Source organism: Pseudomonas sp. DR 5-09 (assembly GCF_001655595.1).
Classification (GTDB): domain Bacteria; phylum Pseudomonadota; class Gammaproteobacteria; order Pseudomonadales; family Pseudomonadaceae; genus Aquipseudomonas; species Aquipseudomonas pharyngis.
In genome coordinates, this window is the sequence record NZ_CP011566.1 from 3,998,092 (window position 1) to 4,053,811 (window position 55,720).

Annotated in this window: 56 protein-coding genes and 1 pseudogene (2 of these 57 running past the window's edge); 35 read left to right on the forward strand and 22 right to left on the reverse strand. The window is 60.3% G+C overall.

From position 1 onward, the window contains the following. Window positions 1-346, reverse strand: the beginning of a protein-coding gene (locus tag PDR5_RS17885; protein WP_064597668.1) for an aminotransferase-like domain-containing protein. Its footprint begins 986 nt before the window's first position; only the first 346 of its 1,332 coding nucleotides appear in the window; it begins with the start codon at window positions 344-346; its stop codon lies beyond the left edge, outside the window. A gap of 89 nt (window positions 347-435) precedes the next feature. Between PDR5_RS17885 and PDR5_RS17890 the strand changes: the two genes are divergently transcribed. Further along, on the forward strand, window positions 436-1,329 hold the full coding sequence (locus PDR5_RS17890; RefSeq protein ID WP_064597670.1) for a DMT family transporter: 894 nt from the start codon (window positions 436-438) through the stop codon (window positions 1,327-1,329). Between the two features lie 3 nt (window positions 1,330-1,332). Here the strand turns inward: PDR5_RS17890 and PDR5_RS17895 are convergent, their stop codons facing one another. After that, window positions 1,333-2,154 (reverse strand): cupin domain-containing protein, encoded by an 822-nt coding sequence (locus tag PDR5_RS17895; protein ID WP_064597672.1) that lies wholly within the window; start codon window positions 2,152-2,154, stop codon window positions 1,333-1,335. Window positions 2,155-2,288: 134 nt separating this feature from the next. On the opposite strand from PDR5_RS17895, the gene PDR5_RS17900 reads away from it, so the two are divergent. Next, window positions 2,289-2,807 (forward strand): carboxymuconolactone decarboxylase family protein, encoded by a 519-nt coding sequence (locus tag PDR5_RS17900; RefSeq protein WP_064597675.1) that lies wholly within the window; start codon window positions 2,289-2,291, stop codon window positions 2,805-2,807. Window positions 2,808-2,826: 19 nt separating this feature from the next. On the opposite strand, the gene PDR5_RS17905 is transcribed toward PDR5_RS17900, so the two are convergent. Beyond that, a complete protein-coding gene (locus PDR5_RS17905; protein ID WP_064597677.1) occupies window positions 2,827-4,272 on the reverse strand; it encodes a SulP family inorganic anion transporter in 1,446 nt (481 codons plus the stop codon). Window positions 4,273-4,446: 174 nt separating this feature from the next. On the opposite strand from PDR5_RS17905, the gene PDR5_RS17910 reads away from it, so the two are divergent. Both PDR5_RS17910 and PDR5_RS17915 read left to right on the forward strand, forming a co-directional pair. Further along, a complete protein-coding gene (locus PDR5_RS17910; protein WP_064600887.1) occupies window positions 4,447-4,743 on the forward strand; it encodes a DUF7693 family protein in 297 nt (98 codons plus the stop codon). A gap of 79 nt (window positions 4,744-4,822) precedes the next feature. Then, the gene (locus tag PDR5_RS17915; RefSeq protein ID WP_064597679.1) at window positions 4,823-5,368 is read left to right on the forward strand and encodes a hypothetical protein; all 546 of its coding nucleotides are present in this window, start codon (window positions 4,823-4,825) and stop codon (window positions 5,366-5,368) included. A 40-nt stretch (window positions 5,369-5,408) separates the two neighbouring features. Here PDR5_RS17915 and PDR5_RS17920 read toward each other — a convergent pair whose 3' ends face one another. Together PDR5_RS17920 and PDR5_RS17925 are read right to left on the reverse strand one after the other, a co-directional pair. Continuing rightward, entirely contained in the window at window positions 5,409-6,041 is a 633-nt protein-coding gene (locus PDR5_RS17920; protein ID WP_064597680.1) for a hypothetical protein, read from the reverse strand. 122 nt (window positions 6,042-6,163) lie between these two features. Continuing rightward, window positions 6,164-6,622 carry a GNAT family N-acetyltransferase gene (locus PDR5_RS17925; RefSeq protein WP_064597682.1) on the reverse strand — a complete coding sequence of 153 codons (459 nt, stop codon included), beginning with the start codon at window positions 6,620-6,622 and terminating at the stop codon, window positions 6,164-6,166. Between the two features lie 123 nt (window positions 6,623-6,745). Between PDR5_RS17925 and PDR5_RS17930 the strand changes: the two genes are divergently transcribed. Further along, a complete protein-coding gene (locus tag PDR5_RS17930) occupies window positions 6,746-7,387 on the forward strand; it encodes a TetR/AcrR family transcriptional regulator (protein WP_064600889.1) in 642 nt (213 codons plus the stop codon). A 4-nt stretch (window positions 7,388-7,391) separates the two neighbouring features. Here PDR5_RS17930 and PDR5_RS17935 read toward each other — a convergent pair whose 3' ends face one another. From PDR5_RS17935 to ggt, 3 genes are all read right to left on the reverse strand, one after another. Further along, complete coding sequence (locus PDR5_RS17935; RefSeq protein WP_064597689.1) at window positions 7,392-8,411, reverse strand: lysozyme inhibitor LprI family protein; 1,020 nt, start codon at window positions 8,409-8,411, stop codon at window positions 7,392-7,394. A gap of 109 nt (window positions 8,412-8,520) precedes the next feature. Next, complete coding sequence (locus PDR5_RS17940; protein ID WP_064597691.1) at window positions 8,521-9,054, reverse strand: cysteine hydrolase family protein; 534 nt, start codon at window positions 9,052-9,054, stop codon at window positions 8,521-8,523. Between the two features lie 65 nt (window positions 9,055-9,119). After that, entirely contained in the window at window positions 9,120-10,847 is a 1,728-nt protein-coding gene (ggt, locus tag PDR5_RS17945; RefSeq protein WP_064597693.1) for a gamma-glutamyltransferase, read from the reverse strand. A 135-nt stretch (window positions 10,848-10,982) separates the two neighbouring features. On the opposite strand from ggt, the gene PDR5_RS17950 reads away from it, so the two are divergent. Beyond that, window positions 10,983-11,498 carry a methylated-DNA--[protein]-cysteine S-methyltransferase gene (locus tag PDR5_RS17950; protein WP_064597695.1) on the forward strand — a complete coding sequence of 172 codons (516 nt, stop codon included), beginning with the start codon at window positions 10,983-10,985 and terminating at the stop codon, window positions 11,496-11,498. On the opposite strand, the gene PDR5_RS17955 is transcribed toward PDR5_RS17950, so the two are convergent. From PDR5_RS17955 to PDR5_RS17970, 4 genes and pseudogenes are all read right to left on the reverse strand, one after another. Beyond that, a complete protein-coding gene (locus tag PDR5_RS17955; RefSeq protein WP_064597697.1) occupies window positions 11,495-12,085 on the reverse strand; it encodes an NUDIX domain-containing protein in 591 nt (196 codons plus the stop codon). The two genes, PDR5_RS17950 and PDR5_RS17955, sit on opposite strands and share 4 nt — an antisense overlap. A gap of 143 nt (window positions 12,086-12,228) precedes the next feature. Further along, window positions 12,229-13,254 (reverse strand): annotated as a pseudogene (locus PDR5_RS17960) (chitinase); the annotation flags it as partial. Between the two features lie 40 nt (window positions 13,255-13,294). Beyond that, window positions 13,295-13,930 (reverse strand): lytic polysaccharide monooxygenase auxiliary activity family 9 protein, encoded by a 636-nt coding sequence (locus PDR5_RS17965; protein WP_064597701.1) that lies wholly within the window; start codon window positions 13,928-13,930, stop codon window positions 13,295-13,297. Window positions 13,931-14,153: 223 nt separating this feature from the next. Further along, window positions 14,154-14,591, reverse strand: coding sequence for a hemerythrin domain-containing protein (locus PDR5_RS17970; RefSeq protein ID WP_064597703.1), 438 nt, complete (start codon window positions 14,589-14,591; stop codon window positions 14,154-14,156). Window positions 14,592-14,728: 137 nt separating this feature from the next. On the opposite strand from PDR5_RS17970, the gene PDR5_RS17975 reads away from it, so the two are divergent. Beyond that, on the forward strand, window positions 14,729-15,154 hold the full coding sequence (locus PDR5_RS17975; protein WP_064597705.1) for a GNAT family N-acetyltransferase: 426 nt from the start codon (window positions 14,729-14,731) through the stop codon (window positions 15,152-15,154). A gap of 61 nt (window positions 15,155-15,215) precedes the next feature. Here PDR5_RS17975 and PDR5_RS17980 read toward each other — a convergent pair whose 3' ends face one another. Next, the gene (locus tag PDR5_RS17980) at window positions 15,216-15,566 is read right to left on the reverse strand and encodes a hypothetical protein (protein ID WP_064597707.1); all 351 of its coding nucleotides are present in this window, start codon (window positions 15,564-15,566) and stop codon (window positions 15,216-15,218) included. Between the two features lie 135 nt (window positions 15,567-15,701). Between PDR5_RS17980 and PDR5_RS17985 the strand changes: the two genes are divergently transcribed. The 8 genes from PDR5_RS17985 (at window position 15,702) to PDR5_RS18020 (ending at window position 20,325) form a co-directional block, all read left to right on the forward strand. After that, the gene (locus PDR5_RS17985) at window positions 15,702-16,031 is read left to right on the forward strand and encodes a DUF6388 family protein (protein WP_064597709.1); all 330 of its coding nucleotides are present in this window, start codon (window positions 15,702-15,704) and stop codon (window positions 16,029-16,031) included. Window positions 16,032-16,055: 24 nt separating this feature from the next. Next, window positions 16,056-16,757: a YoaK family protein gene (locus tag PDR5_RS17990; protein WP_064597712.1), complete on the forward strand. Its 702-nt coding sequence runs from the start codon at window positions 16,056-16,058 to the stop codon at window positions 16,755-16,757. A gap of 100 nt (window positions 16,758-16,857) precedes the next feature. Beyond that, window positions 16,858-17,250, forward strand: coding sequence for a sulfurtransferase complex subunit TusD (gene tusD / locus PDR5_RS17995; protein WP_064600891.1), 393 nt, complete (start codon window positions 16,858-16,860; stop codon window positions 17,248-17,250). A 1-nt stretch (window position 17,251) separates the two neighbouring features. Then, entirely contained in the window at window positions 17,252-17,608 is a 357-nt protein-coding gene (gene tusC / locus PDR5_RS18000; RefSeq protein ID WP_064597714.1) for a sulfurtransferase complex subunit TusC, read from the forward strand. Beyond that, window positions 17,608-17,901: a sulfurtransferase complex subunit TusB gene (gene tusB, locus PDR5_RS18005; protein WP_064597716.1), complete on the forward strand. Its 294-nt coding sequence runs from the start codon at window positions 17,608-17,610 to the stop codon at window positions 17,899-17,901. Before tusC ends, tusB begins: the two co-directional genes overlap by 1 nt. Beyond that, window positions 17,898-18,233 (forward strand): TusE/DsrC/DsvC family sulfur relay protein, encoded by a 336-nt coding sequence (locus tag PDR5_RS18010; protein ID WP_064597718.1) that lies wholly within the window; start codon window positions 17,898-17,900, stop codon window positions 18,231-18,233. Before tusB ends, PDR5_RS18010 begins: the two co-directional genes overlap by 4 nt. After that, window positions 18,230-19,231, forward strand: coding sequence for a glycosyl transferase family protein (locus tag PDR5_RS18015; protein ID WP_064597719.1), 1,002 nt, complete (start codon window positions 18,230-18,232; stop codon window positions 19,229-19,231). The genes PDR5_RS18010 and PDR5_RS18015 overlap by 4 nt, the downstream gene beginning before the upstream one ends. A gap of 92 nt (window positions 19,232-19,323) precedes the next feature. Continuing rightward, entirely contained in the window at window positions 19,324-20,325 is a 1,002-nt protein-coding gene (locus PDR5_RS18020; RefSeq protein WP_064380671.1) for a glutathione S-transferase family protein, read from the forward strand. Window positions 20,326-20,370: 45 nt separating this feature from the next. Here the strand turns inward: PDR5_RS18020 and cysG are convergent, their stop codons facing one another. From cysG to PDR5_RS18050, 6 genes are all read right to left on the reverse strand, one after another. After that, on the reverse strand, window positions 20,371-21,765 hold the full coding sequence (cysG, locus tag PDR5_RS18025; protein WP_064597721.1) for a siroheme synthase CysG: 1,395 nt from the start codon (window positions 21,763-21,765) through the stop codon (window positions 20,371-20,373). After that, window positions 21,766-23,046 (reverse strand): serine--tRNA ligase, encoded by a 1,281-nt coding sequence (gene serS, locus PDR5_RS18030; RefSeq protein ID WP_007958190.1) that lies wholly within the window; start codon window positions 23,044-23,046, stop codon window positions 21,766-21,768. Window positions 23,047-23,061: 15 nt separating this feature from the next. Beyond that, the gene (gene crcB / locus PDR5_RS18035) at window positions 23,062-23,436 is read right to left on the reverse strand and encodes a fluoride efflux transporter CrcB (protein WP_007958188.1); all 375 of its coding nucleotides are present in this window, start codon (window positions 23,434-23,436) and stop codon (window positions 23,062-23,064) included. Then, on the reverse strand, window positions 23,436-24,758 hold the full coding sequence (locus tag PDR5_RS18040; protein ID WP_064597723.1) for a replication-associated recombination protein A: 1,323 nt from the start codon (window positions 24,756-24,758) through the stop codon (window positions 23,436-23,438). Before PDR5_RS18040 ends, crcB begins: the two co-directional genes overlap by 1 nt. Window positions 24,759-24,782: 24 nt before the next feature. After that, entirely contained in the window at window positions 24,783-25,403 is a 621-nt protein-coding gene (gene lolA, locus PDR5_RS18045) for an outer membrane lipoprotein chaperone LolA (RefSeq protein WP_007958184.1), read from the reverse strand. Window positions 25,404-25,481: 78 nt separating this feature from the next. Then, window positions 25,482-27,890: a DNA translocase FtsK gene (locus PDR5_RS18050; protein ID WP_011334945.1), complete on the reverse strand. Its 2,409-nt coding sequence runs from the start codon at window positions 27,888-27,890 to the stop codon at window positions 25,482-25,484. 521 nt (window positions 27,891-28,411) lie between these two features. Here PDR5_RS18050 and aat point away from each other — a divergent pair. From aat to infA, 3 genes are all read left to right on the forward strand, one after another. Beyond that, window positions 28,412-29,092 (forward strand): leucyl/phenylalanyl-tRNA--protein transferase, encoded by a 681-nt coding sequence (gene aat, locus PDR5_RS18055; RefSeq protein WP_064597725.1) that lies wholly within the window; start codon window positions 28,412-28,414, stop codon window positions 29,090-29,092. A 58-nt stretch (window positions 29,093-29,150) separates the two neighbouring features. Beyond that, window positions 29,151-29,858 (forward strand): arginyltransferase, encoded by a 708-nt coding sequence (locus PDR5_RS18060; RefSeq protein WP_007958178.1) that lies wholly within the window; start codon window positions 29,151-29,153, stop codon window positions 29,856-29,858. A gap of 112 nt (window positions 29,859-29,970) precedes the next feature. Next, window positions 29,971-30,189 (forward strand): translation initiation factor IF-1, encoded by a 219-nt coding sequence (gene infA / locus PDR5_RS18065; RefSeq protein WP_002553999.1) that lies wholly within the window; start codon window positions 29,971-29,973, stop codon window positions 30,187-30,189. Window positions 30,190-31,130: 941 nt separating this feature from the next. Here infA and clpA read toward each other — a convergent pair. After that, window positions 31,131-33,401, reverse strand: a complete 2,271-nt coding sequence (gene clpA / locus PDR5_RS18070) for an ATP-dependent Clp protease ATP-binding subunit ClpA (RefSeq protein WP_064597727.1) — start codon at window positions 33,399-33,401, stop codon at window positions 31,131-31,133. Window positions 33,402-33,431: 30 nt separating this feature from the next. Continuing rightward, a complete protein-coding gene (gene clpS, locus PDR5_RS18075) occupies window positions 33,432-33,815 on the reverse strand; it encodes an ATP-dependent Clp protease adapter ClpS (protein ID WP_011334948.1) in 384 nt (127 codons plus the stop codon). A gap of 224 nt (window positions 33,816-34,039) precedes the next feature. On the opposite strand from clpS, the gene PDR5_RS18080 reads away from it, so the two are divergent. Then, complete coding sequence (locus PDR5_RS18080; protein ID WP_064600893.1) at window positions 34,040-34,333, forward strand: cold shock domain-containing protein; 294 nt, start codon at window positions 34,040-34,042, stop codon at window positions 34,331-34,333. An 80-nt stretch (window positions 34,334-34,413) separates the two neighbouring features. Here PDR5_RS18080 and icd read toward each other — a convergent pair whose 3' ends face one another. Further along, window positions 34,414-35,670: an NADP-dependent isocitrate dehydrogenase gene (gene icd, locus PDR5_RS18085; protein WP_007951441.1), complete on the reverse strand. Its 1,257-nt coding sequence runs from the start codon at window positions 35,668-35,670 to the stop codon at window positions 34,414-34,416. A 481-nt stretch (window positions 35,671-36,151) separates the two neighbouring features. Between icd and PDR5_RS18090 the strand changes: the two genes are divergently transcribed. From PDR5_RS18090 to nuoH, 16 genes are all read left to right on the forward strand, one after another. Then, window positions 36,152-38,377 (forward strand): NADP-dependent isocitrate dehydrogenase, encoded by a 2,226-nt coding sequence (locus tag PDR5_RS18090; RefSeq protein ID WP_064597729.1) that lies wholly within the window; start codon window positions 36,152-36,154, stop codon window positions 38,375-38,377. A gap of 123 nt (window positions 38,378-38,500) precedes the next feature. Then, the gene (locus PDR5_RS18095) at window positions 38,501-38,947 is read left to right on the forward strand and encodes an NUDIX hydrolase (protein WP_064597731.1); all 447 of its coding nucleotides are present in this window, start codon (window positions 38,501-38,503) and stop codon (window positions 38,945-38,947) included. Window positions 38,948-39,006: 59 nt separating this feature from the next. After that, a complete protein-coding gene (gene mnmA, locus PDR5_RS18100) occupies window positions 39,007-40,131 on the forward strand; it encodes a tRNA 2-thiouridine(34) synthase MnmA (RefSeq protein WP_007951446.1) in 1,125 nt (374 codons plus the stop codon). Further along, the gene (gene hflD, locus PDR5_RS18105) at window positions 40,128-40,751 is read left to right on the forward strand and encodes a high frequency lysogenization protein HflD (protein WP_039767411.1); all 624 of its coding nucleotides are present in this window, start codon (window positions 40,128-40,130) and stop codon (window positions 40,749-40,751) included. The genes mnmA and hflD overlap by 4 nt, the downstream gene beginning before the upstream one ends. 127 nt (window positions 40,752-40,878) lie before the next feature. After that, the gene (gene purB / locus PDR5_RS18110; RefSeq protein ID WP_064597733.1) at window positions 40,879-42,249 is read left to right on the forward strand and encodes an adenylosuccinate lyase; all 1,371 of its coding nucleotides are present in this window, start codon (window positions 40,879-40,881) and stop codon (window positions 42,247-42,249) included. An 86-nt stretch (window positions 42,250-42,335) separates the two neighbouring features. Beyond that, window positions 42,336-43,511, forward strand: coding sequence for a ribosomal protein uL16 3-hydroxylase (locus PDR5_RS18115; RefSeq protein ID WP_064597738.1), 1,176 nt, complete (start codon window positions 42,336-42,338; stop codon window positions 43,509-43,511). Beyond that, window positions 43,504-43,929: a GNAT family N-acetyltransferase gene (locus PDR5_RS18120; protein WP_039767415.1), complete on the forward strand. Its 426-nt coding sequence runs from the start codon at window positions 43,504-43,506 to the stop codon at window positions 43,927-43,929. The genes PDR5_RS18115 and PDR5_RS18120 overlap by 8 nt, the downstream gene beginning before the upstream one ends. 243 nt (window positions 43,930-44,172) lie before the next feature. Further along, the gene (locus PDR5_RS18125; protein ID WP_064597740.1) at window positions 44,173-44,925 is read left to right on the forward strand and encodes a secretin N-terminal domain-containing protein; all 753 of its coding nucleotides are present in this window, start codon (window positions 44,173-44,175) and stop codon (window positions 44,923-44,925) included. Between the two features lie 476 nt (window positions 44,926-45,401). Next, the gene (aceA, locus tag PDR5_RS18130; RefSeq protein WP_064597742.1) at window positions 45,402-46,727 is read left to right on the forward strand and encodes an isocitrate lyase; all 1,326 of its coding nucleotides are present in this window, start codon (window positions 45,402-45,404) and stop codon (window positions 46,725-46,727) included. Between the two features lie 547 nt (window positions 46,728-47,274). Then, a complete protein-coding gene (locus PDR5_RS18135; RefSeq protein WP_003223812.1) occupies window positions 47,275-47,688 on the forward strand; it encodes an NADH-quinone oxidoreductase subunit A in 414 nt (137 codons plus the stop codon). Between the two features lie 10 nt (window positions 47,689-47,698). Then, the gene (locus PDR5_RS18140) at window positions 47,699-48,373 is read left to right on the forward strand and encodes a NuoB/complex I 20 kDa subunit family protein (RefSeq protein WP_007951456.1); all 675 of its coding nucleotides are present in this window, start codon (window positions 47,699-47,701) and stop codon (window positions 48,371-48,373) included. 69 nt (window positions 48,374-48,442) lie between these two features. After that, window positions 48,443-50,227 carry an NADH-quinone oxidoreductase subunit C/D gene (nuoC, locus tag PDR5_RS18145; protein ID WP_039767687.1) on the forward strand — a complete coding sequence of 595 codons (1,785 nt, stop codon included), beginning with the start codon at window positions 48,443-48,445 and terminating at the stop codon, window positions 50,225-50,227. A gap of 2 nt (window positions 50,228-50,229) precedes the next feature. Next, window positions 50,230-50,727 carry an NADH-quinone oxidoreductase subunit NuoE gene (nuoE, locus tag PDR5_RS18150; protein ID WP_003223804.1) on the forward strand — a complete coding sequence of 166 codons (498 nt, stop codon included), beginning with the start codon at window positions 50,230-50,232 and terminating at the stop codon, window positions 50,725-50,727. Next, window positions 50,724-52,079 (forward strand): NADH-quinone oxidoreductase subunit NuoF, encoded by a 1,356-nt coding sequence (gene nuoF / locus PDR5_RS18155; protein WP_064597744.1) that lies wholly within the window; start codon window positions 50,724-50,726, stop codon window positions 52,077-52,079. The genes nuoE and nuoF overlap by 4 nt, the downstream gene beginning before the upstream one ends. A 137-nt stretch (window positions 52,080-52,216) precedes the next feature. Further along, on the forward strand, window positions 52,217-54,931 hold the full coding sequence (nuoG, locus tag PDR5_RS18160; RefSeq protein WP_064597746.1) for an NADH-quinone oxidoreductase subunit NuoG: 2,715 nt from the start codon (window positions 52,217-52,219) through the stop codon (window positions 54,929-54,931). Then, window positions 54,928-55,720 carry the 5' portion of an NADH-quinone oxidoreductase subunit NuoH gene (gene nuoH / locus PDR5_RS18165; protein ID WP_007964859.1) on the forward strand. 215 nt of this gene lie beyond the right edge of the window, so the window shows 793 of its 1,008 coding nt (coding positions 1-793); its start codon is at window positions 54,928-54,930; its stop codon lies beyond the right edge, outside the window. The genes nuoG and nuoH overlap by 4 nt, the downstream gene beginning before the upstream one ends.

The window sequence follows — 55,720 nt, forward strand, 5'->3', positions numbered from 1 at the left end:
CGGACAACGCCAGTTGCCGCAACGCGGTGCGCAGCAATTCTGCCTGCCCCGGCAATGACGGGTAGTTGAAGTTCAGATCGATCATGCCCACCGCGACGTCTTTCTGGTCGATGCCTTGCCCCGGCAACAACGACGTTTCCCGCACGAACGTGCCGCGCCCGGCTTCGCCGCTGACCAGGCCCATGGCCTCGAGCTCGGCGTACACCCGCGAGGCCGTGACCAGCGCCAGCCCTTCGCTGGCTGCCAATTGCCGGTGAGTCGGCAAACGCGTGCCGGGCAACAGGCGGCCAGCGCGGATGTCGGCGGCATAGGTGTCGACGAGGGTCTTGTAGCGGGAGCGCGGCATGTCGGCTTGTATCCATGACAATTTTTTGATTGTGCTGATTCTCAGCCCTAGGATCGATCCAACGCAACCCACCTCCGAGCGCCACACCCATGGAACGAACCACCCACCTCGGCACCCCGGCCCTGGAAAAAACCAGCGGCTGGATCAATGGCCTCATCGGCGTCGTGATTTTCAGCGGCTCGCTGCCCGCCACGCGGTTGGCGGTGCTGGAGTTCGACCCGGTGTTTCTCACCGTCATCCGCGCGACCATCGCCGGCGCCCTGGCGTTGTGCCTGTTGTGGCTGTTTCGCGAACGACGTCCGGCGCGGGATCAGTGGTTGTCGTTGTTGATCGTGGCGCTGGGCGTGGTCGTGGGTTTCCCGCTGTTGACGGCCCTGGCGCTGCAATACGTGACGTCGGCGCATTCGATTGTGTTTGTAGGATTGCTGCCGCTGGCGACGGCGATTTTTGGTGTGTTGCGCGGTGGCGAACGGCCGCGTCCGGTGTTCTGGATTTTTTCGGTGCTGGGCAGTTCGCTGGTGGTCGGCTTTGCGATTTCGCAAGGCCTGACCGCTTCGCCCACCGGGGATCTGCTGATGCTGGCGGCGATTCTCGCCTGCGGCCTCGGTTATGCCGAAGGCGCAAAACTGTCGCGCACCCTCGGCGGCTGGCAGGTGATTTGCTGGGCGCTGGTGTTGTCGTTGCCGGTGATGGCCGTGCTGAGCGTATGGCTTGCGCCCGCCTCGTTCAGCGGTATCAGCGTGTCGGCGTGGGTGTGTCTGGCTTACGTTTCGCTGTTCAGCATGCTGATCGGTTTCGTGTTCTGGTATCGCGGGCTGGCTCAGGGCGGGATTGCGGCGGTCGGGCAACTGCAATTGCTGCAGCCGTTTTTCGGCCTGGCACTGGCCGCGACCTTGCTCCATGAGCATGTCAGCGTGGGCATGCTGGTGGTTACGCTGGGGGTGATCCTGTGCGTGGCCGGGGCGAAGAAATTCGCCAGATAGTCTTCAACTCGCGCCAGCCTTCCATTCCCGCGGGCTGAGCCCGGTCTTGCGTCGAAACGCCCGGGCCAGCGCCGAAGGACTTTCATAACCGACTTCTTCGGCAATCAGGGCGATCGGTCGTCCCTCGCGCAGGCGTTTCTGCGCGAGGCTGACCCGCCAGTTCACCAGATAATCCACCGGCGTCTGCCCCACCACCCGCCGGAAGTGGTCGGCGAAACCGGCGCGGGACAGGTTGGCGGCGCTCGCCAGTTCGGCGACGCTCCAGGCCTTGGCCGGCTGGTCGTGCATCAGGTTCAAGGCTCGGGAAATCTTCGGATCGGCCAGCCCCGCCATCATGCCGGGCTGCTGGTTGCGACTGCTGATGAGGTGGCGCAGCAACAGGATCACCAGCAACTCGAACAACCGATCCATCACCGCTTCGCGCCCGCAGTGGCCGTCGAAAGCTTCCTTGAACAGCCACTCCAGGGTGTTGGCCATTTCCGGAAGGTCGGCGAGTTTCAGCACCAGATAATCCGGCAGCGCTGCCGCCAAAGCATTGCCCGCGCCGCCGTCGAAGGTCAGCGAAGCACACACCAGTTGCGTGCCCATGGCTTCGTTGGCGAACAAGCGATGGGCCATGGGGCGAGGGAAAAAGATCAGGGTCGGTTCTTTGAGCGAGATTTCAGGATCATTTCCCGGTTTGAGCAACAGCTCTCCCGCCTGGAGCAAATGCACATGCCCGCACACCTGATCGCCGCCGTAGGCGCTCACCCCGCAGAACGTGCCGCTGTGAAAGGTGCCGGCATTGACGCCGAAATGGCTGAGCAACGTAGAAAGGCGATCCATGACTGATTCTCGCAAGGACAGGTTTGGACGATCTGTCGCATATCCTCGACGATTTGCACCCAAAGCACCAGCCGCGCTCAATAACATGACCTCCATCCCCGGTGCACTTCGCACCGGACTTTCGGAGAATCACCATGAGCCGCATCGCCCCTCTCAGCCTCGAAACCGCCACCGACGCCACTCGCCCGACACTTGAAGGCGTGCAGAAAAAAATCGGTTTCCTGCCCAACCTGTTCAAGACCCTGGCCGTCGCACCTGTCGCGCTGGATGCCTACGTGCAAATCTCGGCAACCCTGGGCAAGACATCCCTGAGTGCCAAGGAAAAAGAGGCGGTGTACCTGGCCACCTCGCAAGTCAACGGTTGCGACTATTGCCTGGCGGCGCACACCCTGTTCGCCAGCAAGGCCGGGCTGGCAGCAGAAGAAATCATCGAAGCGCGTCATGGCCGGCTCAATGCCTTCGCCACCCTCGCCCAACAACTGACCGAGACTCGTGGCCAATTGAACGATGAGCAGATCGCCGCCGCCCGCGCTGCCGGCATCGACGACAAGAAGATCATCGAAGTGATCGCCCTCGTCGCTGTGCAAACCCTCACTAACTACCTGAACAACGCGGCGCTGACCGACATCGATTTCCCGGCAATCGATGACTGACCAGTGACCGGGGTCGATCTCAGTTGTGATCGACCCCGGCGCGTTTCAGCAATTTCTTGCAGCGCTCGGACAGGTGAAACACCTGCAACTGCTTGCCCGCCTTGGCGTAGCGTTCGCGAAGGGTTTTCAGCGCGGCGATGGCCGAGTAATCGACAAAGCTCAGGTGCCGGCAATCCAGCGTCACCCGTTGCGGATCGCTGGCCGGGTCGAACTGATTGAGAAACGGCGTGGTCGAGGCAAAAAACAGCGTGCCGTGCAGGCGATAGAGTTTGCTGCCGTCCGCTTCCAGATGCTCATCGGCGTACAGCTCGCGCGCTTGCTGCCAGGCAAAATTCAGCGCGGCGATGATGATCCCGCACAGCACGGCCGTGGCCAGATCGGTGAACACCGTGATGGTCGTTACCGCGATGATCACCAGCACATCGTTGAGCGGCACTTTGTTCAGCACCCGCAACGAAGCCCAGGCAAACGTCTGCTGCGACACCACGAACATCACCCCCACCAGCGCCGCCAGCGGAATCCGCTCGATCAGCGGCGACAGAAACAGAATGAACAGCAGAATCAACACACCCGCCACCACGCCGGACAAACGCCCGCGCCCGCCGGAACTGAGGTTGATCACGGTCTGGCCGATCATCGCGCAACCGCCCATACCGCCGAATGCACCGGAGACCACGTTTGCCGCCCCCAGCGCCACGCATTCGCGATCCGGGTAGCCACGGGTTTCGGTGATTTCGTCGGTGAGGTTGAGGGTCAGCAGGGTTTCCAGCAAACCGACCAGCGCCATCAGAATCGCGTAGGGCGCGATGATGCGCAGTGTGTCGAGATTCCACGGGATGTCCGGCAGCGCAAATTTCGGCAGGCCGCCGGCGATGTGCGCCATGTCGCCGAGGGTGCGGGTCGGCAGGCCAAGCAGATAAACCAGCAAGCCTACGCCGAGGATCGCCACCAGCGCCGGCGGCACCGCGCGGGTCAGGCGCGGCAGGATGTAGACGATGGCCATGGTCAGCAGCACCAGCCCGGTCATCAGGTACAACGGCGTGCCGCTGAGCCACTGTTCACCGCTCTTGAAATGCTCCAGTTGCGCCAGCGCGATGATGATCGCCAGGCCGTTGACGAACCCCAGCATCACCGGGTGCGGCACCATGCGCACCAGTTTGCCCAGCCGCAACAGCCCGAACGCCATCATGATCAAGCCGCCGAGCAACACCGTCGCCAACAGGTACTGCACGCCGTGCTGCACCACCAGCGCGACGATCACCACCGCCATCGAACCCGCCGCCCCGGAGACCATGCCCGGCCGGCCACCGAACAGCGCGGTCAGCGTGCAAATGATGAAGGCGCCGTACAGGCCCATCAGCGGATTGAGGTGAGCCACCAGCGCAAACGCAATGCATTCGGGCAACAGGGCAAACGAGGTGGTGAGTCCGGCCAGGACATCGGCGCGCAGACGAATCGGTTTCATGGCTTACCTGACAGAGTGGCCGACGGGCGCGGCCGCATGCATTGGCGCAAAAGAGCGCCGAGGAAAAAGAGGGTTGCGGATGTTACGCAAATGCACCGGCGTGGGCCAGTCATCGCTGACAACCGCCGGCGCGCGCTCTATGCTGGCGCGCAGTTTTTGCCAGTGGAGCCTCTGATGCCGAGCGAATTGACCAGCCGCGAAGTGTGCCAGCGATTGCGCGATGCCGCGCTGGGCGTGTGTGGTTTGCGGGTGATGGACGCGCGAGCGGATCGGGTTGCGGTCGACATTGAAGGCTGGCGCTTGCAGCTGGACTTCGACGGCCAGCGTCTGCATCACTGCGCTGATTGTCTGTGCCCGGACGGTCGCGAGTGGACGCTCGACACCCGGCAGCGCTTCGGCACCGATCCGGTCAGTCTGTTGAGTACCTGGGAACTGGCGCAGATCGAGGGCTTGTTGCGGCAACGTGAATGAGGCACGGCAATCAGAGTTGCCCAATGATGGCACTCTGCCCATAATTCGTCCCCCCCTCTTCTACGCGCAAGGAACTGCCGTGAAAAAATCGCTGTTGTTGATCCCGTTGTTTGCTCTGCTCCTGCAAGGCTGTGGCATGACCATGGCCCGTTACGAGCCAAGCTTCGACAATGTTCAGAAGCTCAAGCAGACCCCGCCGCTGCACGCGATCAGCAATCCACAGGTCACCGCTGAATCGGGCGAAGGCTCGTTGATGGTCCGCGCCAACCCGATCAAGTCGCCGACCGGCAGCATCCCGGCGCACATCCAGGACGCGATCACCGAAGAACTGCGCAAGGCCGGTCTGCTCGATCCACAGGCATCCCGTCATCTGCAAGTGCTGGTGGTGAAGAACCAGCTGAACGCCGGCATGGGTACCGGTGACGGCACCATCGCTGCACGCTTCACCCTGCGCAATGGCAACGACGTGGTGTACGACGCCACCAAAGATGTCAGCCATCAGTGGAACAGCAGCTTTTTCGGCTTTATCGCGATCCCCAACGCGACCAACGCCTACAACCCGATGCTGCAGGACTTGCTGAAGAATCTGTACAGCGATCCACAGTTCATTCAGGCCCTGAAGTAAGGGCCAAAAAAAAGAGCCGCGATTGCGGCTCTTTTTTGCGTCATACCCGTGGGATGCGGGTCTCGAGCGCCGAGTATTTCTGATTGTTGGTGTCGACCCACTGCTTGAGCAGCGCGTTGACCTGACGGTTAAAGGTATCGTTCACCGCGTCTTTGGTGGTGTTGCCCATCAGCGGAATAAACCAGATGCCGAACCAGGTACCGACGGCGTCATGGTTGCTCGTCTTGGCCAGCGCCTGGCCGTTCTGATCCAGAGATTCCAGGCTCATAGTGTATTGGTCGGTGCCATACGCCGGAATGACCATCATGCTAAAGCCGCTGATGTAGGCCATCACCATCGAACCGGCACTCGGCGGATGGTTGTACATTTTCAGGCGCAGACTGTAGTCGCCCGGCTGCTTCTCGAACTCGTCGAGAGTCACGCGGCCGAACAGGCCGGAATCCTTCAGGATCTTTTGCAACTGAGGCTTGAGGCTGTCGCGCGCCTGCGGCACTTCCACGGCAGCAGCGCTTGGCTCGCCCTGATAGAAGTCGAAATCGACATAGACGTTTGGCTTGTTGGCATAGCTGGCCATCGATGGCAGCGTGACAGGGGCCACTTCGTCTTTGGTGAAGCTGGCACAACCGCCCAGCGTGAGCACCAGACCCAGCGCCAGGATTTTCCCGAATTGCATGATGTCGTCCCTAAAGTGATATCAAAGAGCCTCCATTGCGGAGCGCCGGGGCGGATTCTAGTGATCGTCTACGTTCGGGAAAAGACCTGATTCGGGAAAACCGTGAAAAAGTTCGCGCCGATTCAGCTTTGGCGCAAATCGAGGGTGTACGTGTAATAGCCCGTATAGCGCACCCAGCCGAGTGATTCGTACAAACCCTGAGCGGTGACATTGTCGGTGGCGGTTTCCAGCACCAGTCCCTTGGCGCCGATTTCGACGGCGAAGTCGCGGACGGTATTCATCAGCAATCGTCCGACTCCACGACCTCGGGCGGCCGGCGTGGTGAACAGATCGCTGAGCAACCACGTGCGATGGGCATCAATCGAGGAAAACGTCGGATACAGCTGGACGAATCCGAGCGCCTCACCGCTTTCATCCTCAACCAGAAAAATCGCCGATTCATTGCCGGCCATGCGCTCGGCAATAAAGGCTCGCGATTGCTCGAGGTTCGACGGCTGGCCATAAAAGCCGCGATAGACGTCGAACAGCTTCGCCACCGCGTCGAGGTGAGTCGTCGTGGCGCGCAGGGCCCGGAGAGTCATTGGCCTTTTCCTGACGTTATTGAAATTGAAACCAGCATAGCGCTGACAAACGAGTTTGCTGGCCTACTCGCTATATAGTTTTGTATATTGCGAACCCGAAATGGCCAGACCTACATGCCGTCCATGAGCAGCATCCGCGAACGCAACCAGCAACTGATCCTGGCCGCCGCCAGTGAAGAATTCGCCGCCAACGGCTTCGACGCGACCCAGACCCGCGACATCGCCGCCCGCGCCGGTGTGCCCAAGGCCAATCTTTATTACTACTTCCAGAGCAAGGAAAACCTCTACGGCAAAGTGCTGCTCGGCTTCGTTGAACCGTTGCTGGAAGCCTCGGCGGTGCTGCGCGAGAGTGATGATCCTCTGATCGGCCTGCGCGCCTACGTCGCCGCCCGCATCCGCATCGCCCGCGAACACCCGGCAATTGCCAAAGTGTTCAGCGGTGAGTTGCTGCTCGGCGGCCGCCAATTGCCCGACGAATGCCGTGACCTGCTGCACGGCGAAGCCCGGCGTAATGTCGAGTGTCTGCGCAGCTGGATCGACCGGGGGCTGCTGGCGCCTGTGGATCCCGAGCATTTGATGCTGTTCATCTGGTCGGCGACGCGCACTTACACCAACATTGGCTGGCAGATGGGGCGCATCACCGGGCGGGAGGTGCCGCAGGATGAGGATTATGCGGTGGCGGCGGAGACGATTACGCGGTTGGTGCTGGAGGGGGTCGTGGCTCCACGGAAGGGGGAAATCCGTGACGTGCTGTTTGCGACCTGAAGCGTCAGGGCATGAAATCCAGCGGAAGCGTGCGGTCGCCTTCCATCCGCTCGTACCATGCCTGGAACTGAGCAGGCAGGCGCTTTTTCCATTCCGGTACATTGGTGTAGTAACGGGCTCGCGTATGGCCCTCTTTTTCAGGCACCAACATCAGCACCCAGAAACGGTTACTGGCCGCACGCATCAGAATGGCCGCGTTCATATTGCCCAGCCCACGTACCCACATCTCGATGACCTCTGCATCAGGCACATCAACCGCCAGGTCGCCGACGGTCATCGTACTCGTACGGTCCACCAGTTTCTGATAATCACCCTTGAGCAGTTTATGCATCGCCTGATCCTCTTGCTGCGTACGAGCAAGTCCAAGGCTCAACAGGTTGTAATTCATCGATAGTGGTTTTTCAGACGCCACATAACGACCTGAATAAAAGACACCCATACCGGCACCGCAATCAACGTCATCGCCATTCTGTGTGACGTCCAGTACACCATTGATCGCTCGAAAAACAAGCGTGCAACTACCCTCTTCGAAACGGGCTTCACCACCGTTCAACACAGCAATACCTTCCAATTCACCAGAGTTGGCGCCCTCCTGTGCTGAAATCCCAAAGCGGATGTGTGTGGCGTCTTGACGCTTGATGATCACTTCGGATGCCGAGTTCACCCCGTGAGGAATCAACTGCCATGTGGCATCCCATGAGAACGTTCTGGTCGCATATTTCAGCTCAGTCAGGCGCATCAGGTATTCACGATGCAAGCACGCCGGTTCAGCGCCACAAAGGCTGCGGTTCTTCAACCATGCTCTTTGATCAGCCTTGAGCGCTTGCGGGTCAGCCACCTGCGCCAACGTTGTCCGCCAGAGCGCCCCGAGTTTCTCATCGAGACTCGAGGTATACGGATCCGCACAAACGGCTTTTTCAATGGGGCTGGAAGCGCCAGCACAGTCAAAACTGGCAGCGTGGGAGGTGGTAGCAAATACGAGACACGTCAGCTGCAAGGCGTGACGGAGATTGAAAGCGAGCATCGACAGATTCCATTCCTGAGGCGGCGGCAGTATGCCGGGCCCGGGCTATCGATGCTCTGGTTTTTTCACTGGTTGCTCGCGAGCAACCGCGCTCTTGTGCAAGCAAGCATCAGAATGTGATCCCAGCCGCCGGCTTCACATCGATCCGCGCCACTGAACCGGTCAGGTGCGCCCAGTCCTTGTTGTGTTCGGCGATGATGTCTTCGGCGCTCATGTTGCCGTTGTCGACCGTCGTATGGGCGTCGGCCGCCAGCTCCACGTCGTAGCCCAACTGGTGGGCCTGACGCACGGTGGCGTTGACGCAGTAATCGGTTTGCATGCCGCAGATCACCAGGCGGTCGAAGTCTTCCCGGGGGATCAGTTTTTGCAGATTGGTCTGGTAGAACGAGTCGTTGGCGGTCTTGTCGACGCGCAGATCGCCGGGCGCGGTGACCAGTCCGTCAGCCAGTTGCCAGCCTTCGGCACCGTGGGCGAACGGGCTGTCCTTTTCGTTGTGCTGGATCAGCACCACCGGCACACCCGACTGGCGCGCGCGGGCGGAGAGGCCGTTGATGGTGTCGATTACCCGTTTGGCGTCGTGGCACTCGTATTCGCCCGCGCACAGGGCGCGCTGGACATCGATGATCAGCAATGCGGTGGTCATGGTGAGCCTTCCTTGATCGGTCCTTGGACAGGGGCGGACCTGTGCCCGCCCCCTTTTTACTCTGCTCAGTAACCCAATGACAACCCGGTTTTGCGCCGTGGGTCGTTGGCACCGTAGAAGCGGTTCTTGCCGACCGGTTTGCCACCCAGCGACGGTGCGCCGACCAGAATCGCAGCGATGTGGTTGGCGTCCTGCGGACCCGCGAACTTGTGGCCCCAGCTCTCGAGAATCTTCTTCGTGTCGGGGCTGGCGGCGAAGTCTTCGAGGTTGGTTTCCTCCGGCATCCACTGCTGGTGGAAACGTGGCGCATCGACCGCTTCCTGCAGGCCCATGCCGTAGTCGATGACGTTGAGCATGGTCAGCAACGTCGCGGTAATGATGCGACTGCCGCCCGGCGTACCGATCACCATCACCACTTTGCCGTCCTTGGTGACGATAGTCGGGCTCATCGAGGACAGCGGCGCCTTGCCCGGAGCAATGGCGTTGGCCTCACCCTGCACCAGGCCGTACATGTTCGGTACGCCGACCTTGGAAGTGAAGTCGTCCATTTCATCGTTGAGGATCACCCCGGTCTTGCTCGCCATCACGCCTGCGCCGAACCAGTCGTTGAGGGTGTAGGTGACCGAGACCGCGTTGCCCCACTTGTCGACGATCGAATAGTGCGTGGTGTTGCTGCCTTCATGGGGCGCGACACCGGGTTTGAGTTCCGCCGACACACCGGCCTTCTGCGGCTGGATCGCGTTGCGCAGTTTGGTCGCGTAGTTCTTGTCCAGCAGGTGCTCGATCGGGTTCTTCACAAAATCCGGGTCGCCCAGATAACTGTTGCGATCCACGTATGCGTGGCGCATCGCCTCGATCTGATAGTGCATGCCCTGGGCCGAATGAAAGCCCAGATCCTTCATCGGATAGCCTTCGAGGATGTTCATGATCTGGCAGATCACGACGCCACCGGAGCTTGGCGGCGGTGCCGATACGACGTGATAGCCGCGATAGTCGCACTCCACCGGGGCCAGTTCGCGGGTCTTGTATTTGTCGAGGTCGGCCTGGGTAATGATGCCCTTGTTGGCCTGGCTGGAGGTAACGATGGCGTCGGCCACCCAGCCTTTATAAAAACCGTCGGCGCCTTTTTCGGAAATGGTGCGCAGGGTTTTACCCAGGTCCTTCTGCACCAGTTTCTGCCCGACCTGCATCGGCTCGCCGTTGCTCAGAAAGATCGCGCCAGAATCCTTGATGTCTTTCTTGAACACGTCCGTGGCGTACTCCAAAAGCTCGACGTCGCCCTGTTCCAGTTCAAACCCGTCTTCGGCCAGTTTGATGGCGGGAGCGATCATTTCCTTGCGCGGTTTGGTGCCGTACTTGCTCAGCGCCAGCTCCATGCCGGACACGGTGCCCGGAACGCCGACCGCGAGGTGGCCACGGGTGCTCAGATCAGGGATGACGTTGCCGTCCTTGTCGAGGTACATGTTGGCCGTCGCGGCCAGCGGGGCTTTTTCCCGGAAGTCGAGGAAGGTCTTGCGTCCGTCCGCCAGTTGAATGGTCATGAAACCACCGCCACCGAGGTTGCCCGCCGCCGGGTAAACCACTGCCAGTGCATAACCCACGGCGACCGCCGCATCCACCGCGTTGCCACCACTTTTCAGCACGTCGACACCCACGTGAGTGGCCAGGTGCTGGGCGGTGACCACCATGCCGTTTTCGGCGGCCACCGGGGCAACCGAAGCCGCATGGGCCATGAGGCAGCTGAGCGCCAATGAGGTCGCAATCAGTGATTTGGCAAAACGTTCGTACTTCATGAGTCGGTCTCTTCTTTTTATAAGGTAGGAAAGCGCTTCAAGAGCATCAGCCAGTATGGTCGCGATTGCGGTTTGCGCCTCCCCGATCCGGCAGTATGCTGGGCGCAGTTTCCGCCCCGTCCCGGAGTTTTGCCCATGGCCTACACGTTCATCACCCTGCCCTCGCCTGTCGGCGAGTTGAAGCTGGTCGCGAACGGATCACGTCTGGCCGCCATCCTCTGGGAAAACGACAAACCGAACCGGGTGCGCCTGGGGCAGATGAGCGAGGCACCGGACAATCCGCTGTTGATGAAAACCGCGCGACAGCTGGAAGAATATTTTGCAGGAACGCGAAACGCGTTCGATCTGGAGCTGGACTTTGCCGGCACCGAATTCCAGAAAAAGGTCTGGGCCGCGTTGCTGACCATTCCGTTTGGCGAAACCCGCACCTACAGCCAGATTGCCGAACAGATCGGCCACCCGAGTGCGGTGCGTGCCGTCGGCGCGGCGAACGGGCGCAATCCGATTTCGATCATTGCGCCGTGCCATCGAGTCATCGGTGCCTCAGGAAAACTGACCGGTTTTGCCGGAGGCCTGGAAGCCAAGGAGCGTCTGCTGACCCTGGAGGGTGGCCAGTGGTCGAACATTGGTAAAACCGGTGACTTGTTTTAACTGCCAAACAGGTTATTCATCGCCGCGTATTGCAGCAGCATGATGGTCTTGGCATCGCAGATCTCACCTCGCTGGAATGCCGCCAGCGCGTCGTCGAAACGCCACTCCAGCACTTCAAGTTCTTCCGTTTCCTCTTCCAGACCGCCCCCTTCACTGACCTTTGCCGAGGCATCGTACTCGGCGATGAAAAAGTGCAATTTCTCGGTCACCGAGCCGGGGCTCATGTAGGCCTCGAACACCTTCTTCACGTCATGCACGCGGTAACCGGTTTCTTCCTCGGCCTCGTCGCGGATGCGCTGCTCCGGCGCCGCGCCTTCGAGCAGTCCGGCCGCCACTTCAATCAGCAAACCGTCATGACCGTTGACGAACACCGGCAGGCGGAACTGCCGGGTCAGCACCACGGTGCGCTGCTCGCGGTTGAACAGCAGGATCGCCGCGCCATTGCCACGGTCGTAGACCTCGCGCGTCTGACGCTGCCAGTCACCGTTGTTGCGGTGATAGTCGAAGGTAATTTTTTTCAGCAGATACCAGTCGTGGGACAACACCTGGGTATCGACGATGTTGACCCGCTCGGCTGTGTTGGACATGACGCCTGATCCTTTTTTGTCATCGGAAGATGGCCATGGTAGGTGAAATGTTGCGAACCGCCGACGAAAAAAAGCCCGGCAGCGCTACCGGGCTTTTCGTTCAATGACTACTGATGAGCGACGCTCACCGTTGCGGCATCAGCGCCCTGCACCGCAGACGGCGCCCCGTGAATCAGTGGTCCATAACGCCGACTGAATTCCCAGTTGTACGGCACGCGATCCTTGCTGGTGCCGTTGTCCCAGTTCACCGACCAGGTCATCAGGCCCTTGATCGGATGCCCTTTGACCGCCAGGCGTTTCATCGCGTTGCCGACCACGGTCTTGTCGATCACGTAACCGGTGGCGGCGGCATCGACGTTGGCCGGCAGGCCGATGACGAACTTGTCCGCCGGGATCTTCGTGAAGCCGCGGGTGCCGGTCACCAGGCTCTCGGTCAGGTAATAGAGGAAATCCTCTTTCATCGCGTCGTTGTTCTGCGCGATCCACGCCCCGTTGCCGTTATTGGCTTCCGGCACCCAGACCCCGTCGCCGCCCTGGTTGTAGAACTGCGGAGCAATGAAGTCGTAATAGCCTTCCAGCGCCTGCAGATATCCAACGTATTTGCCGGAGGCGGTCAAGTACGGAAATTCCGGCGCCATGCTGATGATGAAATGCTTGCCTTGGCCTGCGTAGTGATCCTTGACCAGTTTCAGCGCGGACGGCAGGACGGTCTTGTTGGCAGCGAAATCAATCGCGCTCTGTTCAAGATCGATGTCCAGGCCGTCGAAACCGTAGGTTTCCACCAGACGGATGATTTCATTGGCCAGCGGTTGCTCCTGACCGGCGCGCAACTCGATATGCGCATCGGCACCGCCCAGGGAAATCAGCACGGCCCGCCCCTGACTGTTGAGCACGCCGACCTGACGGCGAAACTCGGCATCGGAGACGTTGAACGGCTTGAAGGTCGGAATCCCGCTGCCCTTCATGAAGGCCACCGCGATTACGTTGTATTCCTTCGGGACGTTTTCCAGGGTGATGTTGGCGAACTGGCCGCGCTGGTAACCATCGCTCGGGCCGGCCGGCCAGTTGTGCCAAAAGCCCATGAGGATCTTCTTGCCGGCAAGGCTCGGCATCAGCGATGCCGCATCGCTGGCCTGGTTATTCAATAGGGTGAAGTCAATGTTTGACATGTTCTAATCCTTCAGAACGTGTGGGTTTGACGTTGCGGGCTTATTTGAAGTCCACATCGAAGGCCTGATAGAAGGCGTTGCCGGTGTTGGCGACGATCCACATCAGCACGATGACGTGATGACCCTGCTTGTTGCCCGGAAGTTTCACGGCGTGATTGACCTTGGCTTTCAATTCCGCCGCATGACTGTAGTACGGCACTTGCGGATAGAAATCCTCGGCAAACGGTTGCGCTTCCAGTTGCGCCCGGGTGATGCGTTGTTTCGGGTCCCAGCCATCCCTGGTGATCAGCCAGCGGTAACCCCGAGTGGTATGCGGCGCGGTGTACTCCCATTTGACCTCAAGGGTCTGGCCGGGGGTGACATTGAGCAGTGGCCAGGAGAACGGGCGCCCGAGTTTCTTGCTCATTTCTTCTGCGGTGAAGTTCACACAGTCACGTGCGTCGTTCTTGCCGCCACTGAGAATATAGCCGTCAGCCGGCGGTACGACGCTCGGGTTGTCGCTTTCGAACGGCGCGGGGAACGGACCAGCCGCGAGTGCCGGGAAGTTCTTGCCGCCTTCCATTTCATTGACCTGCCAGCCGCCGAGCAATCCTTGCTCGATGGCCACCGCGCCGCGGCTTGCAGGGGAAATGACGCGACCGTGTCGCAGTTGGGTTTGAGCTTGTGGTTGGTTCATGTTTTTCACTCCGTTGATTTAAGAACTCTCCAGTCCGAGGAGAGGCCTTCAAGCTAACGGAGGGGGATTTTTTGTCCATCGGCGGTTTTGTCGCAGTCTGCCTTGGCAGAACCCGAAAAACGCCGAAAACACTGTATATAAACACAGTGCATTGCGACGACGCTCACCCGACGCATGGCAAAAGGACTACACCGCGTCATTACAAAAACCTGCATTCACCGGTTCAGGGAAGCTGCGCTCTGAACTCCTTTTGATACTGCCCGGCGAGCTGTTCCTTTTGCTTGTCGTCGAGCAGCTTGCCGGCCATCTGGAAGAATTTCTGCTCTTCCTCCTGCAAGTGGTGATGGACCTTATCCGAGAGCTTTTTTGCCATCGCCAGCCAGGCCGGGCTGGACATGTCGGTCTCGTCGAGCTCTTCCATCATCTCGTCCATTTCATGGTGTTCGGCAATGGCATGGCGACTGAGGTCGACACCCTTGTCGATCTCCATCAACGGGATATAGAAGTGGCGCTCTTCGGCGGTTTCGTGGGCCTGAAGCTCAGCCTTCAGCTGCTTGTAGGCCTCGACCCTTTCCGGGGTGTCACCGCTGGTCTTGATCAACGATTTCGCGTAGGTCCGCTGACGATCGTGGCTTTCACGCAGGGCTTCGAAAATGTTCATGGAATCTCCCAGGCAAACGCGTTCCGGATGGACGCCCTGAAGGGCTAGACCGCGGCGCAGGAGCAACGGTTCCAAGCGATTGCTTCAACCGACGGTGGCGCGATAGGCTGCCGATTCATTACTACAAGGAAGACGACATGACGTTGCGGATCGAGCTGTCACAGGACCCCACCGAAGAACAGCGCGCGGCCATCCTGGCGCCCCTGCGTGCCTACAACATTGCCAAGGCCGGGCCGTCGCTGTACGAACCGGTCGCGCTGCTGGTGCGCGACGACAACGACGCGATCCTCGGTGGCCTCTATGGGCACACGTTCTATCGGTGGCTGTTTATCGAGTTGCTGGCGGTGCCGGAACAAGGCCGGGGACAGGGCATCGGCTCGAAGCTGATGAACATGGTCGAGGAATTCGCCCGGGAAAAAGATTGCGTTGGGATTTGGCTCGATACCTTTGATTTTCAGGCGCCCGGGTTCTACAAAAAACTGGGGTATACCGAGTGTGGCGAGATTGTGGATTATCCGCTGGGGCACAAGCGGCATTTCTTCCAGAAACGCTTGATTGATTGATTTCAGCGACCCTCGCCCGCAGGCTGGTGAGGGTCGCAAAATCAACGCATCCAGCCGCCCGTTACAGACAGGTCGCCAGCGCCGCCAAGCGGCGCTTGGCCACAAAATCATCCTTCTGCGCGTAGTACTTCAATACGGTACCGGACGCATCCGTGGTCAAGTCGACAAACGACTCCGCCGAGCGCGTGTAGACCGTCGAACCGCCCTTCTTGCCCGGTTGCAGATACGCCGCCGCGTCCACGCCGAACACCGCTTCGTCCTGCCAGGCGAATTGCACGCACTGGGCCACGACTTTTTCGGGTTTGTCCGAATTCAGGGTCTTGTTAGGGGTTTGCGTGCGGGCGTCTTCCATCGCCGAACCCGCGCAACCGGCCAGCAGGGTTGCCGCCAGCGCCACCATCAGCATTCGCATTGCATTCGCTCATTCGGAAAAAACCGGACTGTATCACCGCAACGGCAAAAATCGTTCTGCTTTACTGCATTTAAAACGCGACACATGCCGGCGCCTGCGGCACATTAACGGTGACCAGCCTCACAAGGAAAGCCCATGGCGCCTACTGACCAGCGACACGAACAAGCCTTGAAACTGTTTCTCGATGCACGCCCCGAGTTGCGCGAAGCCCTCGACCACCTCAACCCTTTGCTGGCCCAGGCCAAGGGCGAAACTCCGGCGCAGTACCGCGAAGAACGCCTGCACGAAGCCTTCGAAGCCGAGGCCGAAAGCCAAGGTTTGTTTGCCTGGGAATTGACGTTGCAACTCACTGCTGCGACGCCCGAGGAGTATCAGGCGCAACGCCTGGAAGTGCATCGCGAAGTGGCGGAGATGGCCGGGATGGACTGGCTGGAATATTGCGATCTGTATGGCATAGAACCGTAAACCCCGCTCAAGGACGCTGCCTCGATGCTGCCTTCCACCTCGACCCACCGCGCCAGCCCCGGACATCTTCACATACAGAAATGGCGCGGCCGTGTGGGTCTGGCGCTGGTTGCCAGCCTGTCGGTACTGGCCGGCATGACCGACGCCATCGGCTTCATGGCCAGTGGCGATTTCGTTTCCTTCATGAGCGGCAACACCACGCGGCTGGCGGTGGCGATCAGCGATGGCGACAGCGCACTGACAGGGCGGCTGATCCTGCTCGTCGCAACGTTCATTGTCGGCAATGCCCTGGGTGTCGTGGTCAGTCGGTTGGGTGGTCGGCGGGCGCTGCCGTTGCTGTTGTCCATCGCCGCACTGCTCTGTGCCGCAGCCTGGCCCTTTGACACGCAACTGCCGGCCCTGCTGGCGGCGATCATTACGATGGGCATGCTCAACGCGGCGGTGGAAGAAGTGAACGGCCTGCCGGTCGGGCTGACGTATGTCACCGGCGCCCTGTCCCGATTTGGTCGGGGATTGGGGCGCTGGGTGCTCGGCGAACGGCGAAGCGGCTGGCGGGTACAACTGGTGCCGTGGAGCGGGATGCTGGTCGGGGCCATTCTGGGGGCGGTGCTGGAACATCATCTGGGGCTCAAGGCGATGTTGGTCAGCGGTCTGTTCGCCGCCGTTCTGGGGCTGGTGACCCTGAAGATTCCGCGGCGTTGGCAGCTGGGCTACATGCCACGCTGAAGGACGCCTGCTCGTATCGAGACGGGCGCGGGAAACATCCACTTCGCCGCCCCGCCGAGAAAGCTTTATCATGGCCGCAGTTTTGCTGATCGAGTCCGTCATGAAGTTCGCCATCGCGCTGTTTTCCGCCGCCCATGCGCCCTCCTCGCGCCGCGCCCTGCTGTTCGCCCAGGCTGCGCTCGCCGGCGGGCATGAGATTGTCCGGCTGTTTTTCTATCAGGACGGGGTCCACAACGCGTCCAACGCCGTGGTCACGCCGCAGGACGAACTGGACCTGCCCAAGCAGTGGCGCAATTTCATCACCGAACAAAACCTCGACGGCGTGGTGTGCATCGCCGCCGCCCTGCGCCGTGGCGTGTTGAATGCCGAGGAAGCCGGGCGTTATCAGCGTGATGCCGTGGCCGTCAGCGTGCCGTGGGAATTGTCCGGCCTCGGTCAGTTGCATGACGCGGTGCAGGATGCCGACCGCCTCATCTGTTTCGGAGGCGCATGACATGGCCAAGTCCCTTCTGATTATCAGCCGTCAATCGCCGTGGTCCGGCCCCGGCGCCCGCGAAGCGCTGGACATCGTGCTGGCCGGCGGCGCGTTCGATCTGCCGATCGGTCTGCTGTTTCTCGACGACGGCGTGCTGCAACTGGCCGCCGGACAAAACGCCAAGGCCCTGCAACAGAAAGACCTGAGCGCCAACCTGCAAGCGTTGCCGATGTTCGGCGTCGAAGAGCTGTTCTACTGCGCCGACAGCGCCAGTGTTCGCGGCCTCGGCGATCGTTCGCTGGACGAGGCACAGCCCTTGGCCGCCGATGAAATCACCGCCCTTATTGACCGTTACGACCAGGTGATCACCCTCTGATGTCGACTCTGCATGTGTTGTCCCATTCCCCGTTCGGCGACGAACGCCTGACCAGTTGCCTGCGTCTGCTGGGTGCCAGCGATGCGCTGTTGCTGTCGGGCGATGCCGCTTATGCGTTGCAACCTGGCACTGCGCCGTTCAATGCGCTGGAAACCCGCCGGGTGAAATTGTTCGTGCTGGCCGAAGACGCGCAAGCCCGTGCCGTGCAGGTTCCGGGCTGGGCCGAAGCCATCGATTACCCGGCCTTCGTCGAGCTGTCGATCCACCACGACAAGGTCAACAGCTGGCTATGAATGCGCTGACCGTCGGCGCCCGCGCCATTGAACTGGACAAGGACGGCTTTCTGGTCGACCTCAACGACTGGTCGACCGAAGTCGCCAGCGCCCTCGCCGCTGCCGAAGACATCGAACTGAGCCCGGAACACTGGGAAGTCCTCGAACTGCTGCGCAGCTTCTACGCCGAATTCCAGCTGTCCCCGGCCACCCGGCCGCTGATCAAGTACACCGCGCTCAAGCTCGGCGCGGAGAAAGGCAACAGCCTGCACCTGAACCGACTGTTCAAAGGCACCCCTGCCAAACTCGCCGCGAAACTGGCGGGCCTGCCCAAACCGACGAATTGCCTATGACCGACTATCCAGCGCTGACCCTCGAAACGCCCGCCGAGCATCCATTCGCCCAGTTCGTGCGTATCCTCGGCAAGGGCAAGCGCGGTGCCCGCGACCTGACCCGCGAGGAAGCCCGGCAAGCCATGGGCATGGTGCTCGACGAAGCGGTCGAAGAAACCCAGCTCGGCGCGTTCCTGATGTTGCTGCGGCACAAGGAAGAAAGCGCTGAGGAAATGGCTGGCTTCACCGAGGCACTGCGCGAACGTTTACAGGCGCCAGCACTGAAGGTCGATCTGGACTGGCCGACCTACGCCGGCAAGAAACGCCATTTGCCGTGGTATCTGTTGGCCGCCAAGTGCCTGGCGCAGAACGGACTGCGCATTTTCATGCACGGTGGCGGCGCGCACACCGCCGGGCGCTTGTACTCCGAACAATTGCTCGGTGAGCTGAACATTCCGCTGTGCCGCAACTGGCAGCAGGTCGGCGTGGCGCTGGACAACGGTGGTCTGGCGTTCATGCCGCTGGTGGACTGGGCGCCGCAGTTGCAACGGATGATCGACCTGCGCAACACCCTCGGCCTGCGCTCGCCGATCCACTCGCTGGCGCGGATTCTCAATCCGCTGGGCGCGTGTTGCGGCCTGCAGAGTATTTTCCACCCCGGCTATCAGGCGGTGCACCGCGATGCCAGCGGCCTGCTCGGCGACACGGCGATCGTGATCAAGGGCGACGGCGGCGAAATCGAGATCAACCCGGATGCCGACAGCCACTTGTACGGCACCATGGGTGGCGAAAGCTGGGATGAGGAATGGCCGCAGTTGTCGGCTCAACGCCACGTCAAACCGGCGTCGCTGAATATCGAGCACTTGAAGGCCGTCTGGCGCGGTGATGTGGTCGACAGTTACCCGCAGATGGCGTTGATTTCGACCATGGCGTTGGCGCTGCGCGGCCTCGGCCAAAGCCGTGAACAGGCTTTTGAAACCGCCGAGCAATACTGGGCCGCGCGGGATAAATCGATTTAACCGATCGTTAACGCCCGATCTTTGCGCTTTTTGTTCGAACTCATCGGAATAGACTCAACTCCAACGAATTATTGGTTTCTGGAGTCTTGATCATGGGTTTACTCGTCGACGGCCGCTGGCAGGACAAGTGGTACGAAAGCAGCAAGGACGGCGCGTTCCAGCGCGAACAGGCGCAGCGCCGCAATTGGGTCACTCGCAATGGAGAGCCGGGCCCGAGCGGTGAAGGCGGTTTTGCCGCCGAAGCCGGGCGTTATCACCTTTATGTCTCTCTCGCCTGTCCGTGGGCGCATCGCACGCTGATCCTGCGCAAGCTCAAGGGCCTGGAAAGCCTGATCGACGTTTCGGTCGTCAGCTGGCTGATGCTGGAAAACGGCTGGACCTTCGATCAGAACCTCGGCTCGACCGGCGACAAACTCGACCACTTCGACTTCATGCACCAGCGCTACACCGCCGACACCGCCGACTACACCGGCCGCGTCACCGTGCCGGTGCTGTGGGACAAGAAACTCAAGCGCATCGTCAGCAACGAATCGGCGGAGATCATCCGCATGTTCAACAGCGCCTTCGATGACTTGACCGGCAACGATCTGGACTTCTATCCGGCGCCGTTGCGCGGCGAGATCGATGCGCTGAACGAACGGATCTACCCTGCCGTGAACAACGGCGTGTATCGCGCCGGGTTCGCGACCTCGCAAAATGCCTATGAAGAAGCGTTCGACGACGTGTTTGCCGAACTGGATCATCTGGAACAGGTGCTGGACGCCAACCGTTATCTGACGGGCGAATACCTGACCGAGGCGGATGTGCGTCTGTTCACCACCCTGATTCGTTTCGACGCGGTGTATCACGGGCACTTCAAATGCAATCTGCGGCGGATCAGCGATTATCCGAATCTGTCGAACTGGCTGCGTGAGATGTACCAGTGGCCGGGCGTTGCCGAAACCGTGGATTTCCAGCACATCAAGCATCACTACTACGGCAGCCACAAGACCATCAACCCGACAGGGGTGGTGCCGAAGGGGCCGAAGCAGGATTTCACTGTTGCCCATGACCGGGACCGGTTGGGCGGCAAAGGGGTTTGGCGCAGAGGTTGAGAGCAGGATCGTTCCCACCGCGTGGGAACGATCCCTTCAGAGTCGTCAGATCTGACCCTGAGCGCCCTCGAACCACGCCAGTTTCTCGCGCAGTTGCACCACTTCGCCGACGATCACCAGGGTCGGCGCATGCACTTCATGCTCCGCCACCAGCCGCGGCAGGTCGGCCAGCGTGCCGGTGAAGACCCGCTGATTGACCGTGGTGCCCTGCTGGATCAGCGCTGCCGGGGTATCGGCCGCGCGACCATGCTTGATCAACTGCTCGCAAATGATCGGCAACCCCACCAGCCCCATGTAGAACACCAGCGTCTGCGCCGGCGCGACGAGGTCCGACCACGGCAGATCGGTCGAACCGTCCTTCAAGTGCCCGGTGACGAAACGCACCGACTGAGCGTGGTCGCGATGAGTCAGCGGAATCCCGGCATACGCCGCGCAACCGCTGGCCGCCGTGATGCCCGGCACCACCTGAAACGGGATGCCATGGGCCGCCAGTTCCTCGATCTCTTCGCCGCCACGGCCGAAGATGAACGGATCCCCGCCCTTCAACCGCACCACACGCTTGCCGGCCTTGGCCAGATCCACCAGTTGCTGGTTAATCTGATCCTGCGGCACGGCGTGATCGGCACGACGCTTGCCGACGTAGACCCGCTCGGCATCGCGACGGCACAGCTCAAGAATCGCCGGAGCCACCAAGCGGTCGTACAGCACCACGTCGGCTTGCTGCATCAGACGCAAGGCGCGGAAGGTCAGCAGATCCGGATCACCAGGTCCTGCCCCAACCAGATACACCTCACCGGTCGTGACCATGGCTTCGCCGTCAATCTTGGCTTGCAGCAAACGTTCGGCTTCGGCGCCCTGTCCTGCCAGCTGCCGGTCGGCAATCGGCCCCTGAAACACGTCTTCCCAAAAACCGCGACGCTGCTGCACATCAGGAAACAGGCCTTTGACCTGATCGCGAAACCGCGCGGCCAGACCGGCCAGATGGCCGTAGGTCGAAGGAATCCAGGTTTCGATCTTGGCGCGGATCAGCCGGGCCAGCACCGGCGCATCGCCGCCGCTGGAGACCGCGATGATCAGCGGTGAACGATCGACGATTGCCGGAAAGATCACGCTACACAACGCCGGCGCATCGACCACGTTGACCGGCACGCAGCGCCGATGGGCATCGGCGGAGACCTGCGCGTTCAACGCTTCGTCATCGGTGGCGGCAATGATCAGCCCGCAGCCGTCCAGATCCGTTTCGGCGTAGCCACGCAGCAGGCATTCGCCACCGCTGGCGGCAACCAGTTCGCGCAGTTGCGCTTCGATTTCAGGTGCGACCACCCGCAGCAGCGCACCGGCATCGGCCAGCAGGCGGGATTTGCGCAAGGCAATCTCCCCCCCACCGACGACCAACACACGACTGCCGCGCAGGTTGTGAAACAGCGGCAGATATTTCATTTAGCCGATGACCTCAAGGCCACCCATGTACGGCTTCAGCACATCCGGCACGCGGATCGAACCGTCGGCCTGCTGGTAGTTTTCCAGCACGGCAACCAGGGTACGACCGACCGCCAGACCGGAACCGTTCAGGGTGTGCACCAGCTCAGGCTTGCCGGTTTCCGGGTTGCGGAAACGCGCTTGCATGCGGCGGGCCTGGAAGTCGCCGCAGTTGGAGCACGACGAGATCTCGCGGTACTTGTCCTGGCTCGGGATCCACACTTCCAGGTCGTAAGTCTTGACTGCGCTGAAGCCCATGTCGCCGGTGCACAGCGCCAGGGTGCGGTAAGGCAGCTCCAGCAATTGCAGGACTTTCTCGGCGTTGGCGGTCAGGCCTTCCAGCGCTTCCATCGACTTCGACGGCTCGACAATCTGGACCATTTCAACTTTGTCGAACTGGTGCTGACGGATCATGCCGCGAGTGTCACGACCCGACGCGCCGGCTTCGCTGCGGAAGCACGGAGTGTGGGCAACGAACTTGATCGGCAGCTGCTTCGAATCGACGATTTCACCGGCCACGATGTTGGTCAGCGACACTTCGGCAGTCGGGATCAGGTACAGATCGGCTTCGCCTTCGCGGGCGATCTTGAACAGGTCTTCTTCGAACTTCGGCAGTTGACCGGTGCCTTGCAGCGCCGGGGCCTGAACCAGATAAGGCGTGTAAGCCTCTTCGTAGCCGTGCTCGGTGACATGCAGGTTGATCATGAACTGCGCCAGTGCGCGGTGCAGACGGGCAATCGGGCCGCGCAGCAGGGCGAAACGTGCGCCGGACAGCTTGGCGGCGGTTTCGAAGTCGAGCCAGCCGAACTTCTCGCCCAGGGCCACGTGGTCCTGAACCGGGAAGTCGAAGGCAGTCGGGGTGCCCCAACGGCGGACTTCAACGTTGCCGTCTTCGTCTTCACCGACCGGCACCGATTCGTGCGGCAGGTTCGGAATGCCCAGCAGGATCGAGTCCAGTTCGGTCTGGATCGCGTCCAGCTCGACTTTACCGGCACTCAGTTCGCCCGCCATGCGCTCGACATCCGCCATCAGCGGCGCGATGTCTTCGCCGCGCTGCTTGGCCTGACCGATGGATTTGGAACGCGCGTTACGTTCAGCCTGCAGTGCTTCGGTGCGGGTCTGGACGGTCTTGCGCTGTTCTTCCAGCGCTTCGATGCGCGCGACATCCAGGGCAAAACCACGGGAAGCCAGGCGGTCCGCTACGTCCTGGAGGTTGCTACGTAACAGTTTGGAATCGAGCATGTCGGTTTCTCGTTATCAAAGTTTGGTCAGGGACAGGCCGGCCCAGGTCGCGAGCAGCCCGCCGAATACGCTGATGGCCGCATAGCCCAGGGCCAGCGGCACTTGCCCGCTTTCCAGCAGGCGCACCGTATCCAGTGAAAAGGATGAAAAAGTCGTCAGCCCCCCGAGGAAGCCGACCATCAACCCGGCACGTACCTCGATCGGTACTTCCGGGCGTATCAAAAACAGGCCGTACAGCACGCCAATCAGCAGACAGCCCACGATATTAACGGCCAGCGTCGCGGTATAGAAGTGCCGCGGCCAATTGGCGTTGACCCAATTGCCGGTGGCGAAGCGCAACAAGGTGCCGGCAATCCCGCCGACGGAGACTGCAACGATCAATGGAACCACTATTTTCTCCGCTGCCGAGGGCTTAAACGATCAAGTTGGGCGAGATGGTTGAGCTTTTCGCCGATCTTCAACTCCAGGCCACGGGGCACCGGTTGATAGAACGGAATCGGGTCGAGTTCTTCCGGAAAATAGTCTTCGCCGGCCGCGTAGGCGTCCGGTTCGTCGTGGGCGTAACGGTATTCGTCGCCGTAGCCCAACTGCTTCATCAATTTGGTCGGCGCATTGCGCAGGTGCAGCGGCACTTCCAGCGAACCGTGTTCGGCGGCGGCGCGCAGCGCGGTCTTGAAGCCCATGTACACCGCGTTGCTTTTCGGCGCACAGGCCAGATAAGTGATGGCCTGCGCCACTGCCAACTCACCTTCCGGGCTGCCGAGCCGTTCCTGCACTTCCCACGCGGCCAGGCACAGGCTCAGTGCGCGCGGGTCGGCGTTGCCGATGTCTTCGCTGGCCATGCGCACCACGCGCCGAGCCAGGTACAGCGGATCGCAGCCGCCGTCGATCATTCGCGCAAACCAGTACAGCGCGCCGTCCGGATTGGAGCCGCGCACCGATTTGTGCAGCGCGGAAATCTGGTCGTAGAACGCTTCGCCGCCCTTGTCGAAACGCCGGCGAGTGTCGCCAAGCAGACTTTGCAGCAGCTCGGTGCCCATCTCGCTGTGGTCTTCGGCCAGGTCCGAGGCGTTCTCCAGCAGGTTCAGCAGGCGCCGGCCATCACCGTCGGCGGCGGACAGCAGCATCTGGAAGCCTTCATCGCTGAGGGTCAGATGACGCTTGCCCAGACCACGCTCCTCAGTCAGCGCGCGGTGCACCAGTTTGCGCAACGCCGCTTCGTCGAGGCTCTTGAGTACGTAGACCCGCGCCCGCGACAGCAATGCGTTGTTCAGTTCGAAAGAAGGGTTTTCGGTGGTGGCGCCAATGAAGATCAGCGTGCCGTCTTCAACGTACGGCAGGAAGGCGTCCTGTTGAGACTTGTTGAAGCGGTGCACTTCATCGACAAACAGGATAGTGCGCTTGCCGTACTGGCCGGCCTGCTGCTTGGCGATTTCCACCGCCTGACGGATCTCTTTTACCCCGGCCAATACGGCCGAAACCGTTTCGAAATGCGCATCCGAAACTTCCGCCAGCAAGCGCGCCAACGTGGTCTTGCCCACGCCCGGCGGGCCCCAGAAGATCATCGAATGCAGGGCACCCTGCTCCAGCGCTTCGCGCAAAGGCTTGCCGCGAGCGAGCACGTGTTCCTGACCGACGTACTCATCCAGATTGGTCGCCCGCAAACGGGCGGCCAATGGCTGGGCAATCGGTGCACTGCGAAACAGATCCATCACGTACCGTTGAAACCTCTGTGTTTATTCCTGGATCACGTCGGCACCCTTCGGGATGTCGAACTTGAACTTCGATGCAGGGACCGCTTCGTTGGCCTTCACACCGGTGAACAGGATGTTGGTGCGCTGGCCGACGCTGTCGATCAGTTGCATGTCATTGACCAGACCGTTGCGGAACGACAGGCGCAGGCTGTCGAACAGGGTGTCCTTGGTTTTCGGCTTCAGGGTGAAGTCGATCACGCCACCCGCCTCTTTCGCGCTGATGTCGAAGCTCTGGCTGATCTTCGAAACGTCGCCGGACAGCAACAGGGCTGGAGTCTGGGTCAGACGCTCATCGAGCTTCTTGATGGTGGCCTGTTCCAGGTCCGGGTCCCACAGGGTGACTTTCTTGCCGTCGGACACCATGGTCTGCTCGGCTGGCGCATTGGTGTGCCAGTAGAACAGGCCCGGACGCTGCAGGGTCATGTCGCCGGTGGTTTCCTGCAACTGGGTGCCGCTGCCGTCGAGGGTCAGCTGGGAAAAATTGGCAGTCAGGGTCTTGGATGTTTCGAGCAATTGGGTCAGGCGAGCCACATCCTTGTCATCGGCGTGAGCCGTGAGGGTGGTCAGAGCCAGTACCGGCAGCAACATGCGGATAAGACGCATGGGAGTCCTCTTGAATACTCGTGGGAAAGTGGACGGCGCTTCATGCACCGTCCATTGCATTTGGATCAGGGTATCGAATCAGTCGCGTACCGGGCCAGGGGCCAGGACTTCGCGGGAACCGTTGGTGTTCATCGACGTCACGACCCCGGCCATTTCCATGGCTTCGATCATGCGCGCGGCACGGTTGTAGCCGATCTTCAGCTTGCGCTGTACAGCGGAGATGGAGGCGCGACGGCTTTCCAGCACGAACTGCACGGCTTCGTCGTACAGCGCGTCGGCTTCCGGATCGTCGCCGTCACCACCGCCGCTGCTGCCTTCGAAACCACTGCCCGCCTCTTCGACACCATTGAGGATGTCGTCGTTGTATTCCGGTGCGCCGCGCAGTTTCCAGGCTTCCACCACCCGGTGAACTTCATCGTCGGACACGAAGGCGCCGTGAACCCGGATCGGCAGGCTGGTGCCCGGCGGCATGTAGAGCATGTCACCGTGGCCGAGCAGTTGTTCGGCGCCGCCCTGGTCGATGATGGTCCGGGAGTCGATCTTGCTCGATACCTGGAACGCCATCCGCGTCGGGATGTTGGCCTTGATCAGGCCGGTGATCACGTCCACCGATGGCCGCTGGGTCGCGAGAATCAGGTGGATACCGGCCGCACGCGCCTTCTGGGCGATACGGGCGATCAGTTCTTCTACCTTCTTGCCGACGATCATCATCATGTCGGCGAATTCGTCCACGACCACGACGATGGTCGGCAGTTTCTGCAGCAGCGGCGCTTCGTCGTGGATGCTTTCGCGTTTGTACAGCGGATCGCTCAGCGGCTCGCCGGCGTCCTGGGCTTCCTTGACCTTGGCGTTGAAGCCGGACAGGTTTCGTACACCCATCTTCGCCATCAGCTTGTAGCGACGCTCCATCTCGGCAACGCTCCAGCGCAGTGCGTTGGCGGCGTCTTTCATGTCGGTCACGACCGGACACAGCAGGTGCGGAATGCCTTCGTAGATCGACAGCTCGAGCATTTTCGGGTCGATCATGATCAGCTTGGCGTCGTCCGGGCCAGACTTGAACAGGATCGACAGGATCATCGCGTTCACGCCCACCGACTTACCGGAACCGGTGGTACCGGCCACCAGCAGGTGAGGCATCTTCGCAAGGTCGGTGATGACCGGTTTGCCGCCGATATCGTGGCCCAGGGCCAGGGTGACCGGCGATTTGAAGTTATCGTACTCAGGCGTCGACAGCACTTCGGAGAAGCGCACGATCTGCCGGTCTTCGTTGGGAATCTCGATACCGACCGTGGTTTTGCCCGGAATCACTTCCACCACTCGCACGCTGGTCACGGCCAGCGAACGTGCAAGGTCTTTCGCCAGGTTGGCGATACGGCTGACCTTCACGCCCGCAGCAGGCTGGATTTCGTAACGGGTAATAACCGGGCCGGGATGGATCGAATCCACGGTGACTTCGACGCCGAATTCCTTAAGCTTGATCTCCAGCAAGTGGCCGACCGCCGCCAGGGATTCAGGCGAATAATTGAGTTGTTTCTTTTCCGCAGGATCGAGAATCGAGATCGGCGGCAAGGTGCCTTCCACGGCGCTGTCGACGAACAACGGCACCTGCTTCTCTTTCTGCACGCGCTTGCTTGGCTCCGGCGCTTTGACCGGGGCCGGGGCGATGACCGGCGGCACCTGTTTCTCGCGCTCGGACATGTGTTTGCTGAGGGCCTGTTCGCGCTCGATCAGACGTTCCTTGACCTTGGCCTGCTCGCGTTTGTCGGTGACCGTCGGTGCAACCACGTCATGCACGCGATCGTCGACTTCACGCAGCTGCGCGACCAGTTGCTTGCGCTCGGTACGCGCCGACCACCAGCGGTTTAGCGCGCCCTGGAACAGTTCGAACAGGTCAAGCGTGATCTTGCCAGTGATGTCCATCACCTTGAACCACGACAGGTCGGTGAACACCGTCAGGCCGAACAGAAACAGCGCGATGAACAGCAACGTGCTGCCCTGAATATTCAGGGCGTTGCGGGCCAGGTCACCGAGGCTTTCACCCAGCGCTCCACCCGCGCCGGCCGGCAATCCGGTGGCTGCATGGAAATGAATGTGCGCCAGTGCAGCGCCGGACAACACCAGAAACACCAGACCGATCAGGCGCCAGGAGAACAGCCAGCCGCTCCACTGCCACGGCTCATGACGCTGACGGAAGATCTGATACGCCTTGATCGCCAGCAGCAACGGAAAGATGTACGCGAAGTACCCCAGCACCATGAACAGGATGTCGGCGCTGTAGGAGCCCGCCGGGCCACCGAAATTCTGCACGTCGTCGATCTTGCTGTTGTGGCTCCAGCCCGGATCGTCCTTGCCGTAAGTCAGCAAGGCCATCATCAGGAACAGGCACAAGGCGCCGATGGCGATCAATGCACCTTCCTTGAGCCGGTAGTGCAACTGTTGACGCCATAGCGGAACGACTGTTTTTGGTGCTTCCGTGGATTTCTTCAAAACGCTTCTTTTCCTGCGCCAGAGGCGCGTCCATCTATTGAATGACGAAAAAAACTGCCCAATCCAGGCAGGTAAAAAAATTGACGTGCGCAACGGAGACTACTTTTAACACTGCGCCCCGCCTTTTATAAACACGGCACGCGGCGAATATTCTGTAACAGCCCGGCATTGTACGGGTTTGCGCGTTCGATGCCATGCTTCCAGGTCTCTGGTTCAAGCATAGCCAAACGCACAACACCCGGCGTTCAATTTGAGCATGCATTGTCTTTTGTGACAAAGGCTTATGAGGTGTATTTGATGAACGTAGCGAAGCATCCGCGCCTCATCTCCCATGAACGCCACAGATTGACGTCGGCAAGCTTGCTCGCACCGGTGTTGCGCCCGATTACGACCGCATCCGGATGCTCAAGTTGCAGCTACGCAAAAGCCGTACTGCAACGGAGGACATTCGCGTCATTTCCCGGCACACTTTACCGCGGGCCCACTGCCCACCGCCCTCCCCTTCTGCAAGCCTGGACGCCATGCTGACTTGGTTACAACGCAACTCACTGACTTTCCCGCCACTGGAAAAGGCCATGCGCGATCCCAACGGATTGCTGGCAGCCGGCGGCGACCTGTCCGCCGATCGCCTGATCCAGGCCTATCGCCACGGCTGTTTTCCGTGGTTTTCCGAAGGTCAGCCGATTCTCTGGTGGTCGCCGGATCCGCGCACCGTGCTTTTTCCCGACGAACTGCACGTCTCGCGCAGCCTCGGCAAATTGATGCGCAAACAGCGTTATCAAGTGACCTTCGATCAGGATTTCGAAGCCGTGATCCGCGCCTGCGCCGCCCCCAGGGAATACGCCGACGGCACTTGGATCACCGAAGCAATGCAGAACGCCTATATCGAACTGCATCGGCGCGGTTTTGCTCACTCGGTGGAGGTACGGGATCAGGGCGAACTGGTCGGAGGCCTGTATGGCCTGGCGATGGGGCAACTGTTCTTTGGCGAGTCAATGTTCAGTCGTGCGGACAATGCTTCCAAGTACGGCTTTGCCACGCTGGTGCAACATCTTAAGGAAGCGGGTTTCGTGCTGATCGACTGCCAGATGCCGACCGATCACCTGCACAGCCTTGGCGCCCGGGCCATTTCACGGCAGACATTCGCCGACTATCTAGCCCGGCACCTCGATCAACCCAATCATGCGACCTGGGTTTGCTGAGCGACTTTTGCGCGCGTGGCTTACACTTAATTCACCAGCTTACCCTTGAGGGTTGATCATGACCGAGTTGGCGCGTTTGAAGTTTTATGCCACTCAGCCTCACTCTTGCAGTTATCTGCCCGAGGAACAGGCGACGACCCTGTTTCTCGATCCGAGCCAGCCCATGGATGTGCATGTCTACGCAGATCTGTCGGAAATGGGCTTTCGTCGCAGCGGCGATCATCTTTACCGCCCGCATTGCCAGAACTGCAATGCCTGCGTGCCTGCGCGCATTCCGGTGGCGCAGTTCAACCCCAATCGCCAGCAAAAACGCATTTTCAAACGCAACATCGACTTGCAGGTACGTCCGGTCAAGCCGGCGTTCAGCGAAGAATATTTCGATCTCTATCAGCGCTACATCGAACAGCGCCACGCCGACGGCGACATGTATCCGCCCAGCCGCGATCAATTCTCGACTTTTCTGGTACGCGACCTGCCCTTCTCACGCTTTTATGAGTTCCGGCTCGACGGACGGTTACTTGCAGTCGCCGTCACCGACCTGCTGCCCAACGGCCTGTCCGCGGTCTACACCTTTTACGAACCGCAGGAAGAACGCCGCAGCCTGGGGCGCTACGCCATCCTCTGGCAAATCGCCGAAGCCCAACGCCTGGGGCTTGAAGCGGTGTACCTGGGCTACTGGATCAAAAACTGCAAAAAGATGAACTACAAGACCCAATATCGGCCCATCGAACTGCTCATTAATCAGCGCTGGGTCATCCTGAACTGAATGCAGACCCTAAACCCCTTGGCGTAAACCCCATTTTTCGGGCACAATGCACGCCGCTTTTGCCTGGCGCAGTTGCACCGGGCCATTCATTGGATACCGAGGGCTTTACTGCATGTCGAAAGAAGACAGCTTCGAAATGGAAGGCACTGTCGTCGACACCCTGCCCAACACCATGTTTCGTGTGGAGTTGGAAAATGGGCACGTCGTAACCGCGCATATTTCCGGCAAGATGCGCAAGAACTACATTCGTATTCTTACCGGTGACAAAGTGCGCGTCGAGCTGACGCCCTATGACTTGAGCAAAGGGCGTATTACTTACCGCGCTCGCTAATCAAGTCAATACAAGACGCCCGGCTTAATGCCGGGCGTTTTTGTTTGTCTGGGTTTTGGGTTTGTGCTTGAGTTTTGGGTGTATATCCGTTGCTGCGGTAACGGCTTCTTATGGTTTCGCTCTTACAGCGAGTCCCTTTTTCAAACGCCAAAAAGGAACCAAAAGGCTTTTGCCCCGGCGTACGGCACTTCGCTTAGGCTCAGTGTTCCCTCGCTACGGTGTCCACCAGGGGGCATCGCCTACGGTTTGCTTCGCTGCACCTCCTCTCGATGTATGCGGCTTCGCCGCACTGCGCTACGCGCCTACCCCCTGATGGACACCTCCGCTCGGCCTGCCGAAGGGACTAAAGATCAAGAGCCAGATCAAGAGCCCCTCACCCTAGCCCTCTCCCGGAGGGAGAGGGGACCGACCGAGTTGATTGGGAGAGTTGTGCCGACGTGCAATACCGCGTTGAACTCAGGCTTTGAAAAGCACAAAAAACGGCTCCCTCTCCTCAGGGAGAGGGCTGGGGTGAGGGGTAAACCCACCACAAAAACCAAAGCCGAACACGCCCCGCTCCTCCCCACTCAAAAAAAACGATGAGCGTTAGCTCAAGTACCGCTTTTGATCGCAAGGCCCGTCGGCAGGCTGAGTGGAGGGATTGATCCGGGGGTGGGAGCGCAGCGACCGTGCGGCGCAGCCGCATGCATCGAGAGGAGGTGCAGCGAAGCAAACCGTAGGCGATGCCCCCGGATCAATCCCGGAGCGAAGGAACCCGAGCCACAGCGAGGGCCGTACGTCAGGGTAAAGCCTTTTGGGTTACCTTTTCGGCGTTTGGAAAAGGTGACTCGCCGTAAGGGCGAAACCGCCAGCGGCAGCTCCCGAAGCAACGGATATGCCCCCAAAATAAAAACCGCAGACAATAAAAAGGCGCCCGAAGGCGCCTTTTCACTTACCAGCCGTCAGGCCATTTCTGCAGTAGTCTCGAAGTCAAACGTCAACTCACCATCCTTGATGTCGATGTGAACCACACCGCCATGCTCGGCCAGCTCGCCAAACAGAATCTCCTCCGCCAGCGGACGCTTGATCTTGTCCTGGATCAGGCGCGCCATCGGACGAGCGCCCATGGCCGAATCGTAACCACCGGCCGCCAGCCAACTGCGCGCCGCATCGGTAACTTCCAGAAGCACCCGCTTGTCTTCCAGTTGCGCCTGAAGCTCGGTGAGGAACTTGTCCACCACGCTTTTGATGACCTCGTGACTGAGGCGACCAAATTGAATGATGGTATCCAGGCGGTTGCGGAATTCCGGCGTGAAGCTCTTCTTGATCACTTCCATCGCATCGGACGAGTGGTCCTGATGGGTGAAACCGATCGAAGCACGTGCCGCCGTTTCAGCACCGGCGTTGGTGGTCATGATGACGATCACGTTGCGGAAGTCCGCCTTGCGCCCGTTGTTGTCGGTCAGCGTACCGTGGTCCATCACCTGCAGCAGCAGATTGAAGACTTCCGGATGCGCCTTCTCGATTTCATCGAGCAGCAATACGCAATGCGGTTGCTTGGTGATCGCTTCGGTCAACAGACCGCCCTGGTCGAAACCGACGTAACCCGGAGGTGCACCGATCAGACGCGATACGGTGTGGCGCTCCATGTACTCGGACATGTCGAAGCGAACCAGTTCGATCCCCAGCGCCTTGGCCAATTGACGCGCGGCTTCGGTTTTACCGACACCGGTCGGCCCTGCGAACAGGAACGAACCAACAGGCTTGTCGGGCGACTTCAGACCGGCACGGGACAGCTTGATCGCAGTCGACAGCGAATCGATCGCCGCGTCCTGACCGAACACCGTCAGCTTCAGGTCACGCTCCAGATTACGCAGCAGTTCCTTGTCGGAGCTGGTGACATGCTTCGGCGGAATCCGCGCGATTTTCGCAACGATGTCCTCGACTTCAGAGACTTCGATGCGTTTCACGCGCTTCTCGACCGGTTGCAGACGCTGGTACGCGCCTGCCTCGTCGATCACATCGATGGCTTTGTCCGGCATGTGCCGGTCATTGATGTAGCGCGAAGCCAGTTCCGCAGCGGCGCGCAGCGACTCATCACTGTATTCGATGTTGTGGTGCTGTTCGAAGCGACCTTTCAGGCCACGCAGGATACCGATGGTGTCCTCCACCGACGGCTCGACCACATCGACCTTCTGGAAGCGACGTGCCAGGGCACGGTCTTTTTCGAAGATGCCACGGAATTCCTGGAACGTGGTCGAGCCGATGCAGCGAATGTCGCCAGACGACAGCAGCGGTTTGAGCAGGTTCGAGGCATCCATGACGCCACCTGACGCAGCACCCGCACCGATGATGGTGTGGATCTCGTCGATGAACAGGATCGCCTGCGGACGTTTTTTCAGTTCGTTGAGCAACGCCTTGAAGCGCTTCTCGAAATCACCGCGATACTTGGTGCCTGCGAGCAGAGCGCCCAGATCGAGGGAATAAACGACGCTGTTGGCCAGCAGGTCCGGCACCTGGTTGTCGACAATGCGCTTGGCCAGGCCCTCGGCGATCGCGGTTTTACCCACGCCCGCCTCACCGACCAGCAGCGGATTGTTCTTGCGACGACGCGCCAGAATCTGCGCGACACGCTCGACTTCCGTTTCACGCCCGACCAGCGGATCGATCCGGCCCTGGCGTGCAAGTTCGTTAAGATTGCTGGCATAAGCGTCCAGCGGATTGCCTGAAGAAGAAGACTCACCGCCCTCGTCGTCCTGCATATCTTGTTCACCTTCAGAGTGATCGCCATGCCCCGGCACTTTGGAAATGCCGTGGGCGATATAGTTGACGACATCAATGCGTGCAACGCTCTGCTGTTTCAGCAGGAACACCGCCTGACTCTCTTGCTCACTGAAGATTGCAACCAGCACGTTGGCGCCGGTTACTTCCCGCTTGCCCGAGCTCTGCACATGAAAGACAGCACGTTGCAGTACACGCTGGAAGCCCAGGGTTGGCTGGGTTTCGCGATCCTCGTCGTGAACGGGGATCAGTGGCGTGGTGGAGTCGATGAACTCCTGCAGGTCGTGCTTGAGTTTGTCGAGGTTTGCGCCGCAGGCACGCAATACGGTGGCGGCAGCCTCATTGTCCAATAGGGCCAGCAGCAGGTGTTCGACGGTCATGAACTCATGACGTTTCGAACGTGCCTCCTTGAAGGCAAGATTGAGGGTGACTTCGAGCTCGCGGTTTAACATAGCTTCACCTCATACCCAAGTGGTCGGCGATTAACCGTCCTTCTCGATTTCACAGAGTAGCGGATGCTGGCTTTCCCTGGCGTACTGGTTGACCTGCATGGCCTTTGTCTCGGCGATGTCGCGGGTAAACACTCCACATACTGCCCGCCCTTCTGTGTGGACGGCCAGCATGACCTTGGTCGCCAGCTCGCGATTCAGGTTAAAAAACACCTCGAGCACTTCGACGACGAAATCCATCGGTGTGTAGTCATCATTGAACAAAACCACCTTGTACATCGGCGGCGCCTGTAACGCAGGCTTTGCTTCCTGAACAGCAACGCCTGCCGAATCGTCGTCGTGCTCCTGTGGAAGATCCTTTTGGAGAAGCGGGCGATCCTGATTGAATGTTAGTCGAATCTGGCTGATTGCATGCATGGAAAGAAAGGTTCGTCAGTTGTGCAAATACAGTGGTGGGGGCGGCTTGACACGTTTTCAACTCCGACTGCCCGGTCACCTTGACTATCGGGAAAACGGTGTTACAACCAATAGAACCCACAGTGGGGAAAAAAGATCCGCGGAGTCAATCTTTTTAACGGATTCGACTGCGGATGAATTGGATGATACTCCAGCGATGGAGACTGTTGCAGAGGGATTTGAGCATGGCTGTCGGCAAGGTGAAATGGTTCAACAATGCCAAGGGGTTCGGTTTCATCAATACCAAATCCCACGAGGGGAGGGACGAGGATGGCAAGGAGATCGATTTCTTCGCCCACTATTCCGCCATCAAGATGGACGGATACAAAACCCTGAAGGCCGGACAGGAGGTTAAATTCGACATCGTGCAAGGGCCCAAAGGCCTGCACGCAACAAATATTCAGAATGTCGACGCCGCGAAAGATGCCGCCTCGGTCGCAGCCGCTGCTGCCGCTAAGCACCAATCCGTGACCAGCTGAAGCAACCCCGAACACCTGCCAGAAAACAAACCGCCCGGCTCGATCACTCGAGCCGGGCGGTTTCGTTGCAGCTGCCGTTCTTACATATGCTTGATCAGCGCTTCACCGAAGCCCGAAGAAGACACCAGCGTGGCACCTTCCATCAGACGCTCGAAGTCGTAGGTCACGGTCTTGGCCTTGATCGCGCCATTGGTGCCCTTGATGATCAGGTCGGCCGCCTCGGTCCAGCCCAGATGGCGCAGCATCATCTCCGCCGACAGGATCACCGAGCCCGGGTTGACCTGGTCTTTGCCGGCATATTTCGGCGCGGTACCGTGGGTCGCCTCGAACATGGCCACGGTGTCGGACAGGTTGGCACCCGGCGCGATACCGATACCGCCCACTTCCGCCGCCAGGGCATCGGACAGGTAGTCACCGTTGAGGTTAAGGGTGGCGATCACATCGTACTCGGCCGGACGCAGCAGGATCTGCTGGAGCATGGCATCGGCGATGGCGTCCTTGACGACGACTTCGCGGCCGGTTTTCGGGTTCTTGAATTTCATCCATGGGCCGCCGTCGAGCAGCTCGGCGCCGAATTCCTCCTTCGCCACCTCATAGCCCCAGTCCTTGAAGGCACCTTCGGTGAATTTCATGATGTTGCCCTTGTGCACGATGGTCAGCGACTTGCGGTCGTTGTCCACCACGTACTGCAGGGCCTTGCGCACCAGACGCTTGGTGCCTTCTTTCGAAACAGGCTTGATGCCGATACCGCAATCCTGGTCGAAACGGATCTTGGTGACGCCCATTTCTTCTTTCAGGAACTTGATGACCTTGGTGGCCTCAGGCGAGCCGGCCTTCCATTCGATACCGGCATAAATGTCTTCGGAGTTCTCGCGGAAGATCACCATATCGACGTCGCCAGGCTTTTTCACCGGGCTCGGCACGCCTTCGAACCACACCACAGGGCGCAGGCAGACATAGAGATCGAGCTGTTGGCGCAGAGCGACGTTGAGGGAGCGGATGCCGCCACCGACCGGAGTGGTCAGCGGGCCCTTGATGGAAACCACGTAATCTTTGACCGCGTCCAGGGTTTCCTGGGGCAGCCAGGTGTCCTGGTCATAGACTTGAGTCGCTTTTTCGCCAGCATAAACCTCCATCCAGGAAATCTTGCGCTTGCCCCCGTAGGCTTTCTCTACGGCAGCATCAACCACTTTGATCATCACAGGGCTGACGTCGACGCCAATGCCGTCACCTTCGATGAAGGGAATGATCGGGTTATCAGGGACATTGAGAGAATGGTCTGCGTTGACGGTGATTTTGTCGCCGACGGCTGGAACCTGAATCTTCTTGTAACCCATGCTGAACTCCATTGTTTGGATTGAACATCTGGCTTGGTTCGAGCGTAACCCAGTTAAATCAACACGCAAACCCTCTGTTCCGGGCGCGACCACATCTCGGTTCGTACAAGCCTGAAAGCAAAGGGAAAAGCGCCAATCTCAAGCATTCACGGCGACTCTACGCCCCACCCCGGCCTGCGACCTTTAGACCAATGGACGAGAATCGTTGCATATGAACCATCGGCAGATTGCCAGCTACCTATGTATAATGCCGCCCGCTGACCAAAGGGTCACGACGGCTGGCCTCTCTAGCACGAGACTTTCCGCCTGATTGGTCGGGTTGTTACCGCAGTCCGACTGCTTGACGCTCTACTGATGCACCCAACATCACCGCGAAGATTCTCGACATTCGGTTCATGGATGACTTTGAACGAACGCGCTTACCCGGCGCCCCTCGAGTTTCTGCGCACGCTTTAGCAAAGAAGAGAGAGTTAATCCGAATATGCCCACCCGCTCGAAGATCATCTATACCTTCACCGACGAAGCTCCAGCCCTCGCCACCTATTCCCTGCTGCCGATCATCGAGGCTTACACCGCCTCGGCCGATATCGCCGTGGAAACCCGCGATATCTCTCTTGCAGCACGTATTCTGGCCAGCTTCCCCGAGCAACTGGGCGACAAAGCCGTAGCCGACCACCTCGCCGAACTGGGCGACCTGGCCGTTACGCCTGAAGCCAACATCATCAAGCTGCCGAACATCAGCGCCTCGGTTCCGCAACTGCAAGCCGCGATCAAAGAACTGCAGGCCCAGGGCTACAACCTGCCGGACTACCCGGAAACCGTGACCAGCGACGCCGACAAAGACGCCAAGGCGCGCTACGACAAGGTCAAGGGCAGCGCCGTGAACCCGGTTCTGCGTGAAGGCAACTCCGACCGTCGCGCTCCGCTGTCGGTCAAGAACTACGCTCGCAAGCACCCGCACAAAATGGGCGCCTGGGCCAAGGACTCCAAGTCCCACGTCGCTCACATGAGCACCGGCGATTTCTACGGCAGCGAAAAAGCGGCCCTGATCGACGCCGCTGACACCGTGAAAATCGAGCTGGTCGCCCAAGACGGCACCACCACCGTCCTGAAAGAAAAAACCACCGTTCAGGCGGGCGAGATCCTCGACTGCTCCGTGATGAGCAAAAAGGCCCTGCGCGCGTTCATCGCCGCTGAAATCGACAGCGCCAAGCAACAAGGCGTGCTGCTGTCGGTTCACCTGAAAGCCACCATGATGAAGGTCTCCGACCCGATCATGTTCGGCCAGATCGTTGCCGAGTTCTACAAGGACGCCCTGACCAAGCACGCCGACGTGCTGGCCGAGATCGGCTTCAACCTGAACAACGGCATCGGCGACCTGTACGCCCGCATCAAATCCCTGCCGGCCGAACAGCAAGCCCAGATCGAAGCTGACGTGCAGGCGGTCTACGCCGTTCGTCCGTCGCTGGCGATGGTCAACTCCGACAAAGGCATCACCAACCTGCACGTGCCGAGCGACGTTATCGTCGACGCCTCGATGCCGGCCATGATCCGTGACTCCGGCAAGATGTGGGGCACCGACGGCCAGCTGCACGACACCAAGGCTGTGATCCCGGATCGCTGCTACGCCACCATCTACCAGGCGGTGATCGAAGATTGCAAAGCCAACGGCGCTTTCGATCCGACCACCATGGGCAGTGTGCCAAACGTTGGCCTGATGGCGAAAAAGGCTGAAGAATACGGCTCCCACGACAAGACCTTCCAGATCAAGGCCGACGGCGTGGTTCGCGTGACCGACAGCAAAGGCACCCTGCTGATGGAGCAAGCTGTTGAAGCCGGCGACATCTTCCGTATGTGCCAGACCAAAGACGCGCCGATCCAGGACTGGGTCAAACTGGCCGTCAACCGCGCTCGCGCAAGCAGCACCCCGGCCATTTTCTGGCTGGACCCGATGCGCGCCCACGACGGCGTGGTGATCGAGAAGGTTCAGGCTTACCTGAAGGATCACGACACCGCTGGTCTGGACATCCAGATCATGGCGCCGGTCGATGCCATGAAATACACCCTGCAGCGCACCCGCGAAGGCAAGGACACCATTTCGGTGACCGGCAACGTACTGCGCGACTACCTGACCGACCTGTTCCCGATCATGGAACTGGGCACCAGCGCCAAGATGCTGTCGATCGTGCCGCTGATGAACGGCGGTGGCCTGTTCGAAACCGGCGCCGGCGGTTCGGCTCCGAAGCACGTGCAGCAACTGGTCGAAGAGAACTTCCTGCGCTGGGATTCGCTGGGTGAATTCCTGGCCCTGGCCGCTTCTCTCGAGCACCTGGGTGTGAACTACAACAACCCGAAAGCGCTGGTTCTGTCCAAGACCCTGGACCAGGCCACTGGCCAGTTCCTCGACAACAACAAGTCGCCATCGCGCAAAGTCGGCAACATCGACAACCGCGGCAGCCACTTCTACCTGGCAATGTACTGGGCACAAGCCCTGGCCGCCCAGACCGAAGACGCTGCACTGCAAGCACAGTTCGCGACCCTGGCCAAGACCCTGACCGAGAACGAAGCGACCATCGTCGCCGAGCTCAACGCCGTTCAGGGCAAGCCAGTGGACATCGGTGGTTACTACCACGCCGATGCCGAGCTGATCAGCAAGGCCATGCGCCCAAGCGCAACCCTCAACGCGGCCATCGCTGCGCTGGTTTAAGGTTGTAAAGGGAACATCACAAACCCCGGCCATGCGCCGGGGTTTGTGTTTCCGGCCCATTTGTTAATCAACGCAGCTCCCACAGGGATAATGTTTCAAGTTTTGGAAAATTGAGGACGACTTATGGACTGGCTCCCCCACATCACCGTCGCCACCATCGTCGAGGACAACGGTCGTTTCCTGATGGTCGAGGAACACAAGGCCGGGCGTAACGTGCTCAATCAGCCGGCCGGCCATCTCGATCCGGACGAAACCCTGATCGAAGCCGCCGTGCGCGAAACCCTCGAAGAAACCGGCTGGGACGTCGAACCCACCAGCGTAATCGGCATTTATCTGTACACCGCACCGAGCAACGGCGTGACTTACCAGCGCGTGTGTTTCAGCGCCAAAGCCGTGAAACATCATCCGGAATATCAGCTGGACGACGGCATCGTCGGCGCCAAGTGGCTGACCCGCGACGAATTATTGGCCCAGCGCGATAACTGGCGCAGCGAGCTGATCATCCGCTGCATCGACGATTATCTGGCCGGCAATCGCTTCGGCCTCGAACTGATCCGCCCTTCCCTTTAGCCTTGAGGCCGTGAGCCTGATAGAATCGCGTCCTTTTTCAAGACACTCATTGAATCCCTATGCGTGATCCAGCCCCTTCTGACACATCCAAGAAGCGCGTCATTGTCGGCATGTCCGGCGGCGTGGACTCTTCCGTTTCCGCTCTCCTGCTGATCGAGCAGGGCTATGAAGTGGAAGGCCTGTTCATGAAGAACTGGGAAGAAGACGACGGAACGGAATACTGCACCGCCATGGACGACCTGGCGGATGCCCAGGCCGTGTGCGACAAGATCGGTATCAAGCTGCACACCGCCAACTTCGCCGCCGAGTACTGGGACAATGTGTTCGAGCACTTCCTGGCCGAATACAAGGCCGGCCGCACGCCGAACCCGGACATCCTGTGCAACCGCGAGATCAAGTTCAAGGCGTTCCTCGACTACGCCATGATGCTCGGCGCCGACCTGATCGCCACCGGTCACTACGTGCGCCGCCGCGACATCGACGGCCGCACGGAGCTGCTCAAGGGCCTGGATCCGAACAAGGATCAGAGCTACTTCCTGCACGCCGTCGGCGGCGAACAGATCGCCAAGACCCTGTTCCCGGTCGGCGAACTGGAAAAACCGGAAGTCCGTGCAATTGCCGAGAAATACGAGCTGGCAACCGCCAAGAAGAAGGATTCCACCGGGATCTGCTTCATCGGCGAGCGTCGCTTCAGCGATTTCCTCAAGCAATACCTGCCGGCGCAACCGGGCGAGATCAAGACCACCGAAGGCGAAGTCATCGGCCGTCACCACGGTTTGATGTACCACACCATCGGTCAACGCCAGGGCCTGGGCATCGGCGGCCTGAAAGACGCCGGCGACGAACCGTGGTATGTGCTGCGCAAGGATCTGGACACCAACGAGCTGATCGTCGGCCAGGGCAACAACCATCCGTGGCTGTTTTCCAGCGCCCTGCTCGCTTCGGAAATCTATTGGGTCAATCCGATCGATCTGAGCCAGCCATTGCGCCTGACCGCCAAGGTTCGTTATCGCCAGAGCGATCAGGCCTGCACCCTGGAAAAAACCGCGACCGGCTATCGCGCCGTGTTCGACGAGCCGCAACGCGCAGTCACGCCGGGCCAGTCGGTGGTGTTTTATGACGGTGAAATCTGCCTCGGTGGCGGCGTGATCGAAGTCGCCGAGCCGTGGAGCGGCCAGGCATGAGCCCGACTCAGGAGCAATTGACCGCTCTGGGCGGCGTGTTTCTCGCCGCCGTGCTGGTTGACCGGATCGCCAAGACTGGCCAGACCAACGAGGCCGGCCTGAGCTGCATGCTCGGCAGCCTGCTGGTTCGCGACCCGAAAGACACGCTGGATGTTTACGGCGGCGACGATATCAACCTGCGCGAGGGTTACCGCGCACTGATCGGCGCCCTCGAGCGCGACCCGAGCACCTTGCAGCGCGAACCGTTGCGCTACGCCCTGTCAATGCTCGGCCTTGAGCGGCAACTGGCCAAGCGCAACGACATGCTCGACGTGATTGGCAAGCGTTTGCCGCAGATCCAGTCACAGGTCGAGCATTTCGGCCCAGCCCACGAAAACGTGATCGCGGCCTGCGGTGCGCTGTATCAGGACACCCTGAGCACCCTGCGCCAGCGCATTCAGGTGCACGGCGACATGCGCAACCTGCAGCAGCCGAGCAATGCCTCGAAGATCCGCGCCCTGCTGCTCGCCGGCATTCGTTCGGCGCGGCTGTGGCGCCAGCTCGGCGGTCACCGCTGGCAGCTGGTCGTGAGCCGGCGCAAATTGCTCAAAGAGCTGTATCCGTTGATGCGCAGCGAGTAAATCGCCGCGCAATAAAAGCTTTGTAGCCTGTAACGCGTAATACGCCGGTCAGTTGGCGACGGACCGGCGGATTTTTTCATGTATGATACGCGCCCCATTTCGTTGCCCGACTGTCCGAGAACACCCCATGCAGCTCTCTTCGCTCACTGCGGTTTCCCCTGTTGACGGCCGCTACGCCGGCAAAACCCAGGCCCTGCGCCCAATTTTCAGCGAGTACGGTCTGATCCGTGCCCGCGTTCTGGTTGAAGTGCGCTGGCTCCAGCGCCTGGCCGCTCACGCCGGCATCCCGGAAGTGCCAGCCTTCTCCGCCGAAGCCAACGCCGTTCTGAATGAACTGGCCGAAAACTTCTCGCTGGAGCACGCCGAGCGCGTGAAAGAGATCGAGCGCACCACCAACCACGACGTCAAAGCGATCGAATACCTGCTCAAGGAGCAGGCGGCCAAGCTGCCGGAGCTGGCCAAGGTCAGCGAATTTATCCACTTCGCCTGCACCAGCGAGGACATCAACAACCTGTCCCACGCCCTGATGCTGCGCGAAGGTCGTGATGACGTGATGCTGCCGCTGATGCGCCAGACCGCCAACGCCATCCGCGAACTGGCCATCCGTTTCGCCGACGTGCCGATGCTGTCGCGCACCCACGGCCAGCCGGCTTCGCCGACCACCCTGGGCAAAGAGCTGGCGAACGTGGTTTACCGTCTCGAGCGCCAGATCGCTCAGGTTGCTGCCGTTCCGCTGCTGGGCAAGATCAACGGCGCTGTCGGCAACTACAACGCTCACCTGTCGGCCTACCCGCAGATCGACTGGGAAGCCAACGCCCGCGCCTTCATCGAAGACGAGCTGGGCCTGGGCTTCAACCCGTACACCACGCAAATCGAGCCGCACGACTACATCGCCGAGTTGTTCGACGCCATTGCGCGCTTCAACACCATCCTGATCGACTTCGACCGTGACATCTGGGGCTACATCTCCCTGGGTTACTTCAAGCAGCGCACCATCGCCGGCGAAATCGGTTCGTCGACCATGCCGCACAAGGTCAACCCGATCGACTTCGAAAACTCCGAAGGCAACCTGGGCATCGCCAACGCACTGTTCCAGCACCTGGCGAGCAAACTGCCGATCTCCCGCTGGCAGCGCGACCTGACCGACTCCACCGTTCTGCGCAACCTCGGTGTCGGCTTCGCCCACAGCGTGATCGCGTACGAAGCGAGCCTCAAAGGCATCAGCAAGCTCGAGCTGAACGCTGACAAGATCGCTGCCGATCTGGACGCTTGCTGGGAAGTCCTGGCCGAGCCGATCCAGACCGTGATGCGCCGCTACAACATCGAAAACCCGTACGAGAAGCTGAAAGAACTGACCCGCGGCAAGGGCATCAGCCCTGAAGCGCTGCAGACTTTCATCGATGGTCTGGACATGCCGACCGAAGCGAAAGCCGAACTCAAGCAGCTGACCCCGGCCAACTACATCGGCAACGCTGTAGCGCAAGCCAAACGCATCTGATCGACCGCTTGACCCGTTTGAGACGCCCGGCCGCGCCGGGCGTTTTTATTCCCGTCTGAAAAATGCTTTTTTTCAATAGGTTACATATGAATCCCGATATTCCTCTTCAACTTCTGGGTGGTCTTACGGCGCGCGAATTCATGCGCGATTACTGGCAGAAAAAACCACTGCTGATCCGTCAGGCGATTCCTGATTTCGAAAGCCCGATCGACGCCGACGAACTCGCCGGCCTGGCCCTGGAAGAAGAAGTCGAATCGCGTCTGGTGATCGAGCACGGCGAGCGTCCTTGGGAACTGCGCCGCGGCCCGTTCGCCGAGGACGAATTCAGCAAACTGCCGGAGCGCGAGTGGACCCTGCTGGTGCAGGCGGTCGATCAGTTCGTGCCGGAAGTCAGCGAGCTGCTGGAAAACTTCCGCTTCCTGCCGAGCTGGCGCGTCGACGACGTAATGATCAGCTTCGCCGCCCCGGGCGGCAGCGTCGGCCCGCACTTCGACAACTACGACGTGTTCCTGCTGCAAGGCCACGGCAAGCGCAACTGGAAAATCGGCCAGATGTGCGACTCCGAAAGCCCGCTGCTGCAACACGCCGACCTGCGCATCCTCGCCGAATTCCATGAGACCGAAGAGTGGGTCCTGGAACCGGGCGACATGCTCTACCTGCCACCGCGCCTGGCTCACTGCGGCGTTGCCGTCGACGACTGCATGACCTACTCGGTCGGTTTCCGCGCACCAAGCGCCGCTGAAGTACTGACCCACTTCACCGATTTCCTCAGCCAGTTCCTGACTGACGAAGAGCGCTACACCGACGCCGATGCCAAACCGGTCAGCGATGATCCACATCAGATCCAGCACGATGCACTCGGCCGCCTGAAAGCGCTGCTCGCCGAGCACATGAGCGATGAGCGCCTGCTGCTGACCTGGTTCGGCCAGTACATGACCGAGCCGCGTTATCCAGAGCTGGTGGTCGGCCCTGAAGAAGTCGAGGAAGAAGACCTTCTTGGCGCGTTCGAAGACGGCGCCATCCTGATCCGCAACCCGAGCGCGCGCCTGGCGTGGTCGGACGTCGATGACGACCTGCTGCTGTTCGCCAGCGGCCAGAGCCGTTACCTGCCGGGCAAGCTGCGCGAACTGCTGAAGCTGATCTGCTCCGCCGACGCTCTGCACACCGACAACCTCGGTGACTGGCTGAGCGACGAAGACGGTCGCGGCCTGCTGTGCGAACTGGTCAAACAGGGAAGCCTGGGGTTCGCCGACGATGAATAAGATTCGCGTACGTGTTGCAGACTGGCAAAAGGACAACGCCGAGATCCGCCGCATTCGCGAAACGGTGTTCATTGCCGAACAATCGGTTCCACCCGAGCTTGAGTGGGACGCCGATGACGCTACGGCGGTGCATTTCCTGGCTTTCGAAGGCGACTTTCCGATTGGCACCGCCCGCCTGTTGCCCGACGGGCATGTTGGCCGGGTTTCGGTGCTCAAGGACTGGCGCGGTCTGAAGGTCGGCGATGCGCTGATGCAGGCGGTCATCGCCGAAGCAGAGGAGCGCGGACTGAAGCAGCAGATGCTCAGCGCCCAGGTACAGGCCACGGCGTTCTATGAGCGTCTGGGTTTCAACCTGGTCAGCGAGGAATTCCTCGAAGCTGGGATTCCGCATGTCGACATGGTTCGTCACTCGGCATAAGTCCGCGTCGCGGCATTCGCGGGCAAGCCCGCTCCCAAAGGAGACCTCCAGCGACCACAGATTTTGTGCCCGGCAGAGATCCAATGTGGGCGCGGGCTTGCTCGCGAAGAGGCCCTCCAGAACACCACAAAACGCCCTGCCATTTTCGGATGCCGGGGCGTTTTGCTGTCTACGATTCAACTTGCCCCACCCCGGGCCGACAAACTGGCAATATCAAGCCTTTCGAAAGCGGAGATAACGGACATGTCCCTACGCACCCTGCTCACCACCCTGCTGCTCGGCTGCAGTGTTTCGGTGATGGCAGCCACAGAAATCGTGCCCCTCAAGTACCACACCAGCGCCGACATGCTGCCGGTGGCTCAGGACTTCATCGGCAAGGACGGCCAGGTCAGCGCCTATGGCAACCAACTGATCGTCAAGGCCGAGCCCGGCAAGATTCAAGAACTCAAGGATCTGCTCTCGCAGCTCGACACCGCGCCCAAGCGCTTGCTGATCACGGTCGACATCAACGAAAACAACGGTCGTGGCGATGAAGGCTATTCGGTCAATGGCGCGCAAACCCGCATCATCAGTCGAAGCACTGCCAGCCGTGACGGCGGCATTCAGCAGATCCAGGCCAGCGAAGGTGCTCCGGCACTGATCCAGGTCGGCCAGAGCGTGCCGATCACCAGCAGCCAGACCAACTCCTACGGCGATTACAGCAGCCAGACCCAATATCGCAACGTCACCCAGGGTTTTTACGTCACCGCCAGCGTCACCGGCGAAACCGTTCACCTGGCTATCAGTACCAACCGTGACCGCATGAGCCAGGAACGTCCCGATGTAGTGAACGTGCAAAGCACCGACACAACTGTCACCGGACGGCTGGGCGAATGGATCACCCTCGCCGGCGTGAATCGCCAGACCCAGGCCGACAAACAGGGCCTGGCCCGCAGCTACTCTACTCAAGGCCGGGATGACATGACGTTGCGGGTGAAAGTCGACACGTTGGACTAAAGCACCAAAAACTGACTGATTAGTCGTATTAGACGAAAGATGTAGTGCTTGAAAAAAAGCACTACAAAACGTTTGACGAGCCAAAAAAGCGAAGGCATGATGGCCTCGCTCCCGCTAATCAGAGGCCCTGGCAAGGGCCTTCGAAGCGCTGCTCGCAACCATCCCCGCGAGCCGTTTCGTGTCTGTACCGCCCACAAGGCGTGTTTGACGAGGTTGCCGACTGGAACGAAGTTGTCCCGAGGGACGGAAGCGTAATTAGGTAACCCGGCTTTACACTGTCGTTCGTATAAAGGCCCACGACGCCCGAATGCGCCCACCAGTTCGCCTTTACCTGCTCACTTCCCCTCGAGCCCATCGTTCATCCCGTCGCCTGCCCCGCCGAACCCGACCTGACCACCTAAGCTTCTGGTCAGCGAGCGCAAGGAATTTTCCACCGCAGAACAACTTTTCATAAAGACGCGACGAGGTTTATCTCCATGGCACTGACACGCGAACAGCAAATTGCAGCCCTTGAAAAAGACTGGGCTGAAAACCCGCGCTGGAAAGGCGTGACTCGCAATTACTCCGCTGCTGACGTCGTCCGTCTGCGTGGCTCGGTTCAACCAGAGCACACCTTTGCAAAAATGGGCGCCGAAAAACTGTGGAACCTGGTCACCCAGGGTGCCAAGCCGTCCTTCCGCCCAGAGAAAGACTTCGTCAACTGCATGGGCGCCCTGACCGGCGGCCAGGCTGTGCAGCAGGTCAAAGCCGGTATCCAGGCGATCTACCTGTCGGGCTGGCAAGTCGCTGCGGACAACAACTCCGCTGAATCGATGTACCCGGACCAGTCGCTGTACCCGGTGGACTCGGTTCCGACCGTGGTCAAGCGCATCAACAACTCGTTCCGTCGTGCCGACCAGATCCAGTGGAAAGCCGGCAAGAACCCGGGCGACGAAGGCTACATCGACTACTTCGCGCCAATCGTGGCTGACGCTGAAGCCGGGTTCGGCGGCGTACTGAACGCCTACGAGCTGATGAAGAGCATGATCGAAGCAGGCGCCGCCGGCGTTCACTTCGAAGACCAACTGGCTTCCGTGAAGAAATGCGGCCACATGGGCGGCAAGGTTCTGGTTCCAACCCAGGAAGCCGTGCAGAAGCTGACCGCGGCTCGTCTGGCTGCCGACGTTGCCGGTGTACCGACCATCATCCTGGCCCGTACCGACGCCAACGCTGCCGACCTGCTGACTTCCGACTGCGATCCGTACGACCAGCCATTCGTGACAGGCACCCGTACCCAGGAAGGTTTCTACAAGGTTCGTGCAGGTCTGGACCAGGCAATCGCCCGAGGCCTGGCTTACGCGCCGTACGCCGACCTGATCTGGTGCGAAACCGCCAAGCCGGACCTGGAAGAAGCCCGTCGTTTCGCTGAAGCGATCAAAAAGGAATACCCGGACCAGATCCTGTCGTACAACTGCTCGCCTTCCTTCAACTGGAAGAAAAACCTGGACGACGCGACCATCGCCAAGTTCCAGCGCGAACTGTCCGCCATGGGTTACAAGCACCAGTTCATCACCCTGGCCGGCATTCACAACATGTGGCACAGCATGTTCAACCTGGCGCACGACTACGCCCGCAACGACATGACTGCCTACGTGAAGCTGCAAGAGCAGGAATTCGCTGACGCCGCCAAGGGTTACACCTTCGTGGCTCACCAGCAGGAAGTGGGCACTGGCTACTTCGACGACATGACCACCGTGATTCAAGGTGGCTCGTCGTCGGTAACCGCACTGACCGGTTCGACCGAAGAAGAACAGTTCCACTGATCGACTTCGCCTGAGCGAACGGCCTTTGCGGACCGTATAGAGAGCTAACCGCATTGCCGAAAAACTGACGCCCCGACTGGTTCGGGGCGTTTTTTTTGCCTGCGGTTTTCCGGGCACCTCAGGAATTGGCAAAGCCTGTCAGGTAAAACATTGATCCAGAGCGGTATCCGCATCGCAAAAATCGGCTAAAACGGGCGCCGCCGCTACTTGCAGTAACGCGCATATAAGACAACTTCCCAACTACTGACCCGTTAAACAGTTACGAAACCTCTGCAAACGATATCAATTATCATTTAGCGACAACTATGTTCGTTACATTTCCTACAAAACATAATTCGTGAAATCCCGGCTAATGCCCGCAACGCATGGGCTGCGGGCCCTTCGAGGTGTGCTATGTCCTTATTCCAATAAATAATTTCGCTATAGGAATTTTACTTGCAGGGTGTTTAGCCATAAAATCAGCGCGATTGATTGCTGCGACATATCGTCACTGCCTTATTTCTTTATCAAGCTCAGAGACCTTTGCTCTCTGTTAAGGATTTCCAGCATGCCCGAAGCGACAGGACTCATGGCCCACAACTGGGGCTTTGCCATTTTCCTTCTGGGTGTAGTCGGCCTGTGCGCCTTCATGCTCGGCGTCTCCAGCCTCCTCGGGTCAAAAGCCTGGGGCCGCAGCAAAAACGAACCGTTCGAGTCCGGCATGCTACCTACCGGTGGCGCCCGCTTGCGGCTCTCAGCCAAATTCTATCTGGTCGCGATGCTGTTCGTGATCTTCGATATCGAAGCCCTCTTTCTCTTTGCATGGTCTGTGTCCGTCCGCGAAAGCGGCTGGACCGGATTCGTCGAAGCTCTCGTTTTCATAGCAATTCTGTTGGCAGGTCTTGTCTACCTGTTCCGAGTGGGCGCCCTTGACTGGGCTCCGGAAGCTCGTCGCAAGCGGCAGGCGAAGCTGAAACAATGAGGCTTTGGCAATGCAATACAATCTCACCAGAATCGACCCCGATGCTCCTAACGAGCAGTATCCGATCGGCCAGCGGGAAACCGTTTCCGATCCGTTAGAGGATCAAGTCCACAAAAACATTTTCATGGGCAAGCTGGAAGACGTGCTGAGTGGCGCGGTCAACTGGGGACGTAAGAACTCCCTGTGGCCGTACAACTTCGGTCTGTCGTGCTGCTACGTGGAAATGACCACCGCCTTCACGGCGCCCCACGACATCGCGCGCTTCGGCGCCGAAGTTATCCGGGCATCACCGCGTCAGGCCGACTTCATGGTTATCGCCGGGACCTGCTTCATCAAGATGGCGCCGATCATTCAGCGCCTGTACGAGCAGATGCTCGAGCCCAAGTGGGTGATCTCGATGGGTTCGTGCGCCAACTCCGGCGGCATGTACGACATCTACTCCGTGGTTCAGGGGGTGGACAAGTTCCTGCCCGTTGACGTCTACGTACCTGGCTGCCCGCCCCGTCCAGAAGCATTTCTGCAAGGCTTGATGCTGTTGCAGGAATCCATTGGCCAGGAGCGTCGCCCACTTTCCTGGGTCGTTGGCGATCAAGGCGTTTATCGCGCCGACATGCCTTCGCAGAAGGAACAGCGCCGCGAACAGCGAATCGCAGTCACCAACCTGCGCAGCCCTGACGAAGTCTGATCCAGTCTGTTTCAAAGAAACGAGAAGCTGGCTTCATTCTTTACGTTGACCGAAAGCGAAAAAATAACCATGACTACAGGCAGTGCTCTGTACATCCCGCCTTATAAGGCAGACGACCAGGATGTGGTCGTCGAACTGAACAACCGTTTTGGCGCCGAAGCGTTCACCGCTCAGCCGACCCGCACCGGCATGCCGGTGCTGTGGGTGGCCCGCGCCAAACTCGTCGAAGTCCTGACCTTCCTGCGCAACCTGCCCAAGCCGTACGTCATGCTCTATGACCTGCACGGCGTGGACGAGCGTCTGCGCACCAAGCGTCAAGGGCTGCCGGGCGGTGCCGATTTCACCGTGTTCTATCACCTCATGTCGCTGGAACGTAATAGTGACGTGATGATCAAGGTCGCCTTGTCCGAGAGCGACCTCAGCTTGCCGACCGTCACCAGCATCTGGCCGAACGCCAACTGGTACGAGCGTGAAGTCTGGGACATGTTCGGCATCGACTTCAAAGGTCACCCGCACCTGTCGCGCATCATGATGCCGCCGACCTGGGAAGGTCACCCGCTGCGCAAGGACTTCCCGGCGCGCGCCACCGAGTTCGATCCGTTCAGCCTGAACCTGGCCAAGCAACAGCTCGAGGAAGAAGCCGCGCGCTTCCGCCCTGAAGACTGGGGCATGAAGCGCTCCGGCCCTAACGAGGACTACATGTTCCTCAACCTGGGTCCGAACCACCCTTCGGCGCACGGTGCGTTCCGCATCATCCTGCAACTGGACGGTGAAGAGATCGTCGATTGCGTTCCGGACATCGGTTACCACCACCGTGGCGCCGAGAAGATGGCCGAGCGTCAGTCCTGGCACAGTTTCATTCCGTACACCGACCGTATCGACTACCTCGGCGGCGTGATGAACAACCTGCCGTACGTGCTCTCGGTCGAGAAGCTGGCCGGCATCAAGGTGCCAGAGAAGGTCGACGTCATCCGCATCATGATGGCCGAGTTCTTCCGGATCACCAGCCACCTGCTGTTCCTGGGTACTTACATCCAGGACGTCGGCGCCATGACCCCGGTGTTCTTCACCTTCACCGACCGCCAGAAGGCGTACACGGTGATCGAAGCCATCACCGGTTTCCGTCTGCACCCGGCCTGGTACCGCATCGGCGGCGTTGCCCACGACCTGCCGCGCGGCTGGGAAAAACTGGTGAAAGACTTCGTTGAATGGCTGCCGAAGCGCCTCGACGAATACACCAAGGCCGCGCTGCAGAACAGCATCCTCAAAGGTCGTACCATCGGCGTTGCCCAGTACAACACCAAGGAGGCCCTGGAATGGGGCGTCACCGGTGCCGGCCTGCGTTCCACCGGTTGCGACTTCGACCTGCGTAAAGCACGTCCATATTCCGGTTACGAGAATTTCGAGTTCGAAGTGCCACTGGCCGCCAACGGCGATGCCTACGACCGCTGCATGGTTCGCGTCGAAGAGATGCGCCAGAGCGTCAAGATCATCGACCAGTGCCTGCGCAACATGCCGGAAGGCCCGTACAAGGCGGATCACCCGCTGACCACGCCGCCGCCGAAAGAGCGCACGCTGCAGCACATCGAAACCCTGATCACGCACTTCCTGCAGGTTTCGTGGGGCCCGGTCATGCCGGCCAACGAATCCTTCCAGATGATCGAAGCGACCAAGGGCATCAACAGTTATTACCTGACGAGCGACGGCGGCACCATGAGCTACCGTACCCGGATCCGTACTCCGAGCTTCCCGCATCTGCAACAGATCCCTTCGGTGATCAAAGGCAGCATGGTCGCGGACCTGATTGCGTACCTGGGTAGTATCGATTTCGTTATGGCCGACGTGGACCGCTAAGCATGAACAGCACGCTTATCCAGACAGACCGTTTCACCCTGAGTGAAACCGAGCGCTCGGCCATCGAGCACGAGCTGCATCACTACGAAGACCCGCGCGCGGCGTCGATCGAAGCCCTGAAGATCGTCCAGAAAGAACGCGGCTGGGTGCCGGACGGCGCTCTGTACGCCATCGGCGAGATCCTCGGCATCCCGGCCAGCGACGTTGAAGGCGTGGCCACGTTCTACAGCCAGATTTTCCGTCAGCCGGTCGGCCGTCACATCATTCGCGTCTGCGACAGCATGGTCTGCTACATCGGTGGCCACGAGTCGGTGGTCAGCGAAATCCAGAACAACCTGGGTATCGGCCTGGGCCAGACCACCGCCGACGGTCGTTTCACCCTGCTGCCGGTCTGCTGCCTCGGCAACTGCGACAAGGCACCGGCGCTGATGATCGATGACGACACCTTTGGCGATGTCCAGCCTGCCGGCGTCGCCAAACTGCTCGAGGGCTACGTATGACCCTGACTTCTTTCGGTCCTGCCAACCGCATCCAGCGTTCGGCCGAGACTCACCCGCTGACCTGGCGCCTGCGTGACGACGGCGAAGCCGTGTGGCTCGACGAGTACCAGGCCAAGAACGGTTACGCCGCTGCGCGCAAGGCCTTCGCCGACATGGATCAGGACGCCATCGTCCAGACCGTGAAAGACGCCGGCCTCAAAGGTCGCGGCGGTGCAGGCTTCCCCACAGGCGTGAAGTGGGGCCTGATGCCAAAGGACGAATCCATCAACATCCGCTACCTGCTGTGCAACGCGGATGAAATGGAGCCGAACACCTGGAAAGACCGCATGCTGATGGAGCAACTGCCCCATCTGCTGATCGAAGGCATGCTGATCAGTGCCCGCGCGCTGAAAACCTACCGTGGCTACATCTTCCTGCGTGGCGAGTACACCACCGCCGCCAAGCACCTGAACCGTGCCGTGGAAGAAGCCAAGGCAGCCGGCCTGCTGGGCAAGAACATCCTGGGCAGCGGCTTCGATTTCGAGCTGTTCGTCCACACCGGCGCCGGGCGTTACATCTGCGGTGAAGAAACCGCACTGATCAACTCCCTCGAAGGTCGCCGCGCCAACCCGCGCTCCAAGCCGCCCTTCCCTGCCGCCGTCGGCGTGTGGGGCAAGCCGACCTGCGTGAACAACGTTGAAACCCTGTGCAACGTGCCGGCGATCATCGCCGACGGCGTGGACTGGTACAAATCGTTGGCCCGCGACGGCAGCGAAGACATGGGCACCAAGCTCATGGGCTTCTCCGGCAAGGTCAAGAACCCTGGCCTGTGGGAACTGCCATTCGGCGTGACCGGTCGCGAACTGTTCGAAGATTACGCCGGCGGCATGCGCGACGGTTACAAGCTCAAGGCCTGGCAGCCAGGCGGCGCCGGTACCGGTTTCCTGTTGCCGGAACACCTCGACGCACAAATGTACGCCGGCGGCATCGCCAAGGTGGGCACCCGTATGGGTACCGGCCTGGCCATGGCGGTGGACGACAGCGTCAACATGGTGTCCCTGCTGCGCAACATGGAGCAGTTCTTCGCTCGCGAATCCTGTGGTTTCTGCACCCCTTGCCGTGATGGCCTGCCATGGAGCGTCAAGCTGCTGATGGCCATCGAACAAGGCCGCGGCCAGCCAGGCGACATTGAGACCCTGCTGGGTCTGGTCAACTTCCTCGGCCCGGGCAAGACCTTCTGTGCTCACGCACCGGGTGCCGTGGAGCCGTTGGGCAGTGCCATCAAATACTTCCGTCCAGAGTTCGAAGCCGGTATCGCGCCCGCAAGCGCCGCCGTCCCGCCTCTGGCGAAGCCGATCACAGTCGGCGCGTAAACGCTTAAAAAAGGCGAAGGGTCCGTGCCCTTCGCCTTTCGTCCGATGACGCCTTTCGGGGCTGACTGGATTCGGACGGATAACAAGATTCCATTAGCCACGCCCGCTGACACCGGGCCAACGAAGACCTTTGAACCATGGCCACTATCCACGTAGACGGCAAAGCGCTCGAAGTCGACGGGGCAGACAACCTGTTACAGGCATGTCTGTCGCTGGGCCTCGACATCCCTTATTTCTGCTGGCACCCCGCGCTTGGTAGCGTCGGGGCCTGCCGCCAGTGTGCGGTCAAGCAGTACACCGACGAGAACGACACCCGTGGTCGCATCGTCATGTCCTGCATGACCCCTGCCACCGACAACACCTGGATCTCCATCGACGATGAAGAATCCAAGGCGTTCCGCGCCAGTGTCGTCGAATGGCTGATGACCAACCACCCACACGACTGCCCTGTGTGCGAGGAAGGCGGTCACTGCCACCTGCAAGACATGACGGTGATGACCGGCCACAACGAGCGCCGTTATCGCTTCACCAAACGCACCCACCAGAACCAGCAACTGGGCCCGTTCATTTCCCACGAGATGAACCGCTGCATCGCCTGCTACCGCTGCGTGCGTTTCTACAAGGATTACGCCGGCGGCACCGACCTCGGTGTATTCGGCGCCCACGACAACGTGTACTTCGGTCGCGTTGAAGACGGCACCCTCGAAAGCGAGTTCTCCGGCAACCTCACCGAGGTCTGCCCGACCGGTGTGTTCACCGACAAGACTCACTCCGAGCGCTACAACCGCAAGTGGGACATGCAGTTCTCGCCGAGCATCTGCCATGGCTGCTCGAGCGGTTGCAACATCTCCCCGGGCGAGCGTTACGGCGAACTGCGTCGCATCGAAAACCGTTACAACGGTTCGGTGAACCAGTATTTCCTGTGCGACCGTGGCCGTTTCGGTTATGGCTACGTCAACCGCACCGACCGCCCACGTCAGCCACTGCTGGCCGACGGCACCAAGCTTGGCCTGGATGCTGCGCTGGACAAAGCCGCCGACCTGCTGCGCGGTCGCAACATCGTCGGTATCGGTTCGCCGCGTGCCAGCCTGGAAAGCAACTACGCGTTGCGTGAGTTGGTCGGTGCCGAGCACTTCTACTCCGGTATCGAAGCCTCGGAGCTGGAACGCATCCGTCTGGTCCTGCAAGTGCTGAAAGACAGCCCGCTGCCCGTGCCGAACATGCGCGACATCGAAGACCACGACGCCGTGTTCGTCCTCGGTGAAGACCTGACCCAGACCGCCGCCCGTATGGCCCTGGCCCTGCGTCAGTCGGTCAAAGGCAAGGCCGAAGACATGGCCGAAGCCATGCGCGTCCAGCCTTGGCTCGACGCTGCGGTGAAGAACATCGGTCAGCACGAGCTGAACCCGCTGTTCATCGCCAGCCTGGCTGAAACCAAGCTCGACGACATCGCCGAAGAATGCGTACACGCCGCTCCCGACGATCTGGCCCGCATCGGTTTCGCCGTGGCTCACGCCCTGGACGCCAGCGCACCGGCCGTTGAAGGTCTGGACGCCGAAGCCCTGGAGCTGGCCAAGCGCATCGCCGACGCCCTGCTCGCGGCCAAGCGTCCGCTGATCATCGCCGGTACTTCGCTGGGCTCCAAAGCCTTGATCGAAGCCGCGGCGAACATCGCCAAGGCCCTGAAGCTGCGCGAGAAGAACGGTTCGATCAGCCTGATCGTGCCGGAAGCCAACAGCCTCGGCCTGGCCATGCTCGGTGGCGAATCGGTCGATGCTGCCCTGCAAGCGGTCATCGACGGCAAGGCTGACGCCATCGTCGTGCTGGAAAACGATCTGTACACCCGCACCGCCAAAGCCAAGGTCGATGCGGCACTGAACGCTGCGCAAGTGGTGATCGTTGCCGACCATCAGAAGACCGCCACCAGCGACCGCGCGCATCTGGTTCTGCCAGCCGCCAGCTTCGCTGAAGGCGACGGTACGCTGGTCAGCCAGGAAGGTCGCGCCCAGCGCTTCTTCCAGGTTTTCGACCCGCAATACATGGACGCGAGCATTCTGGTCCACGAAGGCTGGCGCTGGCTGCACGCCCTGCGCGCTACCCTGCTGAACCAGCCGATCGACTGGACGCAACTCGACCACGTGACCGCTGCCGTTGCTTCGAGCACCCCGCAACTGGCCCGTATCGTCGACGCCGCGCCGTCCGCCTCGTTCCGCATCAAGGGTCTGAAACTGGCGCGTGAACCGCTGCGTTACTCCGGTCGTACCGCGATGCGCGCCGACATCAGCGTTCACGAACCACGCACCCCGCAGGACAAGGACACCGCGTTCGCCTTCTCGATGGAAGGTTACTCGGGCTCAGCCGAACCGCGTCAGCAAGTGCCGTTCGCCTGGTCGCCGGGCTGGAACTCGCCGCAAGCCTGGAACAAGTTCCAGGACGAAGTCGGTGGTCACCTGCGCGCTGGCGATCCGGGCACCCGCCTGATCGAAAGCAGCGGTGATTCGCTGAACTGGTTCGCCATTGTTCCGCGCGCGTTCAACCCGGCCCAGGGCACCTGGCAAGCCGTGCCGTTCTACCACCTGTTCGGCAGCGAGGAGAACTCGTCGAAAGCCGCACCGGTTCAGGAACGTATCCCGGCCGCCTACGTTGCACTGGCCAAGTCCGAAGCGGATCGCCTGGGCGTCAACGACGGCGCACTGCTGAGCCTCAATGTGGCCGGCCAGACCCTGCGCCTGCCGCTGCGCATCAATGAAGAGCTGGGCGCTGGCCTGGTTGCACTGCCGGCCGGTCTGGCAGGCATTCCGCCGGCGATTTTCGGCCAAACCGTTGATGGTCTGCAGGAGGCAGCGCAATGACCTGGTTCACCCCTGAAGTGATCGATGTGATCCTGACGGTCATCAAGGCCATCGTGATCCTGCTGGCCGTGGTGGTCGCAGGCGCGTTGCTCAGCTTTGTCGAGCGTCGCCTGCTGGGCTGGTGGCAGGACCGTTACGGTCCGAACCGCGTTGGCCCGTTCGGCATGTTCCAGATCGCAGCCGACATGCTGAAGATGTTCTTCAAGGAAGACTGGACCCCGCCGTTTGCCGACAAGGTGATCTTCACCCTGGCACCGGTGGTGGCCATGTCCGCCCTGCTGATCGCGTTCGCGATCATCCCGATCACCCCGACCTGGGGCGTGGCGGATCTGAACATCGGCCTGCTGTTCTTCTTCGCCATGGCCGGTCTGTCGGTCTACGCGGTGCTGTTCGCCGGCTGGTCGAGCAACAACAAGTTCGCCCTGCTGGGCAGCTTGCGTGCCTCCGCGCAGACCGTGTCCTACGAAGTGTTCATGGGCCTGGCCCTGATGGGCATCGTGGTGCAGGTCGGCTCGTTCAACATGCGCGACATCGTCGAGTACCAGGCGCAGAACCTGTGGTTCATCATTCCGCAGTTCTTCGGCTTCTGTACCTTCTTCATCGCTGGCGTGGCCGTGACTCACCGTCACCCGTTCGACCAGCCGGAAGCGGAACAGGAACTGGCCGACGGTTACCACATTGAATACGCCGGTATGAAATGGGGCATGTTCTTCGTCGGTGAATACATCGGCATCATCCTGATCTCGGCGCTGCTGGTCACCCTGTTCTTCGGTGGCTGGCACGGTCCGT

Excerpts from the sequence above, each read along its gene's own strand:
- PDR5_RS18015 (WP_064597719.1), top strand. The coding sequence starts at position 18,230 with ATGACCGACTATCCAGCGCTGACCCTCGAAACGCCCGCCGAGCATCCA.
- infA (WP_002553999.1), top strand. The coding sequence starts at position 29,971 with ATGTCGAAAGAAGACAGCTTCGAAATGGAAGGCACTGTCGTCGACACC.
- tusD (WP_064600891.1), top strand. The coding sequence starts at position 16,858 with ATGAAGTTCGCCATCGCGCTGTTTTCCGCCGCCCATGCGCCCTCCTCG.
- PDR5_RS17985 (WP_064597709.1), top strand. The coding sequence starts at position 15,702 with ATGGCGCCTACTGACCAGCGACACGAACAAGCCTTGAAACTGTTTCTC.
- PDR5_RS17930 (WP_064600889.1), top strand. The coding sequence starts at position 6,746 with ATGAGCAGCATCCGCGAACGCAACCAGCAACTGATCCTGGCCGCCGCC.
- PDR5_RS17975 (WP_064597705.1), top strand. The coding sequence starts at position 14,729 with ATGACGTTGCGGATCGAGCTGTCACAGGACCCCACCGAAGAACAGCGC.
- PDR5_RS18020 (WP_064380671.1), top strand. The coding sequence starts at position 19,324 with ATGGGTTTACTCGTCGACGGCCGCTGGCAGGACAAGTGGTACGAAAGC.
- ggt (WP_064597693.1), bottom strand. The coding sequence starts at position 10,847 with ATGAAGTACGAACGTTTTGCCAAATCACTGATTGCGACCTCATTGGCG.
- PDR5_RS17895 (WP_064597672.1), bottom strand. The coding sequence starts at position 2,154 with ATGGATCGCCTTTCTACGTTGCTCAGCCATTTCGGCGTCAATGCCGGC.
- icd (WP_007951441.1), bottom strand. The coding sequence starts at position 35,670 with ATGGGTTACAAGAAGATTCAGGTTCCAGCCGTCGGCGACAAAATCACC.
- aceA (WP_064597742.1), top strand. The coding sequence starts at position 45,402 with ATGGCACTGACACGCGAACAGCAAATTGCAGCCCTTGAAAAAGACTGG.
- PDR5_RS18010 (WP_064597718.1), top strand. The coding sequence starts at position 17,898 with ATGAATGCGCTGACCGTCGGCGCCCGCGCCATTGAACTGGACAAGGAC.
- PDR5_RS17900 (WP_064597675.1), top strand. The coding sequence starts at position 2,289 with ATGAGCCGCATCGCCCCTCTCAGCCTCGAAACCGCCACCGACGCCACT.
- hflD (WP_039767411.1), top strand. The coding sequence starts at position 40,128 with ATGAGCCCGACTCAGGAGCAATTGACCGCTCTGGGCGGCGTGTTTCTC.
- PDR5_RS18060 (WP_007958178.1), top strand. The coding sequence starts at position 29,151 with ATGACCGAGTTGGCGCGTTTGAAGTTTTATGCCACTCAGCCTCACTCT.
- PDR5_RS17970 (WP_064597703.1), bottom strand. The coding sequence starts at position 14,591 with ATGAACATTTTCGAAGCCCTGCGTGAAAGCCACGATCGTCAGCGGACC.
- PDR5_RS17950 (WP_064597695.1), top strand. The coding sequence starts at position 10,983 with ATGGCCTACACGTTCATCACCCTGCCCTCGCCTGTCGGCGAGTTGAAG.
- PDR5_RS17990 (WP_064597712.1), top strand. The coding sequence starts at position 16,056 with ATGCTGCCTTCCACCTCGACCCACCGCGCCAGCCCCGGACATCTTCAC.
- PDR5_RS17940 (WP_064597691.1), bottom strand. The coding sequence starts at position 9,054 with ATGACCACCGCATTGCTGATCATCGATGTCCAGCGCGCCCTGTGCGCG.
- PDR5_RS18095 (WP_064597731.1), top strand. The coding sequence starts at position 38,501 with ATGGACTGGCTCCCCCACATCACCGTCGCCACCATCGTCGAGGACAAC.
- clpA (WP_064597727.1), bottom strand. The coding sequence starts at position 33,401 with ATGTTAAACCGCGAGCTCGAAGTCACCCTCAATCTTGCCTTCAAGGAG.
- nuoC (WP_039767687.1), top strand. The coding sequence starts at position 48,443 with ATGACTACAGGCAGTGCTCTGTACATCCCGCCTTATAAGGCAGACGAC.
- serS (WP_007958190.1), bottom strand. The coding sequence starts at position 23,046 with ATGCTCGATTCCAAACTGTTACGTAGCAACCTCCAGGACGTAGCGGAC.
- PDR5_RS18140 (WP_007951456.1), top strand. The coding sequence starts at position 47,699 with ATGCAATACAATCTCACCAGAATCGACCCCGATGCTCCTAACGAGCAG.
- lolA (WP_007958184.1), bottom strand. The coding sequence starts at position 25,403 with ATGCGTCTTATCCGCATGTTGCTGCCGGTACTGGCTCTGACCACCCTC.
- PDR5_RS18080 (WP_064600893.1), top strand. The coding sequence starts at position 34,040 with ATGGCTGTCGGCAAGGTGAAATGGTTCAACAATGCCAAGGGGTTCGGT.
- aat (WP_064597725.1), top strand. The coding sequence starts at position 28,412 with ATGCTGACTTGGTTACAACGCAACTCACTGACTTTCCCGCCACTGGAA.
- PDR5_RS17980 (WP_064597707.1), bottom strand. The coding sequence starts at position 15,566 with ATGCGAATGCTGATGGTGGCGCTGGCGGCAACCCTGCTGGCCGGTTGC.
- PDR5_RS17955 (WP_064597697.1), bottom strand. The coding sequence starts at position 12,085 with ATGTCCAACACAGCCGAGCGGGTCAACATCGTCGATACCCAGGTGTTG.
- PDR5_RS18115 (WP_064597738.1), top strand. The coding sequence starts at position 42,336 with ATGAATCCCGATATTCCTCTTCAACTTCTGGGTGGTCTTACGGCGCGC.
- cysG (WP_064597721.1), bottom strand. The coding sequence starts at position 21,765 with ATGAAATATCTGCCGCTGTTTCACAACCTGCGCGGCAGTCGTGTGTTG.
- tusB (WP_064597716.1), top strand. The coding sequence starts at position 17,608 with ATGTCGACTCTGCATGTGTTGTCCCATTCCCCGTTCGGCGACGAACGC.
- PDR5_RS17890 (WP_064597670.1), top strand. The coding sequence starts at position 436 with ATGGAACGAACCACCCACCTCGGCACCCCGGCCCTGGAAAAAACCAGC.
- PDR5_RS18090 (WP_064597729.1), top strand. The coding sequence starts at position 36,152 with ATGCCCACCCGCTCGAAGATCATCTATACCTTCACCGACGAAGCTCCA.
- PDR5_RS17935 (WP_064597689.1), bottom strand. The coding sequence starts at position 8,411 with ATGCTCGCTTTCAATCTCCGTCACGCCTTGCAGCTGACGTGTCTCGTA.
- tusC (WP_064597714.1), top strand. The coding sequence starts at position 17,252 with ATGGCCAAGTCCCTTCTGATTATCAGCCGTCAATCGCCGTGGTCCGGC.
- PDR5_RS18040 (WP_064597723.1), bottom strand. The coding sequence starts at position 24,758 with ATGGATCTGTTTCGCAGTGCACCGATTGCCCAGCCATTGGCCGCCCGT.
- PDR5_RS17965 (WP_064597701.1), bottom strand. The coding sequence starts at position 13,930 with ATGAACCAACCACAAGCTCAAACCCAACTGCGACACGGTCGCGTCATT.
- PDR5_RS18135 (WP_003223812.1), top strand. The coding sequence starts at position 47,275 with ATGCCCGAAGCGACAGGACTCATGGCCCACAACTGGGGCTTTGCCATT.
- purB (WP_064597733.1), top strand. The coding sequence starts at position 40,879 with ATGCAGCTCTCTTCGCTCACTGCGGTTTCCCCTGTTGACGGCCGCTAC.
- PDR5_RS17905 (WP_064597677.1), bottom strand. The coding sequence starts at position 4,272 with ATGAAACCGATTCGTCTGCGCGCCGATGTCCTGGCCGGACTCACCACC.
- PDR5_RS18120 (WP_039767415.1), top strand. The coding sequence starts at position 43,504 with ATGAATAAGATTCGCGTACGTGTTGCAGACTGGCAAAAGGACAACGCC.
- PDR5_RS18125 (WP_064597740.1), top strand. The coding sequence starts at position 44,173 with ATGTCCCTACGCACCCTGCTCACCACCCTGCTGCTCGGCTGCAGTGTT.
- PDR5_RS17920 (WP_064597680.1), bottom strand. The coding sequence starts at position 6,041 with ATGCAATTCGGGAAAATCCTGGCGCTGGGTCTGGTGCTCACGCTGGGC.
- nuoE (WP_003223804.1), top strand. The coding sequence starts at position 50,230 with ATGAACAGCACGCTTATCCAGACAGACCGTTTCACCCTGAGTGAAACC.
- nuoF (WP_064597744.1), top strand. The coding sequence starts at position 50,724 with ATGACCCTGACTTCTTTCGGTCCTGCCAACCGCATCCAGCGTTCGGCC.
- clpS (WP_011334948.1), bottom strand. The coding sequence starts at position 33,815 with ATGCATGCAATCAGCCAGATTCGACTAACATTCAATCAGGATCGCCCG.
- nuoG (WP_064597746.1), top strand. The coding sequence starts at position 52,217 with ATGGCCACTATCCACGTAGACGGCAAAGCGCTCGAAGTCGACGGGGCA.
- PDR5_RS17925 (WP_064597682.1), bottom strand. The coding sequence starts at position 6,622 with ATGACTCTCCGGGCCCTGCGCGCCACGACGACTCACCTCGACGCGGTG.
- PDR5_RS17910 (WP_064600887.1), top strand. The coding sequence starts at position 4,447 with ATGCCGAGCGAATTGACCAGCCGCGAAGTGTGCCAGCGATTGCGCGAT.
- mnmA (WP_007951446.1), top strand. The coding sequence starts at position 39,007 with ATGCGTGATCCAGCCCCTTCTGACACATCCAAGAAGCGCGTCATTGTC.